This window comes from Streptomyces sp. ME02-8801-2C (genome assembly GCF_033793965.1).
Lineage (GTDB): Bacteria > Actinomycetota > Actinomycetes > Streptomycetales > Streptomycetaceae > Streptomyces.
Window position 1 is genome coordinate 246,387 of the sequence record NZ_JARAXP010000005.1, and the last position, 56,660, is coordinate 303,046.

52 protein-coding genes and 2 pseudogenes (2 of these 54 cut by a window edge) are annotated in these 56,660 nt (G+C 69.8%); 33 read left to right on the top strand and 21 right to left on the bottom strand.

All coding sequences use genetic code 11. The annotated features are described in order from the left end of the window. The 5 genes from PV396_RS18355 to PV396_RS18375 all read left to right on the top strand — a co-directional run. Positions 1–267 carry the 3' portion of a HemK2/MTQ2 family protein methyltransferase gene (locus PV396_RS18355; protein ID WP_319205841.1) on the top strand. It extends 432 nt beyond the left edge of the window, so only the last 267 of its 699 coding nucleotides appear in the window; its start codon lies off the left edge, out of view; the stop codon is at positions 265–267. Continuing rightward, a complete protein-coding gene (locus PV396_RS18360; protein WP_319205842.1) occupies positions 245–496 on the top strand; it encodes a CDGSH iron-sulfur domain-containing protein in 252 nt (83 codons plus the stop codon). The genes PV396_RS18355 and PV396_RS18360 overlap by 23 nt, the downstream gene beginning before the upstream one ends. Further along, positions 493–1,581: an iron-containing redox enzyme family protein gene (locus PV396_RS18365; RefSeq protein ID WP_319205843.1), complete on the top strand. Its 1,089-nt coding sequence runs from the start codon at positions 493–495 to the stop codon at positions 1,579–1,581. Before PV396_RS18360 ends, PV396_RS18365 begins: the two co-directional genes overlap by 4 nt. A gap of 223 nt (positions 1,582–1,804) precedes the next feature. Beyond that, entirely contained in the window at positions 1,805–2,221 is a 417-nt protein-coding gene (locus PV396_RS18370; RefSeq protein ID WP_319205844.1) for a hypothetical protein, read from the top strand. 101 nt (positions 2,222–2,322) lie between these two features. Continuing rightward, positions 2,323–3,033 (top strand): DUF6766 family protein, encoded by a 711-nt coding sequence (locus PV396_RS18375; protein WP_319205845.1) that lies wholly within the window; start codon positions 2,323–2,325, stop codon positions 3,031–3,033. A 184-nt stretch (positions 3,034–3,217) separates the two neighbouring features. Here the strand turns inward: PV396_RS18375 and PV396_RS18380 are convergent. Beyond that, a pseudogene (locus PV396_RS18380) lies at positions 3,218–3,676 on the bottom strand (SRPBCC family protein); the annotation flags it as partial. Positions 3,677–3,848: 172 nt separating this feature from the next. On the opposite strand from PV396_RS18380, the gene PV396_RS18385 reads away from it, so the two are divergent. Beyond that, positions 3,849–5,417: an FAD-dependent oxidoreductase gene (locus PV396_RS18385; protein ID WP_319205846.1), complete on the top strand. Its 1,569-nt coding sequence runs from the start codon at positions 3,849–3,851 to the stop codon at positions 5,415–5,417. Positions 5,418–5,463: 46 nt separating this feature from the next. Then, positions 5,464–5,811, top strand: a complete 348-nt coding sequence (locus PV396_RS18390; protein ID WP_319205847.1) for a hypothetical protein — start codon at positions 5,464–5,466, stop codon at positions 5,809–5,811. Positions 5,812–5,840: 29 nt separating this feature from the next. Here the strand turns inward: PV396_RS18390 and PV396_RS18395 are convergent, their stop codons facing one another. Beyond that, positions 5,841–6,644 (bottom strand): SGNH/GDSL hydrolase family protein, encoded by an 804-nt coding sequence (locus PV396_RS18395; RefSeq protein ID WP_319205848.1) that lies wholly within the window; start codon positions 6,642–6,644, stop codon positions 5,841–5,843. 397 nt (positions 6,645–7,041) lie between these two features. On the opposite strand from PV396_RS18395, the gene PV396_RS18400 reads away from it, so the two are divergent. After that, on the top strand, positions 7,042–7,920 hold the full coding sequence (locus PV396_RS18400) for a DUF4394 domain-containing protein (RefSeq protein ID WP_319205849.1): 879 nt from the start codon (positions 7,042–7,044) through the stop codon (positions 7,918–7,920). 102 nt (positions 7,921–8,022) lie between these two features. Here PV396_RS18400 and PV396_RS18405 read toward each other — a convergent pair whose 3' ends face one another. From PV396_RS18405 to PV396_RS18415, 3 genes are all read right to left on the bottom strand, one after another. Beyond that, on the bottom strand, positions 8,023–8,433 hold the full coding sequence (locus tag PV396_RS18405) for a DUF5955 family protein (protein WP_319205850.1): 411 nt from the start codon (positions 8,431–8,433) through the stop codon (positions 8,023–8,025). Between the two features lie 22 nt (positions 8,434–8,455). After that, positions 8,456–10,717 carry a hypothetical protein gene (locus PV396_RS18410; protein WP_319205851.1) on the bottom strand — a complete coding sequence of 754 codons (2,262 nt, stop codon included), beginning with the start codon at positions 10,715–10,717 and terminating at the stop codon, positions 8,456–8,458. A 265-nt stretch (positions 10,718–10,982) separates the two neighbouring features. Then, positions 10,983–14,390 (bottom strand): S8 family serine peptidase, encoded by a 3,408-nt coding sequence (locus tag PV396_RS18415; protein WP_319205852.1) that lies wholly within the window; start codon positions 14,388–14,390, stop codon positions 10,983–10,985. A 332-nt stretch (positions 14,391–14,722) separates the two neighbouring features. On the opposite strand from PV396_RS18415, the gene PV396_RS18420 reads away from it, so the two are divergent. Beyond that, positions 14,723–14,848, top strand: a complete 126-nt coding sequence (locus PV396_RS18420) for a hypothetical protein (RefSeq protein ID WP_319205853.1) — start codon at positions 14,723–14,725, stop codon at positions 14,846–14,848. 338 nt (positions 14,849–15,186) lie between these two features. Here the strand turns inward: PV396_RS18420 and PV396_RS18425 are convergent, their stop codons facing one another. Continuing rightward, a complete protein-coding gene (locus tag PV396_RS18425) occupies positions 15,187–16,092 on the bottom strand; it encodes a ricin-type beta-trefoil lectin domain protein (protein ID WP_319205854.1) in 906 nt (301 codons plus the stop codon). Between the two features lie 211 nt (positions 16,093–16,303). Continuing rightward, on the bottom strand, positions 16,304–17,629 hold the full coding sequence (locus PV396_RS18430; RefSeq protein WP_319205855.1) for an MFS transporter: 1,326 nt from the start codon (positions 17,627–17,629) through the stop codon (positions 16,304–16,306). A 366-nt stretch (positions 17,630–17,995) separates the two neighbouring features. Here PV396_RS18430 and PV396_RS18435 point away from each other — a divergent pair, with 366 nt between their 5' ends. The 12 genes from PV396_RS18435 to fabG all read left to right on the top strand — a co-directional run bounded on the left by PV396_RS18435 (position 17,996) and on the right by fabG (position 29,648). Then, entirely contained in the window at positions 17,996–18,817 is an 822-nt protein-coding gene (locus PV396_RS18435) for a 2-amino-3,7-dideoxy-D-threo-hept-6-ulosonate synthase (protein WP_319205856.1), read from the top strand. Next, positions 18,814–20,025: a 3-dehydroquinate synthase II family protein gene (locus PV396_RS18440; RefSeq protein ID WP_319205857.1), complete on the top strand. Its 1,212-nt coding sequence runs from the start codon at positions 18,814–18,816 to the stop codon at positions 20,023–20,025. Before PV396_RS18435 ends, PV396_RS18440 begins: the two co-directional genes overlap by 4 nt. A gap of 6 nt (positions 20,026–20,031) precedes the next feature. After that, on the top strand, positions 20,032–21,429 hold the full coding sequence (locus tag PV396_RS18445; RefSeq protein ID WP_319205858.1) for a fatty acid--CoA ligase family protein: 1,398 nt from the start codon (positions 20,032–20,034) through the stop codon (positions 21,427–21,429). A 124-nt stretch (positions 21,430–21,553) separates the two neighbouring features. Then, on the top strand, positions 21,554–21,838 hold the full coding sequence (locus tag PV396_RS18450) for an acyl carrier protein (RefSeq protein WP_319205859.1): 285 nt from the start codon (positions 21,554–21,556) through the stop codon (positions 21,836–21,838). Next, positions 21,835–22,119: an acyl carrier protein gene (locus PV396_RS18455; protein ID WP_319205860.1), complete on the top strand. Its 285-nt coding sequence runs from the start codon at positions 21,835–21,837 to the stop codon at positions 22,117–22,119. The genes PV396_RS18450 and PV396_RS18455 overlap by 4 nt, the downstream gene beginning before the upstream one ends. Next, the gene (locus PV396_RS18460) at positions 22,109–23,365 is read left to right on the top strand and encodes a beta-ketoacyl-[acyl-carrier-protein] synthase family protein (protein ID WP_319205861.1); all 1,257 of its coding nucleotides are present in this window, start codon (positions 22,109–22,111) and stop codon (positions 23,363–23,365) included. Before PV396_RS18455 ends, PV396_RS18460 begins: the two co-directional genes overlap by 11 nt. After that, positions 23,362–24,105 carry a hypothetical protein gene (locus tag PV396_RS18465; RefSeq protein ID WP_319205862.1) on the top strand — a complete coding sequence of 248 codons (744 nt, stop codon included), beginning with the start codon at positions 23,362–23,364 and terminating at the stop codon, positions 24,103–24,105. The genes PV396_RS18460 and PV396_RS18465 overlap by 4 nt, the downstream gene beginning before the upstream one ends. Then, positions 24,092–25,762 carry a class I adenylate-forming enzyme family protein gene (locus tag PV396_RS18470; RefSeq protein ID WP_319205863.1) on the top strand — a complete coding sequence of 557 codons (1,671 nt, stop codon included), beginning with the start codon at positions 24,092–24,094 and terminating at the stop codon, positions 25,760–25,762. Before PV396_RS18465 ends, PV396_RS18470 begins: the two co-directional genes overlap by 14 nt. Further along, positions 25,759–26,355 carry a hypothetical protein gene (locus PV396_RS18475; RefSeq protein WP_319205864.1) on the top strand — a complete coding sequence of 199 codons (597 nt, stop codon included), beginning with the start codon at positions 25,759–25,761 and terminating at the stop codon, positions 26,353–26,355. The genes PV396_RS18470 and PV396_RS18475 overlap by 4 nt, the downstream gene beginning before the upstream one ends. 5 nt (positions 26,356–26,360) lie before the next feature. Beyond that, positions 26,361–27,290, top strand: a complete 930-nt coding sequence (locus PV396_RS18480) for an NAD(P)-dependent oxidoreductase (RefSeq protein WP_319205865.1) — start codon at positions 26,361–26,363, stop codon at positions 27,288–27,290. A gap of 40 nt (positions 27,291–27,330) precedes the next feature. Further along, on the top strand, positions 27,331–28,902 hold the full coding sequence (locus tag PV396_RS18485; protein WP_319205866.1) for an MFS transporter: 1,572 nt from the start codon (positions 27,331–27,333) through the stop codon (positions 28,900–28,902). Beyond that, positions 28,902–29,648: a 3-oxoacyl-ACP reductase FabG gene (gene fabG, locus PV396_RS18490; RefSeq protein ID WP_319206347.1), complete on the top strand. Its 747-nt coding sequence runs from the start codon at positions 28,902–28,904 to the stop codon at positions 29,646–29,648. The genes PV396_RS18485 and fabG overlap by 1 nt, the downstream gene beginning before the upstream one ends. A gap of 42 nt (positions 29,649–29,690) precedes the next feature. Here fabG and PV396_RS18495 read toward each other — a convergent pair whose 3' ends face one another. Continuing rightward, complete coding sequence (locus PV396_RS18495; protein ID WP_319205867.1) at positions 29,691–30,059, bottom strand: helix-turn-helix transcriptional regulator; 369 nt, start codon at positions 30,057–30,059, stop codon at positions 29,691–29,693. Continuing rightward, a pseudogene (locus PV396_RS18500) lies at positions 30,056–30,199 on the bottom strand (type II toxin-antitoxin system RelE/ParE family toxin); the annotation flags it as partial. The pseudogene PV396_RS18500 and the gene PV396_RS18495, both read right to left, overlap by 4 nt. A 19-nt stretch (positions 30,200–30,218) precedes the next feature. Here PV396_RS18500 and PV396_RS18505 point away from each other — a divergent pair. Further along, a complete protein-coding gene (locus tag PV396_RS18505) occupies positions 30,219–31,280 on the top strand; it encodes a Rieske 2Fe-2S domain-containing protein (protein WP_319205868.1) in 1,062 nt (353 codons plus the stop codon). 138 nt (positions 31,281–31,418) lie between these two features. Next, the gene (locus PV396_RS18510) at positions 31,419–32,525 is read left to right on the top strand and encodes a hypothetical protein (RefSeq protein ID WP_319205869.1); all 1,107 of its coding nucleotides are present in this window, start codon (positions 31,419–31,421) and stop codon (positions 32,523–32,525) included. Positions 32,526–32,812: 287 nt separating this feature from the next. Here PV396_RS18510 and PV396_RS18515 read toward each other — a convergent pair whose 3' ends face one another. Next, positions 32,813–33,004 carry a DUF397 domain-containing protein gene (locus PV396_RS18515; RefSeq protein ID WP_319205870.1) on the bottom strand — a complete coding sequence of 64 codons (192 nt, stop codon included), beginning with the start codon at positions 33,002–33,004 and terminating at the stop codon, positions 32,813–32,815. After that, a complete protein-coding gene (locus PV396_RS18520; RefSeq protein ID WP_319205871.1) occupies positions 32,991–33,386 on the bottom strand; it encodes a DUF5753 domain-containing protein in 396 nt (131 codons plus the stop codon). Before PV396_RS18520 ends, PV396_RS18515 begins: the two co-directional genes overlap by 14 nt. Here PV396_RS18520 and PV396_RS18525 point away from each other — a divergent pair. Beyond that, on the top strand, positions 33,294–33,626 hold the full coding sequence (locus PV396_RS18525; RefSeq protein ID WP_319205872.1) for a hypothetical protein: 333 nt from the start codon (positions 33,294–33,296) through the stop codon (positions 33,624–33,626). The two genes, PV396_RS18520 and PV396_RS18525, sit on opposite strands and share 93 nt — an antisense overlap. Here the strand turns inward: PV396_RS18525 and PV396_RS18530 are convergent, their stop codons facing one another. Both PV396_RS18530 and PV396_RS18535 read right to left on the bottom strand, forming a co-directional pair. Beyond that, the gene (locus tag PV396_RS18530; RefSeq protein ID WP_319205873.1) at positions 33,627–34,811 is read right to left on the bottom strand and encodes an ISAs1 family transposase; all 1,185 of its coding nucleotides are present in this window, start codon (positions 34,809–34,811) and stop codon (positions 33,627–33,629) included. 283 nt (positions 34,812–35,094) lie between these two features. Next, the gene (locus PV396_RS18535) at positions 35,095–35,727 is read right to left on the bottom strand and encodes a TIGR03086 family metal-binding protein (RefSeq protein ID WP_319205874.1); all 633 of its coding nucleotides are present in this window, start codon (positions 35,725–35,727) and stop codon (positions 35,095–35,097) included. A 16-nt stretch (positions 35,728–35,743) separates the two neighbouring features. On the opposite strand from PV396_RS18535, the gene PV396_RS18540 reads away from it, so the two are divergent. Continuing rightward, positions 35,744–36,547 (top strand): AraC family transcriptional regulator, encoded by an 804-nt coding sequence (locus tag PV396_RS18540; RefSeq protein WP_319205875.1) that lies wholly within the window; start codon positions 35,744–35,746, stop codon positions 36,545–36,547. Between the two features lie 316 nt (positions 36,548–36,863). Continuing rightward, the gene (locus PV396_RS18545; RefSeq protein ID WP_319205876.1) at positions 36,864–38,048 is read left to right on the top strand and encodes a hypothetical protein; all 1,185 of its coding nucleotides are present in this window, start codon (positions 36,864–36,866) and stop codon (positions 38,046–38,048) included. A gap of 40 nt (positions 38,049–38,088) precedes the next feature. Here PV396_RS18545 and PV396_RS18550 read toward each other — a convergent pair whose 3' ends face one another. Next, positions 38,089–38,451, bottom strand: coding sequence for a hypothetical protein (locus tag PV396_RS18550; RefSeq protein WP_319205877.1), 363 nt, complete (start codon positions 38,449–38,451; stop codon positions 38,089–38,091). Positions 38,452–38,492: 41 nt separating this feature from the next. Next, on the bottom strand, positions 38,493–41,099 hold the full coding sequence (locus PV396_RS18555; protein ID WP_319205878.1) for a hypothetical protein: 2,607 nt from the start codon (positions 41,097–41,099) through the stop codon (positions 38,493–38,495). Positions 41,100–41,819: 720 nt separating this feature from the next. On the opposite strand from PV396_RS18555, the gene PV396_RS18560 reads away from it, so the two are divergent. After that, positions 41,820–44,921, top strand: a complete 3,102-nt coding sequence (locus PV396_RS18560; protein WP_319205879.1) for a S8 family peptidase — start codon at positions 41,820–41,822, stop codon at positions 44,919–44,921. Positions 44,922–45,057: 136 nt separating this feature from the next. Here the strand turns inward: PV396_RS18560 and PV396_RS18565 are convergent, their stop codons facing one another. Genes PV396_RS18565 through PV396_RS18575 form a run of 3 tightly spaced genes read right to left on the bottom strand, consistent with a single transcriptional unit; the run spans position 45,058 to position 47,547 of the window. Further along, on the bottom strand, positions 45,058–46,170 hold the full coding sequence (locus PV396_RS18565) for an ABC transporter permease subunit (RefSeq protein WP_319205880.1): 1,113 nt from the start codon (positions 46,168–46,170) through the stop codon (positions 45,058–45,060). Then, the gene (locus PV396_RS18570; RefSeq protein WP_319206349.1) at positions 46,167–47,099 is read right to left on the bottom strand and encodes an ABC transporter ATP-binding protein; all 933 of its coding nucleotides are present in this window, start codon (positions 47,097–47,099) and stop codon (positions 46,167–46,169) included. The genes PV396_RS18565 and PV396_RS18570 overlap by 4 nt, the downstream gene beginning before the upstream one ends. Positions 47,100–47,103: 4 nt before the next feature. Next, on the bottom strand, positions 47,104–47,547 hold the full coding sequence (locus PV396_RS18575; protein WP_319205881.1) for a GntR family transcriptional regulator: 444 nt from the start codon (positions 47,545–47,547) through the stop codon (positions 47,104–47,106). A 198-nt stretch (positions 47,548–47,745) separates the two neighbouring features. Here PV396_RS18575 and PV396_RS18580 point away from each other — a divergent pair, with 198 nt between their 5' ends. Further along, positions 47,746–48,474: a response regulator transcription factor gene (locus tag PV396_RS18580; protein ID WP_319205882.1), complete on the top strand. Its 729-nt coding sequence runs from the start codon at positions 47,746–47,748 to the stop codon at positions 48,472–48,474. An 88-nt stretch (positions 48,475–48,562) separates the two neighbouring features. Here PV396_RS18580 and PV396_RS18585 read toward each other — a convergent pair whose 3' ends face one another. The 3 genes from PV396_RS18585 to PV396_RS18595 all read right to left on the bottom strand — a co-directional run bounded on the left by PV396_RS18585 (position 48,563) and on the right by PV396_RS18595 (position 51,272). After that, positions 48,563–48,934, bottom strand: coding sequence for a hypothetical protein (locus tag PV396_RS18585; RefSeq protein ID WP_319205883.1), 372 nt, complete (start codon positions 48,932–48,934; stop codon positions 48,563–48,565). 89 nt (positions 48,935–49,023) lie between these two features. Continuing rightward, positions 49,024–49,674 (bottom strand): hypothetical protein, encoded by a 651-nt coding sequence (locus PV396_RS18590; protein ID WP_319205884.1) that lies wholly within the window; start codon positions 49,672–49,674, stop codon positions 49,024–49,026. Between the two features lie 380 nt (positions 49,675–50,054). Next, positions 50,055–51,272 carry a helix-turn-helix transcriptional regulator gene (locus PV396_RS18595; protein ID WP_319205885.1) on the bottom strand — a complete coding sequence of 406 codons (1,218 nt, stop codon included), beginning with the start codon at positions 51,270–51,272 and terminating at the stop codon, positions 50,055–50,057. Positions 51,273–51,772: 500 nt separating this feature from the next. On the opposite strand from PV396_RS18595, the gene PV396_RS18600 reads away from it, so the two are divergent. The 5 genes from PV396_RS18600 to PV396_RS18620 all read left to right on the top strand — a co-directional run. Beyond that, positions 51,773–51,967, top strand: coding sequence for a hypothetical protein (locus PV396_RS18600; RefSeq protein WP_319205886.1), 195 nt, complete (start codon positions 51,773–51,775; stop codon positions 51,965–51,967). Then, positions 51,964–52,224 carry a hypothetical protein gene (locus PV396_RS18605; protein WP_319205887.1) on the top strand — a complete coding sequence of 87 codons (261 nt, stop codon included), beginning with the start codon at positions 51,964–51,966 and terminating at the stop codon, positions 52,222–52,224. Before PV396_RS18600 ends, PV396_RS18605 begins: the two co-directional genes overlap by 4 nt. Positions 52,225–52,781: 557 nt before the next feature. Further along, a complete protein-coding gene (locus tag PV396_RS18610) occupies positions 52,782–53,507 on the top strand; it encodes a Crp/Fnr family transcriptional regulator (protein WP_319205888.1) in 726 nt (241 codons plus the stop codon). A gap of 179 nt (positions 53,508–53,686) precedes the next feature. Further along, positions 53,687–54,472 (top strand): hypothetical protein, encoded by a 786-nt coding sequence (locus tag PV396_RS18615; protein ID WP_319205889.1) that lies wholly within the window; start codon positions 53,687–53,689, stop codon positions 54,470–54,472. Beyond that, positions 54,469–56,660 carry the 5' portion of a hypothetical protein gene (locus PV396_RS18620; protein ID WP_319205890.1) on the top strand. It continues 346 nt past the right edge of the window, so the window shows 2,192 of its 2,538 coding nt (coding positions 1–2,192); the start codon lies at positions 54,469–54,471; its stop codon lies beyond the right edge, outside the window. The genes PV396_RS18615 and PV396_RS18620 overlap by 4 nt, the downstream gene beginning before the upstream one ends.

Consider the following 56,660-nt stretch of genomic DNA (forward strand, 5'->3'; position numbering starts at 1 on the left):
GACCGCATCTGCGACACCGCGCCGACGGTCCTGCGCCCCGACGGGGCCCTGCTGATCGTCCACTCGCACCTGTGCGGCGTCGATGCGACGCTGGCCCGACTGGAGAAGGCCGGCCTGCGCGCGGAGGTCGTGGACCGGGCCCGGCTGCCGTACGGCCGTGTGCTGCGTTCGCGGCTCGCCTGGCTGCGGGAGCAGGTGCTGACGGCCGACGACGACGGTACGACAGAGGAGCTGGTGGTGATCCGTGCCGAACACGCCCACACCTGAACGTCCCCGCCGTGTCCGCGTCCAGCGCGACGGCCCCCTGCTGATCGAGGGGCCGGTGGAGGTGGTCGGCGAGGACGGCGAGGTGACCGTCTCCGACCGCTTCACCGTGGCGGTCTGCACCTGCCGGCGCAGCCGTGAGTTCCCCTGGTGCGACACCAGCCACCGCGCCCGCCGCCGCACACCGCCCGCGTCGGACGCCGGGCGAGGCACGAAGGGAGATGCCGCATGACCGCCTCCCCGGCCCTGACCTCCCGGCAGCAGTCCCGGCTGCGGCCCCCGCCGCTGCCCGAGGCACGCGGCCCGCTCTCCGCCGCGGTGACGGACCTCCTGCGGGGGTCGGCCGCCGGAAGCGCGCTGGCCGCCGTGCCGCCCCTCGACGCCTGTTCCCCGTACGGCGACGACCTGCAACTCGCCCTCTACGTCCTCTACGAGCTGCACTACCAGGGCTTCCAGGACGTGCCGGACAGCCTCGAATGGGACAGCGGCCTGCTGGCCCACCGCGCCGCGCTGGAGAACCGCTTCATGGGCGCACTGCGCCGGGACGTACCGATCGACCCCGCCGAGACAGCCGAACAGGCGCTCGACGAACTCCAACTCGAGCCGGTCGGCGACGACGGCACCGGCGTCTCGTACTTCCTCCGTGACGAAGGCGGCATCGAACACCTGCGCGCCTACGCGGCCGCGCGCTCGCTCTACCACCTCAAGGAAGCGGACCCGCACGCCTGGGTCCTCCCCCGACTGCACGGTCGCGCCAAGGCGGCCATGGTCGCGGTGGAGTTCGACGAGTTCGGCGGGGGCCGCGCCGAGGAGATCCACGCGCAGTTGTTCGCCGACCTGATGGCGGACCTGGGGCTGGACACCACGTACGGCCACTATGTCGACGCCGCCCCGGCCGAGGCCCTGGCCACCGTCAACCTGATGTCCCTGTTCGGCCTGCACCGGGCGCTGCGCGCGGCGCTCGTCGGCCACTTCGCGGCCGTCGAGGTGACATCGTCCCCGGGCTCACGCCGTCTGGCCGAGGCGATGCGCCGGGTGGACGCGGGCCCGGCGGCGGTCCGCTTCTACACGGAACACGTGACGGCGGACGCGGTCCACGAACAGGTAGTACGCCACGACGTGGTCGGCGGCCTCCTGGAGGCCGAACCCCACCTGGACGCCGACGTGGTGTTCGGCATCCACGCGACCACGTATCTCGAGGACCGCCTGTCGGCGGCCCTGCTGTCCGCCTGGCACGAGGGCAGGACGGGGTTGCGCGACACCGGCACGAACGCCGGCGACAGGCAGGTGTTCGACGCCGACCGCCCCTCGACCTGACACCCGCCCAACGCCCTGCGGCAAAAGGTCCCCAGGCGGAGGCGCGGTCACCTCGCCCGCCGAGCGAGCGCACCCTCGAGCCCCCCGTCAGCTGGACACCGTACGGGTCGTCGCGGAAGGCGCGTGACATGTCCGCCCCGGATCGGCCGGGCGGGGGAAGGCCGGGGCGCGGTAGCCGTTCGTACAGGGATCGCTGCGGTCTACTGCCGTGGGAGGTGGGTGGATGACCCGGAGTGCGTACGCGGCCACGGTGACGGTTTCCGTCCTGCTCGCCGTCGGCACCCTCGGCGGGTGCGGCACGGTGGCGGAGCGGCGGGACGACGTACGCGACACGGCCGCCATGTTCGAAAAGGCGCTCACCGACGAGGCGTACGACCGTGTGTGCGCCGTTCTCGCGCCCCCGACCGTGGACGAGCTCGAACAGTCGTCCGGCAGTCCGTGCCCGAAGGCGGTGAGCGAGGAGTCGCTGAAGCCGGGCGGGGGCGTGCGCCGGACGGATGTCTACGGCAACCAGGCGCGGGCTGTGCTCTCCACCGACACCCTGTTCCTGTCCCACTTCACCTCCGGCTGGAAGGTCGTGGCCGCGGGCTGCGAACCGCGGCCGGAGGAGCCGTACCAGTGCCGGATCAAGGGTGGGTGAGCTGTGAGAGGTGTGAGTGGTGTGCGAGTCATGTTCATCGTCGTCGTCGGCGTCATCGCGGTCGGTCTCGCCTATTCGGCGACCCTGGGGCTGATGCACCGATGAGCGCCGCCGAGCGCGCGCGGGGCTCGCGGGGTCCGCGGGGCTTTGTGCGGGACAACGCGCTGGGGCTGTTCTTCATGGTCGCGTTCGCGCTGTCGCTGGCGGGTCAGGCGATCGCCGGGCACGCCGACTTCAACAACCAGCTCGCCGCCGACCAGCTCCAGCAGATCTCACTGGGCGAGTACGTGACGACGTCGGACTTCGCGGTCGACGTGTCGGAGAACTGGCAGTCGGAATACCTGCAGTTCTTCCTCTACATCGGGGTGACCGTCTGGCTGCTGCAGCGCGGTTCCCCGGAGTCCAAGGAGATGCACAAGGCCGGCACCGAGTCCGACAGGGACCAGCTGGTCGGCGCGCACGCCAAGAAGGACTCACCCAAGTGGGCCAAGGCGGGCGGCTGGCGGCGCGCCGTCTACTCGCACTCCCTGCTGCTCGTCATGGGGACGGTCTTCCTGCTGTCCTGGCTGGTCCAGTCGATCACGGGTACCGCCGCCTACAACGAACAGCGGCTACGGCAGCTCCAGGCCCCGCTGAGCTGGGCCGACTACCTGGGCGCCGCGGACTTCTGGAACCGCACGCTGCAGAACTGGCAGTCCGAACTGCTGGCCGTCGCCTCGATGGCGGTCCTCTCGATCTACCTGCGCCAACGAGGCTCCCCCGAGTCCAAGCCGGTGGGCGCCGCGCACGGCGCCACCGGCGTGGAGGGGTGAGAGACCCGAGCTACGGGGTCAGGCGGCGGTCAGGTCAGAGGAGCGGGCCGGAGGTGCCGGGCGCTCCGGGCCCCGGGTGACCGGGGGTTCCGGGCATCGTGCCGGGGCTGCCGGGCATGCCACCGGGGCTGCCGCTGGTGCCACCCGTGCCGCCCATGCCGCCGCCCGTGCCGGTCGCACCCTGCTCGCCGGGCTGGATGCGGCCACGCCAGGCGCCCGTCTCGCCGCCGTGCTCCTCGATGAAGTCCTTGAAGCGGTGCAGGTCTCCCTTGACCCGGCGGTCGATCATGCCGAGCGCGTCCGCGCCCTTCTCGGCCATGCCGGAGGGCTCGACCTCCATCGTCAGCTCCACGCGCGTGTGCGTGTCGTCGAGACGCTCGAACCGCACGGAACCGCGCTGCTCGGTGTCCCCGCCGACGGACCGCCAGGTGATCCGGTCGTCCGCCAGCTGGTCGACGATCTCGGTGTCGAACTCGCGCTTCACCCCACCGATCTTGGTCGTCCAGTGGTTGTGCCGCTCGTCCAGCTGCCGGACCTCCTCGACGCCCTCCATGAACTTCGGGAACTCCTCGAACTGAGTCCACTGGTTGTAGGCGGTGTGGAGAGGAACCTGCACCTCCACTGCTTCCTTCACCGTGCTCATGCTTTCCTCCTCGTTTGAGGCATTGGACATCGTTCGCGGTATTTGCACTCTTTCCGCACGACCTCGGGTACCCAGACCGACGCGTTGAAGACCTCCACGAAGACCCCGATGTGATCCCGACGTGATCCCGATGCCGGCGCGTATCGGACGGCCCCGGGGGCACTCGGCCGCCATGAACCCCGAAACCGGAATCCAGGGCTCCTACTGGCTGGAGAGCGCGCCGGGCGCCGCCCCCGCTCCCCCGCCCGCCGGTGACCTCACCGTCGACGTCGCCGTGATCGGCGGAGGCATCGCCGGGCTCAGTACCGCCTGGGAGCTGGTCCGGCAGGGCCGCGAGGTGGCGGTGCTCGAGGCAGACCGGGTCGCCGCGGGCGTCACCGGCCGTACGACGGCCAAGCTGACCGCCCAGCACACCCTGATCTACGACCGTCTGCGCCGCACCCGCGGCCCCGAGGGCGCACACCTGTACGCCCGCTCGCAGTCCGAGGCGATCCGGCACGCCGCCGGGATCGTCGACGAACTCGGCATCGACTGCGACTGGGAGGAGGCGGCGGCCTACACCTACGCCGAGAACCCGGAACGGGTCGGGGAACTGCGCGCGGAGGCGGAAGCGGCACGTGAGGCGGGCCTGCCCGCCGAGTTCGTGACCGAGGCGGAGGCCGACCTGCCCTTCGCGTTCGCGGGCGCGGTCCGGGTGGGCGGCCAGGCCCAGTTCCACCCCCGCAAGTACCTGCTGGCGCTCACCGACGACCTGCGCCGACGCGGCGGCACGGTCTACGAGGGGACACGCGTCGTCGGTCTCACCGAGGGCGAACCCTGTGTGCTGCGCACCGACGCCGGGGTCTCGGTCCGCGCGAACGAGGTCGTCATCGCCACGCACTACCCGGTCTTCGACCGGGCCCTCCTCTTCACCCGCCTCAGCCCGCGCCGCGAACTCGTCGTCGCCGCGACGATCGACGAGGACCGTGCCCCGCGCGACATGTACATCACGCCGGAACAGAACACACGCTCGATGCGCAGCGCCCCGTACGGCGACGGCAGACGCCTGCTGATCGTCACCGGGGAACACTTCACCCCGGGCACCGCCGACGTCGAGGAGAGGTTCGCCCGGCTGTCCGCCTGGGCCGAGGACCGCTTCCCCGGCCTCACCTTCACCCATCGCTGGGCCACCCAGGACAACGACTCCACCGACTCCGTACCGCTGGTCGGCCCGTTCCACCACGGCAGCCGGCACACCTACGTGGCCACCGGGTTCGGCGGCTGGGGCCTGAGCGGCGGCATCATGGCCGGCCGTCTGCTCAGCGACCAGATCAACGGCCTGTCGACCGACTGGAGCGGCCTGTACGACCCGCGCCGGCTGGCGCCCGTCGTACGCGAGGGCATGTCGTTCCTGAAGAACCAGGCCAAGGTGGCCCGGCACTTCGTCGGCGACCGGCTGCCGACCATGACGGCCCCCGCGGTGGGCGACATCCCGCCGGGCCACGGCGCGGTGCTGCGCCTCGGCGGGCACCAGTGCGCCGTGCACCGCGACGAGAGCGGCTCACTCCAGGCCGTCTCGGCCCGCTGCACCCACCTCGGCTGCATCGTCGCCTTCAACAACGCGGAACAGGCCTGGGAATGCCCCTGCCACGGCTCCCGCTTCGCCCCGGACGGCCGGATCCTCCAGGGGCCGGCCGTACGCCCCCTGGAGAAGCGCGACATTCCGCAGACGCCCGGCGCGGGCGCCGACCCGCACGGCTGACGCCCCGACCTGCGGAGGAAGCCCCACTGCCTCCTATACTCCCGGCGTGTTCGACGAATTGAACGAATCAAAGTTCTTCCACGTCTCGTCCGTGCTCAACCGGCGGTCGATCGAACGGCATGGCCTGGACTGGACCCGGATGGGCGCCGCCCGGGGAATCGCCGGCAGCCGCGGCCCCGAGGTGGAGGGGATCTTCGTCTGCACCGAGGAGACAGCGGGTTTCTTCCTTCAGATCAACAACACCGGCGGGCCGGCCGACCTCTGGGCCGTGGACGGCGTCGACGAGGAACTGCTCCTCGACAACGGCCACGGATACTTCTACCTGCCCGCCCGCATACCGGCCGCACAGGTCCGCCTGGTGCGACCGGACATCCCTCCGCAGGGCGGTTTCTGACTCAGTAGTCGGGACTCAGCGGCCCGGACTCACGAGTCCAGGACGTTGTTGAGCGCGGCCGCGTAGTTGAAGTAGCCCGCCAGGTTGGGGTGGAAGACCGAGGTCAGGTCGGTCAGGTCGACGCCGTTGATCCACGGGTCGGAGCCGCACGCCTCGTGGCCCTTGAAGGTCGCCCGCATGTCGACGAAGGTGACGGGCTCCTTGACCGACGCGGCCCTGGTGCCCTCGGCCAGCGCGTCGGCCAGCTCGTTCATGGAGGTGCGCTTGGCGGAGCTGAGGTCGATGGCACCGCAGGAGCCGGTCGCGGCGACGGTCTGCGGATAGCCGAGGACCACGATCTCGGCCTGGGGCGCCCGGGTCTTGATGTCCTTGTACAGACCCGCGAGCTCGGTCACCAGCTGGTTCTGGGCGTAGTACGACATCCACTGCGTGGCCGTGCCGCAGTAGCTGTCGCTCTGGGTGAGACACGCCTCGACCACCGACGCGAACTGGGCGTCGTTGCCGCCCACGGTGAGGGTGACCAGGTCGGTGCCGCTGCTCAGCGCGGACAACTGGTTGGCGCGGACGTCCGCGATGGTCGCGCCGCTGCAGGAGACGTCCTTCAGCTGGTAGTCCGCGTGCGCGGCCGCCGACAGGGCCGGGTAGTTGAGCCGGCTGCGCTTGCAGTCGCCGCTCGATGTGTCGTAGTAGCCGGCGCCGACCCCGGAGGAGTACGAGTCGCCGAGGGCGACGTATTCCTTTTCTCCCGCCGCCTGGGCGGTGGCGCCCAGTCCCGCTTCCATACCGACGAATGCCATCAGGGCTGCCACAGCAGCCGACGTGAATCTGCGCATGGTGTGTTTTCGGGTTCCTTCTGGATCGTCGAGCCCGAATCGGCTCGTGGTGCGTAATGCGTGGGGAGAAGGATCGTACGGCCGGTCACCAGTCGGGCAATTCGGGTCCGGTCGACTCCAAGTGGGCGATATGGAGCCGGAGTTGGCGGACGGGTGTCCCAGGTCTGCCCTCGTTCCTGCACCGCGGGTCAGAGGCCCGCGGGCGAGCGGCATGTCACTTCGGGTGAATCGGTGAAGGGGTGCGGGCTGCGCGTTTGTCATGGTGCGCAAAATTCCTGCCGCGGAACGTTCTTCTCACCCGGTTCCCTTGTGAGGGCGCAGCTGCCCGGACTTAATAAAAGAGACCGCTTCGGACAGGAATTGACCAATAAAACGGGAGGCAACAATGCTGAAGGCGATGAAATCCGGGACCCGGAAGAGAATCGCGACCGCGGTCGCCGTCGTGTCCGCGGCCACCGCGCTCATCGTGACCTCGCCCGGCTCCGGCACCGCCGCCGTCACCGCGACCCCCACGCTGCAGGCGTTCGGGATCACCGCTGACGGCACGACCATGGCCAGCTTCACCACCGACAAGCCGAACACCCTCAACTGGGTCAAGGACGTCACCGGACTCAGCGGCGACACCAAGCTGGTCGGGATCGACCACCGGGTGCAGAACGGCCTCATGTACGGGCTCGGCGAGAAGGGCGGCATCTACACGATCACCACCCCGCCGACCACCCCCGACGTGGTCGTCACCAAGGTCTCCCAGCTCAAGGTCGCGCTCTACGGCACGTCCTTCGACATCGACTTCAACCCGGCGGCCGACCGGCTGCGGGTGATCAGCAACAACGGCCAGAACCTGCGGCACAACCTGAACGACGGCACCACGGTCGCCGACAGCAACCTGAACATCCCGCCGGCGACCACGGCCGCCGTCGGCGTGACCGGCGCCGCGTACACGAACAACGACCTGGTCGGCTCGACCGGCACCACGCTCACCAACGTGGACACCTACAACGACCAGATCACCATCCAGTCGCCTCCGAACGCCGGCAACCTCGTCGCGACCGGCCTGCTCGGCTTCGACGCGAACCTCGAGGCCGGCTACGACATCTTCAGCGCCACCACCAACGGCAAGACGACCTCCAACCTCGCCTTCGCCACCCTCACGCCGTACGGCGGCAAGGCGTCCTTCTACAGCATCGACATCCTCACCGGCTCGCCCACGCTCATCGGCACGTTCCCGAACCTGGTCCCCATCACGGACTTCACCATCACCATCAGCGGCAGCTGACACCCCGCCGCACGCGCCCGGCACCACCTCCTCGCCGCGGTCCGGCTGTTCTCGGACCGCGGCGAGTACGGCGTTCGGGCCAGTCCGGGACCGCCCGCCCCCTCACGCCCCCAGTGCCCCCCGTACCGTCTGCGCCAGTTCGCCCACCGCGACGGCCAGTGGGGTCACCGGCTGGACGAACTCCGTCAGGCGGGTCAGGGCGCGGCGCAGGACCGTTGGTTGGGGTTCCTCCTCGTCGAGTTCCTCTCGCAGGCGCCGTAGTTCACGGGTCGTCGCCTCCGGGTCGGACAGCGAGTCGCGGTGTTCGGAGAGCAACCGCTCGACCAGGGCGAGGAGTTCGGCCGTACGGGCTGCTGTCTGTTCGGGGTCCTGGGGCTGGAAGGCGACCGTGCCGGAGAACGCCTGGGCCCGGTCACCGATCGCCTGGTTGCCCACGTACTGGGTGCCGCCGTTGATCACCAGGCCGTTGTTGACCGGCGGATGGGGACGGTCGACCTCGCTGCTGCCGCTCATCGCGGAACGCCTCCTTCTGACGCTACTTCTGGGCACCGGCGGCGGCCGGACCGCTCTGCCGCGCGACGTTCTGGGTGGCGCTGGCCCCCGCGCCGATCGCCTGGTTGCCGATGATGCTGGTCCCGCCCTGCTGGATGACCCCCTGGTTGAGGATGGTCTGCTGCTGGGCGCGGAAGTCGGTGGTGTCGTAGCCGCGTGCGTCGAGGAACTCCCGTATCGCGGCGAGCGTGTGGCGTTGCACGGCCGAGGTGACCCGGTTGGCGTCCACGACCTGGAAGTAGTTCTGGTAGACGGGGCTCGTCGCGATCTCCCGCATGCTCATCCGGGCGCCGTAGTCGAACACGGGGTCCTGTTGCATGGCGGTCAGTTCGTCCGCCATCCGCCGGGTGCGCCGCGCCTCGAAGCGGGCCTGGCGCAGTGCGCGGGAGGGCGCGGCGAAGAACGCCGGGCCGGTGCGGTCCAGGCCGTCGGCCAGCAGTCCGCGCTGGCGTTCCGGGGTGAGCGGGTCCCGCAGCCGGTCCACGACGTGGTAGAGGGCGCCCACCGGGCCGAGCACATGGTTGCCGCAGTACAGGTGCAGGGTTCTGCCCTCGGTCGAGAAGTGCAGGAACACGCTGGGCACCACGTCGTCGCCCCACAACGGCACATGGACCGCCAGATGGTGGCGTACCGCGCCCGTCGGCCGCAGCATGATCTTCTCGACCGTCTCGGCCGACAGCCGCATGGCCGGTGTCAGGCCGGCGGTCGTCATGAACCGGGGGTCGTCGCCGATGGTCGTACCGTCCACGAACACCCGGTCCTCGATGGTGAGGGACCCGAGGGATTCGGCGGACGCCGAACGCGCCGGGGACACGGGGTACTTGGGGGACTTCGGGGTGTCGTCCACTGTCCCGGCGCCGTCGCGCGCGGCGACCGTGCGCAGGTGTTCGCGTACGTGGGCGACGAGTTCGACGACGTCGAAGGGGACCGGCCCGCCGGACCGCGGGCTCTTCTCGACGCGGTCGTCCGAGGGCAGCAGCGGTACGGCGATCGACCAGTTGGAGGCGGCCGTGGAGTAGCCGACGAACGGTCTGTACCCGCTGTAGACGGTGACGTTGCCGTCCCGTGCCTCCTTGACGACCGCCATCCGGTTGACGATCCACTGCTTCAGGGGCAGCGCCGGCAGCCGACGCCGGGCGAACGCGGCACGGGTCATCGTGGTGCGCAGCAGCTGGTCGACGGCGAGTTCGTGCCGTACGACCGTCACGTACGCGAACACCACCGCGCCGACGGACGCGAGGACGGCCGGGATCCCGCCCAGGTAGGCGCCGAGCAGCCAGCTGATGAACCCGGGGACGGGCAGGGACGCGATGGTGGAGCCGAGGGGGAAGGAGAAGGGCACGACGACCGCGGCGGTGACGACCGTGCTCACCAACGCCCTGTTGCCGGGCTGGCGTTGGCCCCGGGTGGCGAGGCTCTCCCGGGAGCGGCCGAGGCTCGAGGTGAACGCCAGGAACATCGCGCAGAACAGCAGCCACAGAGGCGCGACCACCCCGACGACCGCGAACGCCCCCGCGAGTCGCAGGTCGCGTTGGCGGCGGATCTCCTGTGCGGCCAGGCAGTGGTGGGCCACCGCCACCAGGTCGACGCCGGGCGAGGGCGCCACGGCGCTGACCTCGTCGGCGAGCACCTGCTCCACCACCCGGTCGGCGAACTCCTCGTCGACGTAGGCCGCGGCGCACAGATACCGGGTGACATCACCCGGCACGCTCCCGACCGGCATGTTCGCCCGCAGGGTCGTCGTCATGGCGGCATCTCCCTTTCTCGGACGGAACAGCGTCTTGGTGGCGCCCGCAGACCCGGTGGTGTGCACGCGCGGCAGGCCGACGGTCAGGAGCGCGAGAAGGACGCCGCTCATCAGGCCGAAGGAGAGGGCGGAGTGCAGGAGTTCGTAGCGCAGTCCGGCGGTCGACAGGCCCAGTCCGTCGACGAAGTTGTCCAGCATCCACCAGCGCACCAGGGAGACGACCACCGACACCAGCACCCCGGCGAGGAGGCAGCGACCCCAGCCGGACGTCCCCCGGGCCCGCGACCGCGACAGCGCCCACGCGAGCCCGACGAGCAGCAGTACGACGCTGATGTTCTGGATGACCAGCATGTTCGAGCCGGCGTAGTCGATGTACGTGTCGGTGGAGAAGTCCCACCTCGGGACGAACAGGCCCTCGGCCAGCCAGCGCGTGGTCTCGCTCTCGAGGTGGGCCATGTAGAGGTCGTGCGCGCGGTCCTGGCCCCAGGGACTGCCCACGACGAGAAGGATCAGGCACAGCAGTGCGATGCGTGTGCCCGAGGACGATCTGCCCCCGGACGCACTCCGTCGAGACATGAACACGTGGCGTTCCCCCCGTCGCCTGCCCCCGCGACCTGTGGCCGCACCTTATGGCTATCCCCTCTCGAAAGGGAGCGGAACCCGTGAACCGGCTTACCTCGTACGGCAGTTGCGCAACAACGAGGAGTCCCGTCCGGACGGTGGTGAACCGCCACGAACGGGACTCGACGTACGGCCCGAAGGACTACTTGGTGGTGAGGTAGGCGCGGTCGATCGTCTGGACCAGCGTGTTGCCCGCCCGGTCGGTCAGTTTCGCGCGCAGGGAGACGGAGCCGGCCGTGGCCGGGTGGGTCAGCGCCAGGTGCGTACCGCCGACGGCCCTGGCGTGCTGCCAGGTGGCGCCGTCGTCGTACGAGACCTCGAAGGCGAGCTTCGCGGGCCGCTGTCCGGCCGCCGCGCCCTCGACGGTGAACGGCACCGAGAACGGCTTGCCGGCCTTCGCCGTGCTGGACAGGCTCAGTTCGGGCGAGAAGCGGACCACCGACAGGGGCAGCCGGGTCGACTCCTCCTCGGGGGTGGTGGCCGAGCGGAAGGTCCACTCGGCACGCACGCGCGTGCTGACCGGATACACCGCGGGGTCACGGGAGTTGTCGACCGTCAGCCGGTACGTGGTGTCCTCGGCCGGAACCGTGTACTCGGTGAGGTCCACGCTCGGGGGCGTGTCGTAGTTGTCGGGGATCTCCTTGCCGTTCGCCTCCAGTTTGGCGCTCACCGCGGTGTAGCTGCTGATGCCCCAGTGCCCGGCGCCGTCGCCGAACAGCGGTACGAAGGCCCTGATGACGTTGCCGTACCGCACGACTCCGGGGAGTGCCCGATCCGGTCCGGGGCTGTCCGCGGGCTGTGCGACCGGGCCGAAGACACCGACGTTGAACCGCTCGGTGTAGTTCTGCCCGGCCTTCCAGGTCCGCGGGAGCCGCATCAGGAAGTTGTCCCAGACCTTGTCCTCGCCCTCGCCCTGTACCTGCCAGGCGCGGAAGGACCACTTGACGCCGTTGTCGAGGACGTAGTCCGTGGTGCGCAGCGGCAGCTCGCCACGAAGGTCGTGGTCGGTGAAGATCAGGTCGCCGTCGGGGGTGTGCGGCGCCACCTCGACCTGGACACGCCTGCCCGCGACGGGCGCGCCCGCCTGGAGGTCGACCTTGGCGAGTTGACCGCGCTTGACGTCGGCGGCGAAGCCGTCCAGCCGGCCCGGGCGGTTCCAGCCCAGGTGGTAGGTGACCGGGCGGCCCTGGGCGTCCTCGCGGGTCCAGTCCCCGGCGAACACGGCGTACGCCTGGCCGGCGGCAGGATCGGGTCCGAGCTGGCCGACCCGCGAGCCCGCGAAGGTCGGCATGAGGTACTGGATGAGGGACGGGTTCAGGCCCGCGCCCCGCTCCTGCCGGAAGACGACCGTGGCCTCGGTGTTCTCGGCCGCCGCGTCGGGCACGGTGATGTCCACCGGCCGTGCCTGCCGGGCGTCGACGGTGACGGTGGTGTCCCTGTCGAGCGTCAGCTTCGGCTGGACCAGCATGGCGTGGGTGGGGGACTCGACGGACGGGTGGATCACCCCGTCGAGGGTGTAGTCGCCCTTCGGCAGCCGCACCGTGAGCTCGCCGTCCTTCTCGTCGGCGTAGCTGGCGTAGAAACTGCCGTCGAAGTCCGAGACGGTGGTGGCGGCGTCGCCGACCGGCTCGCCGTTCTCGTCGAGGTGCTTGAGCGTCAGGCTGTACGACTCCACCTCGCGCTCCACGCCGACCGCGGTACGCACCCGCACCTTGCCGTCGGCCGAGACCGCCTCCACCGAGCCCCCGAAGGAGCCGTCGGCGGTGCCGGCGCGGGTGTCGGCGGTGACCGAGGCGCTCGCCACGCCGCCCGCCGGGACGGTGACCCGCTGCGGTGACACGGCGAACATGCCCTCGGCGGCGGGCTTGCCGTCCACCGAGGCCGCGTCGACCGACAGATCGAGGGTGACCGGCTGCGTACCGAGGTTGCGGTACGTCACCTGCTTGGTCGCCGGGACGTCGTCGCCGTGCGGCCACTGCTGGACACCGAAGTCGAGCGGCTGCTGCTCGGTGACGACGTTCTGCTCCAGCGCCCGCACCAGGTCGGTACGGCCCGTTCCCTGCTGGAAGGAGCTGTACGAGGCCGGCTTGGCTGAGCCCGTGAGGACCGCCTTGATGCGCTCGCCGGTCCAGTCGGGATGCTGCTGGGCGAGGAGCGCGGCGGCGCCCGCGACATGCGGGCTCGCCATGGAGGTGCCGCTGATGGTGAGGTAGCCGGGGATGTCGGAGGGGAACCACTCCTCCAGCTTGCTGCCGGCGGCCGCGGCGGCCGTGATGTCGACGCCGGGGGCGGTCAGATCGGGCTTGACCCCGCCGTCGCCGACCCGGGGGCCACGGCTGGAGTCGACGGCGAGGGCGTCCGTCTTGTCGACCGAACCGACGGTGAGCGCGGCATCCGCGCTGCCCGGCGAGCCGACGGTGTGCTCGCCGGCCTCGCCCTCGTTGCCGGCCGAGATGACGAAGAGGGTGTCCGACTCGGCGGAGAGCCGGTTGACCGTCTCCTCCAACGGGTCGATGCCGGGCATGTCCTGGCCGCCGAGGCTCAGGTTGGCGACATCGGCGCCCTGTGCGACCGCCCACTCCATGCCCGCGATGATCCCGGAGTCGTAGCCGCCGCCGTTGTCGTCGAGGACCTTGCCGTTGAGGATCTTCGCTCCGGGGGCGACGCCCTTGTACTTCCCTGCCGCCTTGGCTCCCGTGCCGGCCGTGATGGACGCCACGTGGGTGCCATGGCCGAACTTGTCGCCGGCGCCGGACGCGGAACCGGTGAAGTCCTGCTCGGCGATCACCTGGGTGGTGAGATCGGGATGGCCCGTGTCGATTCCGGTGTCCAGTACGGCGATCTTGATGCCGGTGCCGTCGTAACCGGCGGCCCAGGCGGTGGGCGCGCCGATCTGCGGCACGCTCTTGTCGAGGCTCGCCTTGCGCCTGCCGTCGAGCCAGAGTTTCTCCACGGCGGTGGCGGCGGTGAACTCCGTCGCCCCGTCGTTCGTCGGGTTCGCGCCCGTCACGGCGTCCCAGAACGCGGCGCCCCGCTTCTTCGCGGAACGCACCGCCTTGCCGTTGACGACCGGCAGCGCCCGGCCGATCTTCGCCCCGGCCCCGGTGAGCGGGGCCATCGAGGGCGCCTTCTTCCCCCGGAAGGTGACGATCAGCGGTACGTCGCCCCGGCGGGCGTCGTCGTAGCCGTCGGCGACCAACTGGGTGACGTCGAACAGGCGGGCGTCCAACCTGCCCTGTGCCAGCAGCAGTTCGGCGTCGCCGGGGACTACCTGGGTGTGTCCGGCGACCACCCGGACGGAGAACAGCACCTTCTCCCGGCCCTCGGCGCGGACCACGCCGGTGACCTTTCCGGCGCCGTCCAGCATGACCTGGTCACCGGTGACCAGGGTCACCGTCCTGACGGTCTTGGCCGTGCCGAACGTCTCGGCCGCCTTGGCCGCGTCGGCGATCCTGACGGTGGTCGCGCCGGTCGCGCCGCTCGTGTCCTGGGCCTCCGCGCCCGGCACTCCGGCCAGCAGAAGGGCCGTGGAGGCCACCCCGGCCGCCACTGCCGCACGTTTCGGTCTCGTACGTAACTCCACCTGAACTCCTGACACTTCGGCATCGGACGGGGGCCGTCGTGCGTGCTTTCGACGGCTGCGCCTAGAGACGAGCCGGGGTGCCGTCGGGTTGGAACAAGGATCCGGGTGGTTTCCGAGGGGAGGACCGGTGAACGACTCGGCCCGGAATCCCCTCCTCCACCATTCGGCCAGTACAGAGACGGTTTCGGTCCTCGGGTCCCGGCCGTTCGGCCGATGTGCCGATGGCCGTCGGGGCAGCAGATTGGGCTCACCGGTCCCGCGTGGCTGCGCGGACGGCAGGGACGGAAGAGGAGGCGGCCATGACGAAGGCACCAGCACGCGCAGGGCGCACGAACCGGCATCTGACCCTGGTCACGACGGCGGCCGTGGCCGCGCTGATCGCCACGCGGTGGCTCGCGTCGGTGGCGGGCCTCGGGGCCCACTGACCGTGCCGAACCCACGAGGACACCACAGCGAAGGGAAAGCGGGACGGTATGACGATTCGGTGAGTGTCGTCGACGACCAGGACATGGTTCTCCGCGCTCGCGCTCGCGCCGGCCTGTGTGCGGTGCGGGGCGGCGATCCTGCTGCGGGACCGGCTCGACGGGCTGCCGCGACGTGGGCGCGGACTGTGGGCGGGGTCGTGCCGTCAGCCTTTCCGCATTTCGCGGATCGGGTGCGGGTGGGGGGAGCGGCGGTCCGCCGGGCGGCCGTCGAAAACGCGTCGGCCGCCCGGCCTCCTCACAACTGGCTCAAAGCTGACTCATTGCCGGCTCGCTCGGCGTCAGCCGAATACCTGCACCCACGAACCGTCGGCGTAATTCGGGTCGATGTTCCCCGCGTCGTATCCCATACCGGTCCGGGTGTAGCCGCAATTGAGGATGTTCGCGCGATGGCCGGAACTGTTCATCCACCCGTAGGTCGGGTTGTTCACCACGCCGTTCGGGTCGCCCGCGAAGCCCATCATGATGTTCTCGCCGACGCCGCCGCGGGTGTAGCCCGCGTCCTTGGCCCGGTCGGAGGGGGTCTTTCCAGCGGTCGAGGTGTGCGAGAAGTGGTGGGTCGACACCATCTCGGCCGCGTAGTTGTGGGCGGCCTTCTGCAGGCTCGCGTCGATCACCAGTGCCGCGCAGCCGTTGGCGGTCCGCTGCGCGTTGACGTTGTCGAACGCCTGCTTCTCCAGCGCGGTCAGCGTTCCGGTGTCGACCGGCGTGGGCGGTGTGGCCGGTGCGGCCGGGTCGATCCCGCTCCACCGCTGGTTGCCGCCCCCGTTGCAGGACCACAGCTGGATCGGGGTGCCGTTGGTGACGCCCAGATTGTCCGCGTCGAGGCACAGGCCAAGCCCGGCGTTCTTGACGGTGCCTCCGGAGACGACGTCCCACTTCTGGGTGGCGGCGCCCGTGCACTCCCGTATGACGACGGGTGTGCCGTTGGCGGCGCTGCTGTTCTCACTGTCCAGGCACCTGTTTCCGAAGACGCCCAGCGTCTTGGCTTCGGTGTCGTAGGACCACTGCTGGTTGCTGCCGCCGTTGCAGTCCCACAGCGTGAGTTTGGTACCAGGTTCGACCTTTCCGCCGGGGACATCCAGACATCGCCCGGAATCAGCTCCCCGAAGGGCGGCGGTCGAGACGGCGGCCGATGCCGCCGGGGTGAATATCGCGGCCCCGGCGGCTATCAGTCCGAGAGACATCACTGCCAACCCGCATCGCGCGGACCGGGATTTATAACGATGAGTAGCCATTCGGAAACTCCTTGCCTGAGAGCGACTCGGCGCGCACTTCCTGCCGACGTCGGGGTCAGGCTAGAGCACACGCCGAACAAACTCTCCCCGCATCCGAATTCACCGAAAGGAGGCCTTGTTCCCAGTAGTGCATTTTATTGTGCGTCGGCAATGTCCGGCATCAGACGTCGAAATCATGATCGCGGGTCTCGGGCAGAGCCAGCAGACACAGGAGGCTCAGCAGACAGAGGCCACCGGTGTAGAAGCCGAGGACCAGCGGTGATTCCCAGTGGCTGTTCAGCCAGGTCGCGACCGACGGGGCGAACCCCCCGCCGAGGGTGTTGGCCAGGATGAACGCGGCCGAGGCGCCGGTGTAGCGCAGCCGGGCCGGGAACAGCTCCGGGAGGAAGGCCGCCACCGGGGAGAACATCAGCGCGAGGAACATCAGGCCGACCGTGTAGGCGCCGGTGATCACCAGCCCGTCGCGTGAGCTGAGCGAGGCGTACATGGGCACCGCCCACACCACGCAGCCGACGGCCCCGGCCAGCATCAGCGGGCGCCGGCCGATCCGGTCGGACAGCCTGGCGACCGGGACGGTGATGGCGATTCCGGCCGCGGCGCCGATGCTCGCGGCGGTCAGCATCGTGTTCCGGGGGATGCCGAGTTCCTGCGGGCCGTACGAGAGGCTGTAGACGATCGTCAGGTAGTAGACGGCGGAGCCGCCGAGCGCCGCGCCGGTGCCGAGCAGGAGCCGGCGGGGGTGCTCCCTGAGGATCGCGCCCAGCGGAAACCGGGGCGCCGACGACGTCGGCTCCGGCGTGCGCGCCTTCGCGGTGAAGACCGGGGACTCGGACACCGTCGTACGCACCCACAGGCCGACCGCGACGAGGACGGTGCTGAGCAGGAACGGGATGCGCCAGGCCCAGTCGGTGAAGGCCTCCATGCCCACGAGGTTCATGGTGGGGAGGATGACCGCGGTGGAGAGCAGGAAGCCGAGCGAGGGGCCGGCCTGCGGGATGGACGCGTACAGCGCGCGGCGGCCGGGCGGCGCGTGCTCGGCGGCGAGCAGCACCGCCCCGCCCCACTCGCCGCCCATGCTGACGCCCTGGAGCAGACGGAGCGTCACCAGGAGTACGGGGGCGAGGAGGCCGGCGGTCTCGTACGTGGGCAGCAGGCCGACGCCGACCGTGGCCACGCCCATCAGCAGCAGCGACACGACCAGGGCCCGTCTTCGGCCCAGCCGGTCACCGATCGTGCCGAACAGGACGACGCCGAGCGGTCTGGAGAGGAAGGCGGCGGCGAAGGTGAGGAACGCGGCGAGGGTGGAGAGGGTCGGGTTCCCGGAGGGGAAGAAGGCGGGGCCGAGGACGAGTGCGGAGGCGGTTCCGTACACGGCGAAGTCGTAGTACTCGATCGTCGTGCCGACCAGGCTGGCGACGGCGACCTTCGGGGCCTCGGTCTTCGCCGTCCGGGGCAGTGACGCGTGCAATGTCGGTAATTCAGGCATGGGGGGTCACTTCCGGGTCCTGTGGGGGAAGGGAAGTCACCCTAATCATCGAATTTGAATTTCGACAAGAAGCCCACAGCAATGCCGGGGGCAGAACGCCCCAACGCGCATAGAATGCACGAACAGTACGCGCAGACGGAGTCAACCCCACGTAAGCTGTCAATCTGCTGTCAATATTCATTCCGTGCGCCGTATATTAATTTTCCCACCGCCGTACCTTGCCAAGCGGGGTGCGGCTCGGAAATGCTCATGAACGCTTCACTTGAAAGTTCTACAACCATCGTTTTTCGGACACGGAGAATCGCAACGGATGTCGCGATTCGGCTTTCGCAAATACGGCCCGCAGGCCGGGAAGGCTCATTACCCATGCTGAAAACCGGCAAGCAATTACGGCTGAGGCGACTTTCGCTCGCGGGTGACGACCGCCATCTGCTCGTCCCGCTCGACCACAGCGTCTCGGACGGTCCGATCGTCCCCGCCGACAAGTGGGACGACCTGCTGCGGGCGCTCGTGACCGGCGGGGCCGACGGGATCATCGTCCACAAGGGGCGCGCCCGTACCTTCGCGCCGGACATCCTGAAGAGCTGCGCGCTGGTGGTGCACCTGAGCGCCAGCACCTCCTGCTCCGCCGACGTCCACGCGAAGGTGCTGGTCTCCGATGTCGAGGAGGCGCTGACCCTCGGCGCGGACGCGGTCAGCGTTCATGTGAACATCGGCTCCGACACGGAGGCCCAGCAGCTGGCCGACCTGGGGGCGGTGGCCCGCTCCTGCGACGCGTGGGGCATGCCCCTGATCGCGATGGTGTATCCGCGCGGCCCCCGGATCGAGGACCCGCGCGATCCGGCCCTTCTCGCGCATCTGGCCAATGTCGCCGCGGATCTGGGCGCGGACATGGTGAAGACCTCCGTGGCCCTGCCGGTCGACCGGATGGCCGAGGTGGTGGCGAACAGCCCCATTCCCGTCCTCGCGGCCGGCGGCCCACCGGACGGCTCCGACCTCGTGGAGTACGGCGCCGCAGTGATGGCCAGCGGCTGCCGGGGCCTGGCCGTCGGACGCCGGATCTTCTCCTCGCCCACGCCCGCCGCACTGGTGTCCCGGCTCTCGGCGGTCGTGCACGGCGAGCACACCGACCTCTCGAATGACATGCGCATGGCTAATTACTCGACGATCGTGGCAGGAGTGGCATGAGGTTCGCATGGATCGACCTGCGTGAGGTTCCCCGTCCGCAGCTCCAGGCGGTGGTGGACGCGGCGATACACGCCCGGATGGCGGGAGTCGTGGCCACCGACGCCGAGTTGCTCGGGACCCTGCCCCCGACGGTCACCCGGGTCCTCGCGGCGGGAGGGCCGGCCCCGGCACCGGCCGTGCGGAAACTCAGCGAGAAGGAGACCAAGGACGCGAAGGAGGCGAAGGCTTCGGAGAAGGACGCCAAGTCACCTTCTTCGACCGGGAGTTCACCCGCCGACAGCGGATTCGACGTACTTCTGCGGAAGTTCGGCGTCCAGGACGAGCTGGACGCCCTCGCCGCGGACCACCGCGCCGGTGGCACCCCCGTCTCCGGCTTCATCGACGTACGGGACGACCGCACCCTCCAACTGTCCTGCGCGGGCGCCATGGTGCTGCCCTACACGGTCATCCACTTCGCCGACCCGACGAAGATCCCGCTGGAGATCGTGCTCGCCGCGGCCGAGTCCGCCGAGGGCAAGCTGGTGACGGTCGTCGACGGCCTCGAGGAGGCGGCCATCGTCTTCGACGTGCTGGAGCGCGGCTCGGACGGCATTCTCTTCACGCCCCGCAGCGCCGACGACGTGTTCGCGCTGGCCAGGCTGCTGGAGGCGACGACACCCCAGCTCGAGCTGTCCACCCTGACCGTGGAGAGCATCCGGCACGTCGGACTCGGCGACCGGGTCTGCGTGGACACCTGCTCGCACTTCGAGGAGGACGAGGGCATCCTCGTCGGCTCCTACTCCTCCGGGTTCGTGCTGTGCTGCAGCGAGACCCACCCCCTGCCCTACATGCCGACCCGCCCGTTCCGGGTCAACGCCGGCGCCCTGCACTCGTACACGCTCGGCCCCGACAACCGGACCAACTATCTCAGCGAGGTCGGTTCGGGCAGCGCGCTGCTCGCCGTCGGCGCCGACGGGCGCACCCGGCGGGTCGTCGTCGGACGGGCGAAGCTCGAGTCCCGGCCGCTCCTCGAGATCCGCACCCACGCCGAGGACGGCCGGCTGGTCAGCCTGACCGTGCAGGACGACTGGCACGTACGGGTGCTGGGCCCGGGCGGGAAGGTCCTCAACGTCACCGAGTTGCAGACCGGCGACGAGTTGCTCGGCTATCTGGCCGCCGACAAGCGCCATGTGGGCCTGCCCATCGGCGAGTTCTGCAAGGAGGTCTGAGGCCCGATGGACGAACTCGACGACCCCGGGCGGGATCTCGCCGCCCTGGTCCAGAAATCGTTCGACGCGCACGACGACCGACTGCCCTACCTGACGCACCAACAGGAGATGCTCACACGCGGCGAGTTACGGGACCGGGTGGCCAAACAGGCCGCCGTCTTCGCCGGATACGGCATCGGGCCCGGCAGCACCGTGGGGCTGCGGACGCCGCCCAGTTTCACGCAGCTCGAGGTACTGCTCGCCCTGTGGCGGCTCGGAGCACAGGTGATGCTCTTCGACTTCCGGCTCAAACCGCCGGAGGTGGCGGCACTGTGCGGGACCTGCCGGCCGCAGTTCATGGTCAGCGCCGGTTCCAACGTCCGGGCCACGTTCGGTTTCCGGTCCGAGTACGAGGTCGTCACCGAGCGGCGCGCAGGCGGGCAGGCGGCCACCACCGGGCACCGCCTCGTCCAGTTCAGCTCGGGCTCCACCGGACGGCCGAAAGTCATCGGTCGGACCGCCCGGTCCCTCGCCGCCGAGGTGGACCGGTTCGCCGGGGTCCCGGGTATGCCAGTGGCGGGCGACCGGCTGCTGCTGCTCAGTTCGACGGCGCACAGCTTCGGTCTGATCGGCGGCCTGCTGCACTCCCTCGCCGCCGGCGTCTCCGTCGTCTTCGCGCCCCGCGTCTTCGCCCGCGACATCCTGCGGACCGCCCTGGAACACCGGATCACCGCCCTGTTCGGCGTACCGACGCACTTCGAACTGCTCGCCGCCGCCACCGATCCCGCCGCGCTGCCCGACCTGCGGATCGCGGTGTCGGGCGGCGAGATCATGCCGCCGCGGGTAGCGGCGGACTTCACCCAGCGGTACGGCGTCGGGGTCGGGGAGGCGTACGGGACCACGGAGACCGGCATCGTCGCCATCGACGTCGGCGGCACCCTGCGCCCCTCGGTCGGCCGGGCGGCGCCGGGCGTGTCGATCCGCGTACGGCGCGACGAACTGGACGTCGCCCTCGACGAGTCGCCCTACCTCTTCGACTCCGGCGGTGCCCAGTACACCGACGGCTGGCTCCACACCCGGGACCGGGCCGCGCTGGACGCGGGCGGCGCGGTGGTGGTGCGGGGGCGCGCGGACTCCCTCGTCGTGATCGGCGGCCTCAAGGTGGACCTCACCGAGGTGGAGAACGTGCTGCGCGAGCACCCGGCCGTCGAGCAGGCGGTCCTCGTCCACGAGGAGATGACCGAGGCGTACGTCGCGGTGCGCGCGGGCTCGGAACCGCCTTCCGCCGAGGACCTGTTGCGCTGGTGCAGGGAGCGCCTGGCCGACTACAAGGTGCCCCGAGTCGTACGGCTGCTGGATGCGCTGCCGCGCACGTCCAACGGGAAGTTGGTCCGGCAGGCAGCTCTGCTGCGGGGGGCCGGGTAAGGCGCTTCCGCAGGTTGTCCTTTTGTCTGCGGGCCTGTTGTAGCTGGTCGCGCCCACGCGGCGGAGCCGCAAATGTCACAGCCCCGCGCCCCTGTCGGGGCGCTTTACTCCACCCTCTCTGGAGATGTTGACCATGAGCACTTCCACCCTGGAAGACGAGATCCGCGAGTTCGTCCTGACCTCGGTCATCGACGAGATGAACATCCTGCTCAGCCGCGACGGCATCACGGACGACAGTCCGGTGACCGTCGGCGGGCTGGACGTCGACTCCCTGAGTCTGATCGAACTCACCCTGCGCCTGGAGTCGCGCTTCGGCGTCGAGATCCCCGACACCGACATCGAACCCCTGGCCACCCTGACCCTCGGCGGGCTCGTCGCCGAGGTCGTACGACGCGGGGCGAAGGCATGAGCACGAGCATGGGTGCCACGGGCACCGACATCACCACCGACTCCGTACGGGAGCTGCTGTCGGACCGCAAGGTCTTCCCCGGGCTGCCCGACGATCTCGACGAGGACGCCGAACTCGTCCTGGACTCACTGGGGTTGGTGTGGCTGCTCCATGTCGTGGAGGAGCGGTACGGGCTGATCGTCGAGCCCTCCGACGACGACATCGCCGGGATGACCTCGCTGCGCCGGCTCACCGGATATCTGCGTACCGCCCAGAAGGAGGGCGCCCGGGATGACTCGTGAAGTCGCGGTGACCGGATACGGCGTACAGACCGCGTTCGGTGAGGGGGTGGAGGTCTTGCGGCGGGGGGTGTTCGCGGGGGTGCCGGCGTTTCGGCCCACTACCCGGTTCGACACGGGGCCTTATCGGACGGGGGTGGCCGCTGCCGCGCCTGACCGAGGGGATGTTGTCGACGGGGTCGAGGGGTGGGCCTTGCGGGATGCGCTTCGGCGGTGTGGGGGTGAGGCGTTGGGGATGGCCGGGTTGGGGGTGGATCTCGAGGCGGCTGTGCTGGTTGGGGTTGCTGGGGATCATCGGAGTGTTACCCGGTACTGGCGGGGCGCCCCTCCGGGGGGAGTGTCGAGTGTCGGGCGCGGGTCCGTTGTGGCTGGTCGCGCAGTTCCCCGCGCCCCTATAGGGGCGCCCACCGTGCCGGAGTTGGAAAGCTACGCCGATGCCGTACCTGCTCGGCTTGCCGAGTTGTTGGGTGGCGGGCTGGGGCTGGTTGGGACCCGGCTCGCCTTCACCAATGCCTGTGTCGCGTCCGCTGCCGCGATTGTTCATGCCTGTCGGTTGATCTCCTCCGGGCGGATCGATGTCGCCCTCTGTGCGGGTGGGTATCTGGTCGAGGAGGAGACCTTCGGGAAGTTCGACTCCGGGCGGGCGTTGTCGCGGGACGGCGTGGTGCGGCCGTTCAGTGCCGATCGCAGCGGGCTGCTGCTGGGCGACGGGGTCGCGGCCGTCGTACTGGAGTCCGCCGAGCACGCCCGGCGTCGCGGGGCCCGGCCGCTCGCCTCGGTCGTCGGCTGGGGCGCCGCCGGCGACGCCCACCACATCGCCCAGCCGCATCCGGAAGGCGCCGGTCTCGCCCGCGCCGCGCAACAGGCGTCCCGGATGGCCGGGGACCCCGACGGGGCCTCCCTCGACTACATCAACGCCCATGGCACCGGCACCAAGTACAACGACGGCGCCGAGACACGCGGCCTGCGCGCCGCCTTCCCCAAGTGGGCCGAGTCGATACCGGTCAGCTCGACCAAGTCCACCACCGGTCACCTCCTGGAGGCGGCGGGCGTCGTGGAGTTCGTCATCACGATGCTGGCCCTGCTGGACGGCGTACTCCCGCCGACCGCCGGATACGGCGCCCCCGACCCGGAGTGCGACCTCGACTACGTACCGAACGAGCCGCGCCGCGTCGACGCGCACCGCGCTCTCACCGTCAACGCCGCCTTCGGGGGCGCCAACACCGCACTCCTCCTGGAGCGGCCGTGACCACGACCGACGAGAACCCCCTCCGTTCCTCCCGTGCCTCCCTCTCCGTGCTCGCCGCCGCCACCGCCACCCACGGCACCGGCCGGGACGGCGACATCGCGCTGCCCAAGCTGCCCGGCTTCGTCGAGTCGGCGTTCAGTCCGCTGGCGTACGAGGTGAGCGCGAGGTGTCTGACCGGGTGCCCGGGGGACGGCGCCCGTACCGCGGTGGCGCTGGCCAGTCTCGCGGGGGACACCACCACCGCCGACCTGGCGAGCCGGCGCATGGTGTCAGGGCGGGTCCACAACCCCCTGCTGTTCATGCAGGCGACCGCCAACTCCGTGCTGGGGCACATCAGTCGGGAGTTCGGCATCACGGGCCAGATGTTCAGCATCTCCACCCTGGACGACCCCCTGGGCGAACTCCTGTCCATGGCCGATGTGTTGCTGGACGATCCCGAGCTCGACCGTGTCCTGGTGCTGGGCGTCGAACTGGGCGGCAGCGAGCGCGTGGCCGCCGTACACCGCGAACTGGAGGCGGAGAACGGGCTGACGTTCCCCGATCTCCCCGCGTCGGCCGGCCTCGCGGCGGCGATGCTCCTCGGCCGTCCCGGCGACGGCGCGTCCGGGGTGCAGGTGCCGATCGAGCGCACCGGCGGCGCCGTCCAACCCGGCACCATCCAGACCCTGTTCGCGCTGGCCGCCGTCCACGCCGATCCACGTACCGACCCGGAGAGGACCCCCACCCATGCTCATCAGTAGGCAGGAGCGGGCCCGGATCTGCTCCGACACCGAACTGGGCGCCGGCAACATCCTGGCCCGGCTGGCGGTGTACGACCGTCCACTCGACGAGGTCGTCCTCCGCACCGACGGCAACTGGCGTGCCCCTGACGGCAGTTGCCCGCACGAACTCACCCTCGGGGAGCTGCGGGAGGACGTCGAGGCCTACGCGGGCTGGTATACCACCCAGGGTGTCCGCCCCCGCGACCCCGTCGCCATCCACTCCTACTCGAGCGCCGAGTTCGCGGTGAACTTCCTGGCGCTGACCTCCCTCGGCGCGATCCCCTCGTTCGTCAACGGCAACCTCCCGCCCGACATCGCGCGGGAGTACGTACGACGACAAGGCGCCGTGGGTGCCTTCACGGACCTCGAGCACCACGACGTACTGGCGTCACCGGCCTCCGGCCTCGGCTTCTGCGCGACCGCCGCCGACATCCGCCCCGAGCACCGTGCCGCGCTGCCGCCCTCCCACCCCTACCGCCATGACCCGAGCGACCCGGTGCTCATCTCGCACTCGTCCGGAACCACCGGTATGCCCAAGGGAGTTCCGCACACACACCAGACCCTGATGTACGCGCAGCTGCACCGACTGCGCTACTCCACCGGCACCGACATGGAACGCACCCTCGTCGGACTGCCCGGCGCGCACAACGCGATGGTGGCGACGCTGCTGTACTGCCTGCTCCTGCGCACCGACATCAAACTCCTCTCCAGCCAGCGCGGCCCCGAAGTGCTGGACACCATCGAGGAGTTCAGGCCCACCACCGTGCTGGCGTTCGCCGGGACCTTCGGTGAGATGGCCGCCGAGGACCTGTCGGCCCGCGACCTGTCCAGCGTGCAGGTGTGGTTCAACACCGGGGACGCGGCCCACGAGGCGCACATCCGGGCCCTCGTAGGGCACGGCAGCCACCAGACGGTCGAAAGGGCGGGCACCGATCTGCGGCACGTACGGGTCGACGGGTCGGTCTTCGTCGACGGGCTCGGCTCCTCCGAGGCCGGCTACTCCGTCTTCCACAACCGGCACACCAAGGACACCTCGGCGTACTCCCGTTGCGTCGGCAGGCCGATCAGCTTCGCCGAGGCCGCCGTACTCGCCGAGGACGGCACCCCGCTGCCGCCCGGCGAGATCGGCCGCCTGGGCCTCAAGTCCCCTACCCTCACGCCCGGTTACTGGAACGACTCGCTGACCTGGAACCGTATGCGCCTCGGCGGCTACTGGCTCACCGGCGACCTCGCCCACCAGGACGCGGACGGCAACTTCTACCACCTCGACCGCGCCCCGGACGCCATCCGCACCCGCGCCGGCGTCGTCTTCAGCACCCGCACCGAGGAACTCCTCCTCCGCGAACTGCCCGAACTGGCCGACTGCACGGTGGTCGGGGTCGCCGACGACGGCGTACGGGCCGACTGGGACGGCGACGGGGTGGCGGACGCGTACGCGCTGCTCCAACTCTCCGACGAAGTGACCGAGGAGGAAGGGGAGTTGACCGTGCGCGTCAACTCGGTGCTCCGGGCCGCCGGGTTCCCCCCGGTCACCCGCGCCCTGCGCATGAAGCCCGACGACGTCGCCAAGGGCGCCACCGGCAAGGTTCTCAAACGGGTGATGCGCGACCGCTTCGCCGCCAAGGAGCAGCGATGAGCACGGGCAGCACAGGCAGCACCGGCAGCGAGGACGTCAACCACCGCGCCCGGGCCGGCGAGGCCTACCGCTTGTGGTGGCAGCACGACGCGCACTGGTACCAGGGGGTGGCGAGCCGGTTCGGGCAGGAAGCCGCGAACGAGCTCAACGCCGAGGCGCTGCGCAAGGTCGCGACGCATGTCGCCCAGCGCGTCGGCCGCCTCTCGGGCCCGCTTCCCGCCACCGGCGACACCCACAAGGACCTGGAGGAACTGCGCCGCCGGTACGACGAGTGCGGCGACCGGATGTTCCCCCCGGAACTGCGCAACGCGTCCACGGAGGTCGAGGAGGTCACCGACGACGACGGTCTGATCGTCCTCACGCTCCGCCGGAGCTTCGCCGTCACCATGGTGCGGATGGCGGGTTCGCTGGACGGCTACCGGTGCCCGTGCACCGACATCCACGCGGGCTGGTCCGAGGGCCTCGGCGTCACCCTCACGGAGAACCGCGCCGAGACCTGCCTGCGCGACGGCGACAAGGCCTGCCGCCTGCTGATACGCGTAAGCACCCCCCTCGCTCACCACCCCACCCACGACGACGACATGGAGGACTGAACGCCGTGCGGATACTTGTCGCCGGAGCCACCGGAGTGGTCGGACATCCGCTGGTGGGCGCGCTGCGGGCGCGGGGCCACCAGGTGACCGCGCTGGTACGGGAGGAGTCCCGGGCGCGCGCTCCGGAAGCGGACGCCGTCGTGGTCGCCGACGCCCTCGACCCACAGGCACTGTCGGCCGCCGCCACGGACGCACGCCCCGACGTGGTCGTCCATCAGCTGTCGGCGCTGCGGCTGCTGCGCGACGACCCGCCGGAGGCCTTCGCGCGGACCGCGCGGCTGCGCGTCGAGGGCACCGCCAACCTGCTCGCGGCGGCCCGTGCGGCCGGTGCGGGGCGCCTGGTCGCGCAGAGCATCGCCTTCGCCGCCGCCCCGACCCGGGACACGGTCGTCGACGAGGACGCCCCGCTGTACGTGGACGCCCCCGACCCCGGCTGGGCGGCCACCGTACGGGCGGTCGCCGAGCTGGAGACCCAAGTCCTGGACGGCTACCCGGAGTTGAGCGGCCTGGTGCTGCGGTACGGGACGCTGTACGGCCCCGGCACCGCGTACGCCCGTACCGACGGCGGGACGTCGGGGCGGGTGCTGGCGGGGAAGCTGCCGCTGCCCGAGGGCGGGGCCGGGGTCACCTCGTTCCTGCATGTGGAGGACGCCGTGGGGGCGGCTGTGGCGGCCGTGGAGTCGGAGGTGAGCGGCACACTCCACATCACGGATGACGAACCGGCCCCGGCCGCACAGTGGTTACCGCACTTCGCCCGCGCCCTGGACGCCCCGCCGCCGCGCACGATCCCGGCGGCGATGGCACCCCGGCTGCTCGGCTGGTTCATGGCCCACCAGCTCACCTCGGCGGCCGGCGCGTCGAACGCCCGGGCGCGTACGGAACTCGGCTGGAAGCCGCTGCTGCCGAGCTGGCGCGACGGACTGGGCCAGGAATGACCGGCATCGAGGGTATCGAGGGCATCGGAGGCGTCGTCCGATGGGAGAAGTGAGAGCGAGCGAGGTCAGCGAGGCCGGTGCCGGAGGGGAGGTCTCCCGGTCGTCGTCGTGGCGCGTCCTCCTGGTCGTGGTCTGCGCCCAGATGCTGATCTGGCTGGACACTTCGGTCCTCAACGTCGCCGTCACCACCCTGGCCGACCCGGCGGACGGACTGGGCGCGTCCCCGGGCGAGTTGGAGTGGGTGGCGAGCGCCTACACCCTGGTCTTCGCCGGCGCCCTCTTCGCGGGCGGCGCGCTGGCCGACCGCTTCGGCCCCCGGTCCACGCTCCTGGCGGGCCTGGCGCTGTTCGGCGCGGCCTCGGGAGCCGGGGCCTTCGTCTCGTCGCCGGGCTGGCTGATCGTGGCGCGGGCCGTGATGGGCGCGGGCAGCGCGCTGCTGATGCCGGCGACGCTGTCGGTGATCGTGCAGAGCACCCCGGAGGAGAAACGCACCCGGGCGATCGCGATCTGGAGCTCGTCCAGCGGCCTGGGGGTGGCGGTCGGCCCGGTGGTGGGCGGGGCGCTGCTCAGCAACTTCTGGTGGGGCTCGGTGTTCCTGGTCAACGTGCCGATCGTGCTGCTGTGCATGGCCGGAGTCGCCCTGTTCGTACCGGAGTTGAGGGGCCCGGTGCGCAGGCGACTGGACCTGCCCGGTCTTGCCCTGTCGGTCGCCGGCCTCGGCGGGGTCGTGTACGGCATCATCGAGCTGGGCAACGGCCGTACCTGGTACGGCTCCCACGTCCTCCTCCCCCTCCTCCTGGGCGGCGCGCTGCTGACCGCGTTCGTCGCGGCCCAGCGCAGGTCGCCGGCGCCCAGTCTGGACGTACGACTGTTCCGGCAGCCGGGGTTCGCTGCCGGGAGCGTGGTGCTGCTGATCGCGTTCATGGCCCTGGCGGGCCACCTCTTCTACGCGGCCTTCTACCTCCAGGGTCCCCGGGGCCTCGCCCCCTCCGACGCCGGTCTGGTGATGATCGCCGCCGCGATCGGCATCGTCCTGGGCAGTCAGGCGTCCCCGGCCATGAGCCGCCGTCTGACGTCCCGTTGGACGGTGGCGGCCGGTGTCCTGGCCACGGCGGTCACGTACATCGCGTACGCCTGGCTGGACGGCGGCACGCCCCTCTGGTTCATCGCCGCGCTGCTGTGGATCCAGGGCTTCGGCATGGGCCTGGTCGGTACGCCGGTCACGGCCGTGATGATGAGCGGGGTCCCGCCACAGCTCGCGGGCGCGGGGTCGGCGCTCAACAGCGTCACCCGTCAGGTGGGCGGCACGCTGGGGGTGGCGATGGCCGGTTCGATCCTCTCGGGCGTGTACCGCTCCCGCATGTCCGATCCATCCGAACTACCCACAGCAGTAAGTGAGTTGCCCCCACCCCTCGCCTCCCAGGCCCGCACGTCGGCCGAGGCGGCCCGCTCCCTGGCCGATTCCCTCCACCTGCCCGAACTGGCGACCACGGCCGACCGCGCGTTCCTCGACGCGATGCACGCCGCCACCCTCTCCATCGCCGCCCTGGCCTTCATCGGCTTCGCGGTGTCGGTGGCGGGCCTGCGCACCCGCCCCGGGAGGCAGAAGTGATCACGGAGCAGCAGGCAACGCCTCGCTCGGTCCTCGTCACCGGCGGGAACAGGGGGATCGGGCTGGCCATAGCCCGGCGTTTCGCGAGGGCGGGCGACCGGGTCGCGGTCACCTACCGGGGAGAGAAACCGCCGGAGGTGGCGGATGCGGCGGTTTCGGAGGGATTCCTGTCCGTACGCTGCGATGTGACGGACAGTCAGCAGGTAGACCGGGCCTTCATGGAGGCCGAGGCGGCACACGGTCCGGTGACGGTCCTGGTCGCCAACGCCGGCACCTCCAACGACCGTCTGCTGGTGCGGATGACGGAGGAGGACTTCACCTCGGTGGTCGACACCAACCTCACCGGCGCCTTCCGGGTCACCCAGCGCGCGGTGCGCGGAATGCTCCGCGAGGGACACGGCCGTATCGTCCTCATCTCCTCCACGGCGGCCCTGCACGGTTCCGCGGGCCAGACCAACTACGCAGCGTCCAAGGCGGGGTTGATCGGCTTCGCCCGCTCCCTCACCCGTGAACTGGGCCCACGGGACATCACCTGCAACGTGGTGTCCCCGGGCCTCACACAAACGGACATGAGCGCCGCCCTCACCCCCGACCAGCGCCGCACCCTTCTCCGTCAGACCCCGGCCGGCCGCCTGGCCCGCCCGGACGAGGTCGCGGACGCGGTGGCGTTCCTGGCGGGAGCGGATGCCGGCTATGTGCGGGGGGCGGTGATTCCGGTGGACGGGGGTGCGGGGCTGGGGCACTGAGGTGGTGCGAGGTCACCCTTCAGAAACAGAGGCAGCGCCTCTTCAGGCCACCGAGGACCGTCCGCCGGATGACAGGTCGTCCGGCCGGCCGCTGTCGTGGGCGGTGAAGACGAAGGCGGACTGATCACCGTCGAGGTCGATGGTCAGCGACGCGTCCATGGCCTTCGCCAGCCGGGTGAGCAGTGGCAAGGTGGGTACGGAGTCTCCGCCCTCGATAAGGGAGATCTGCGGCTGGGTCATGCCTGCCCGCCGCGCCAACTCGGACTGTGACAAACCGAGCTCCGTACGGCGGTCATGAACGGCTTGGGCAAGAGCAAACGCGTAACCGGCCTCCACATACGCGGAGCTCTCCACGATCTGCTCCCCCAGGAGCTTCCGCGTCCGGCTGGTCTTCCACTTGGAGTGGTTCACAGTTCCTCCCTGCTCCGGTCGTAGGTGTGCTCGGCAGGACCGTGCTCCCCTTCACACACCTTCTGTGCCTGCCGAGCGCGACCGACCTCGGCCTCCTCACGCTGTCGACTCTTACGGAAGACAGTCAGAAGATCGGCACGGCTCGTCTAGCATCAACACATGCGTTTATGGCGGAGTCATGACAGCATCCCGGACCTGCGCTCCCTCCCCCGCGACCCGCGGGCCGACGAGTATCCGATGCCGATCGTTCCGTACGGCTGGTACGCCGTGCTCCGCAGTGCCGAGTTGCGGCCGGGCAAGGTCGTCAGCCTCCACTACTTCGGCCGGGCGCTCATCGCCTTCCGGGGCGCCGACGGACAGGCGACCGTCCGGGACGCCCACTGTCCCCACTACGGCGCACACCTGGGCGCCGGCGGGAAGGTCGTGGACGGCACGGTCGTCTGCCCCTTCCACGGCTGGCGGTTCGGTACGGACGGCAAGTGCGTGGAGGCTCCGTTCGCCGCCCGCACCCCCAAGGTGTCCCTCGGCGGATTCCCGGTCCGCGAGCACAGCGGGCTCGTTCTCGTGTACGCCGGTCCGGGCGAACCGGCGTGGGAGGTTCCCGCGATCCCCGAGACGGAGTCCAAGGACTACGCGGCGCCGATCGACGACACCTGCCGGGCGCGCATCCACGTCCAGGAGATGCGCGAGAACATCGTCGACGAGTCCCACTTCCACTTCATCCACGGCCAGAGCGAGCCGCCCGTCCAGGACTGGAGCGAGGACGGCCCGTACGCCGAGGCCCGCGGCCGGATCGCCCGGCGCGTCCTGCGCTGGGACATCGACAACACCTTCGACGCGTTCATGTACGGCCCGGGCGTCATGGTGGTCCGCGTGCACGGCCCCGTCCTGTCGGTGACGGCGGTCGCCCTCACCACCCCGGTCGACGACCGCACGAGCGAACTCCGGATGCTGTACTACGTCCGCAAACCGTCCCGCTTCCCGTTCCGGCTGCTGACCCCCGCCCTCAAACTCGCCTTCCGTGTGGAAGCCCTCGGTGAGGTGCGCGAGGAGGTCGAGATCTGGGACCACAAGATCCACCAGGCCCGCCCGGTGCTGCTCCCCCACGAGAAGGGGATCAGGGCGCTGCGGCGGTGGTACGGGCAGTTCTATCCGTCGGAGGCGAGGCCTGGAGGACACGTGATCCCGGCGCCGCGTCCGCTGAAGGGGTCACGTAACTGAGCGCACCCGCCGCCCAGTTGGGGGCTGACCTCATCCCCTCCGCCCACCCGTCCTCAACTGTCGGCGCGCTGTGTCATCATGCGGACGCATACGACAGTGAGGCCGAGCCACGGTCCATCGACTGCCAGGGGGTTGGGGATGGGCGGGGACAGAGAACCGGACGGCTCGTCCAAGTCCGACGAGGAGTGGGAGCGGTTTCTGCGCGAGTCGGTGGAGGGCACCGCCGACGCGCCCAAGGAGCCGTCGGCGCGGGCCCGCGAGGTGGCGAAACGGCTGCGCGCGGAGCCCGACCGGCCCCCGGAGGGCTGGCGCAGCCACACACCCGCGCCGCCCAGACGACGCACCGGCTGGTACGTGCTCGGACTGCTGGCCGCGGTGCTGCTGCTCGTGGTGGCGCTCGCGCCGGGGCGAATACTCGACCTCTTCGCCGGTGACGACCCCGCGTCCCCGCCGCAGGCGGCCGAGACCACCCGCCCGACCCAGGCACCCCCGACGGTGGCGCCCCAACGCCCCACCGCGGACGAGCCGTTCCGCGGTTCACCGGCGGCGAGCTGGGCCGACGGAGCGGCGGGGATCACCGTGCCGAAGGCCAGGGCGGTCGGCTGGATGAACAAGGCCGAGGTCGAACAGGCCCTGGCCCGCAGCCGGGACTTCCTGGTGGAGTCGAACCTGGACCGGGGGGTGCTGCGAGGCGAGCGGCCCAAGAAGGCGATCACCCTGCTCAACCCGCGCCAGAAGGACGTACAGAACCTCCTCAAAACCGCGTTCCGCACCCCCGGCGAGAAGAGCGACCCCCTCCTCCTCTTCAGCCGCTTCCAGCCCGCCCACACCCGCCTGGTCGGCGACATCGTGAAGACCCGGGGCCTGCTCACCTACCGGAAGGGCGAGCACGGCGCGCTCGAGGTGACCGCCGACGTCACCTTCGTCTACCCGGTCACCCGCGCGGACGCGGTCGGCAACGACGCCGAGATCGTGCGCACGATCGTCCGACGCGAACTGGTCATGAGCTGGGACGACCCCGCCGAGGTGGTCACGGAGCCGGGCACGTTCTCGGTCGTCTCGTACAAGTACGACATGACCAACGGCGGCTGCGGCACCCCCACGGGCTACCTGACCCCGCCCTTCGACAAGGACCCCCAGTCGAACAAGGACACCGGCCCGGAAATGGACCCGTACGACCGCAGCACACCGGTCGGCCAGGACGCCCCCGCCGGGGACGAGTGCAGAAGGGCGACGCGGTCCTAGCGGGCGTTGCCAAGTGGAACGACACGATGGGCGCAGCCCACATCGAACGCCTCACACGCATCCGTCAGCGCATCAACCAGGGCGGCCGCTACGACACCACCCACACCCGCCTGCTGTGCTTCGCTTCGGCGGCGCACGCTTCAACGACAAGGCACACGCCGCCGCGGCGACCTCACCAGCCGTTCAACTCGTCGACCTGGCCGGTCTCTACGGCCAGGCATGAGCGAGCGCGACATGGAAGGTGGGCGTGTCACCGTGATCGGCGGTGCTCTCTCACTACTCCAGGCTCAGCGCTTGATGTACTCCACAAAGTTGTCCCAGGCCGCTTGTGAAGCGACCAGGACCGGCCCGTAGGGGATCTTACTGTCGCGAACCGGTACGGCGCCTTGGCCCAGGAACGCGACTTCCACGCAGGCCGACTGCGCGTTGCTGCGGCTGGACTTGATCCATATCGCGTGCGTCAGATCAATCTTTTCCATAACTCCCTGCCACTTCAGAGATCAGGTCTCTTGACGCCTGATCGTCAAGCGCCGTGTTCCAGATGTTGCTGAAAGCTGCGTCGTAGCTCGCCACTTCGCTCGCCTTGTCCAGGTACAGGTCACCGGTGTACCCGTCCGCGTACACCGTGGGCGGCTCGGTCGGGCTGCCGTCCCCGTTGAGCGGGAACCGCAGGATGCCGAACGGGCCTGACATGACACCCAGATGTAGTCCCGCGCTGAACGGAACCACCTTGACCGTGACGTTGGGGTACTCACTGACCTTCAGTAGGTGTCGGAACTGACCGATCCCGCCAGGCACATCAGTTTGGAGGACCTGGCGGGCGACACTGCCGCGATCTGGGAGGGAGATCAGGCCCAGCACGTCCTGTCTCTGATCGCCAATCTACCGGGCAGTGAGCTGTACCGCTGCTTCCTCCCCGGCTGGGGAATCCGGGCGCACAACTCCACCGATCAGCTCTTCGAGATCGCCTTCTGCTTCCGCTGTCACGGCGCCCGCATCTGGGGGCCGGACCTTCCTGTCGAACAACAAGGCCAGACCTTCGACGCGGAGAGCCCTGCCGCCCCAGGGCTTCGGCATAGTCGCGTGACGTCCGTTTCATGATCATGTGAGTCCAAGGAGGGCGAGCGGCCTGCTGGCGTCGCGGGCGTTGTGCCGGAGGCCTGCGGCGATGTTGGTCTTCCCGGCGAGGCGGAGGGCGCCGATGGCGAGGTTGCGCCAGGTCGCCATGGCGCGGGGTGCGGCGCCGGTCCGTAGCTGGGAGGCGTCCTCGGTGAACGTCACGTCTCGGATGTGGTGCAGGGCTTCGATCTTCCAGTGGCCGCGGATGAGTCGAGCGAGCTCGGCGGGTACGGTCTGTTCCGCGGTGAGACTGGTGACCGCGTAGACGGTCTTGATGCTGATCTTGCCGGTCTTGCGGTCCACTCGTCGGCGCTTGAGCTGGACGGCCTGGCGGGCGCCGGGGAAGAGCAGGTTGCTCACCGTGCACACCTTGATCCTGCGGATCTCGCCCCGGCCGTGCACGGCGGCGCGGGTGCGGTTCTGCAGCGGAATCTGCTTCCACGGAAGGGACTTGAGCTGCTTGCGGAGCTTCTTCTGGTTCCCCTTCACAATCACGACGTAGTGCGCGTCCCGGCTAAGCAGGTAGTCGGCGTGCTCACGCTGGGTGTGCATCGCGTCGCTGGTCACCACCACGCCTGCCAGGTCGGTCACGGTCTCCAGCAGCGGCTGGAAGCAGGTGATCTCGTTGGTCTTCTCGCCCACGTCGAGTTGGGCCATCACCAAGCCAACGGCTTGGTCCAGCGCGGCAAGCAGGTGGATCTTGCGGCCCTGGGCGCGTGCCGCGCCACGCAGACTCTTCCCGTCGACCGCGAGTCCGCGCAGCCGGCCGCCGCTGCTGCCGCGCCGGTTGGCCAGCCAACGGCCCACCGCCTGATCCAACGCGTCGCCGTCGATACGGGCCAGCAGCCGCCGCACGGTCGTCTCCGCGGGCCGGCACCGTTTGGGGCACAATGGATCGATCCGCACACCGAGACGTTGGAGCACATGCGGCGGGGCGTCAGTGATCCACTCGCCGACCGCCAGCAACGACGTCGCCCCGGCCAGCACTGCGCACGCGGTCAACGCGAGTACGACGACCAGAGCGTGCCGCACACCGCGAGGATCGCGCGGGTCGGGCACCTCAGCCAGCCGCTCCAGCAGGCCCGGGATCTCCTCGAGTACAGCTTCAGGATGCTCGCTGAGTTGGTCAAAGGCAGGCGGGATCGGCGATGATGCATCGGCAGGCACGGTCTTCCACACAGGTCACGGGGCGTCGAGAACTACATGATCTTGGAAGCCCGCCAGATCGTCACGGACCGGACGTCAAGCGGCAACGCCGAAGCCCTGGTCGGCGATGCCGCCGCTCTGTCTTCGCCGGCGGCGGAACCCCACGGGGTTGGCCGTCACCGAGATGCAGTGCCTCGCTGTGCTCGACGAGGACGTCCCAGTCACCGACGGCCGCTGCGTCCTACCGACAGCAGGGAACGTGGGTTGCGATCCGCAGGACGACAGGGGGCTGCTTGCGCCCCCTTCACATGCGGTCAGCCGGGCGCTTCCATGACGGGTCACGGCCCGCCAGTCCCAGAGCGCGGTCAAACAGCGGCGCGGTCGGCGGCACGCTGACCTCAGGACCGAACACCCCGTACTGCCTGGCCATCTCGGCCTTGCCGGCAATGTCCTCGTACAGCGCTGCCGCGAGTTCGTCGTCCACGTTCAGCTTCTGCCCGGTGGCCACCGCCAGGTCCCAGCCGTGCAGCAGCCACTCGCCCAGCACGATCCCACCGATGAAGCGGGCCGGCATCCGCCCGTTCCCGGTCAGCGCCGTCTCGCCAGCCCATGCCTCCGGAGCGCTCCAGACGGCGGCGGTTGCCGCCGACCGGGCGGCATACGCCTCGGCCCAATCCGGCTCCGCGGTGAAGTCATGCCCCTCCGCCACTTCATTCGGAGCCTGCGGCGGCTGCTTCAGTCCCGCGGCGTGCCCCCGCACGCCGGTCAAGAAGATCAGGTGATTCAGGAGTGCACCGACCTTCAGCTCCGGACACGGTGTGCGCCCGTCGAACGCGTCCGGCCCGATCCCTCGGACGATGTCCACCGCCGCTTTAGAGGCTCGGGCCATCACAGATCTCGTCTCCACGTCATCCCTTCCCCGGTTGCTGTCAGGCACGGTAGACAGGACGACGATGACGGGTATTGAACAAACGCGACAGCGGGCCATCCTCGACCCGCGCACCGCGGCTGAGCGGTTCCGACTCGACCACCAGCCGGCCCCGGCGGATCTGACCCCATTCGTAGACGGGTACTGGATCCTCCACTGGGACCTGACCGAACCACACCGGCAGCAAGTCCTCACTCACCCGGTGGTCCACCTCACCTTCACCACCGGTGGGCAGGCCCACATCACAGGCATCGTCAGCGACACGTTCACCCGAGAGATCTCTGGCACCGGCCGGGCCCTCGGCCTGCGATTCCGGCCCGGCGGCTTCCGCCCCTTCCTCACCGCCCCGGTGTCCACCCTCACCGACCGAGTCCTGGACATCGAAGAGATCTTCGGCCCGGCAGCGCGGGCAGCAACAGACGCCATCATCACCGAACCCTGCGTGCCCACCGCGCTCCACCTCGCAGCCACGCTCCTGCGCGACTTCCGGCCCACGCCCGACCCTGCCATCGACAAGGCGGCCAGGCTGGTCGAAACGATCAGCACCGACCCTGCTGTTCTACGAGTGTCCCAGCTGGCCGCGATCGCCGACATGAGCGTGCGCCGGCTGCAGAGGCTGTTCGCCGAATACGTCGGCATCGGACCCAAGTGGGTGATCCGGCGAGCCCGCATGCAGGAAGCCGCCGCACGGGCGGCCACCGACCCGCAGGACTGGTCCGCTCTCGCCGCCGAACTGGGCTACGCCGATCAAGCACACTTCACCCGGGACTTCACTGCATCCATAGGCACCTCCCCGGCGAGGTACGCATCATCGGCGTCCCGCCGATGATGCGCCGGCAGGCACGAGCTTCCATTCGGATCACAGAGCGTCGAGAGCTCCGTGATCGTGAAAGCACGTGCCTGTCACGTCCCCACAACCTCGCCAAGCCGTCAGATCGTCACGAACCGGATGTCTAACGACTACGCCGAAGCCCTGCCTGCCGCCCTTGAACTGCTTCGCCGATTTCGCTCCTGCCTGCCGGACTGAACTGATCCAGGTCTGTACGGACAGGGGTGAGCGAGCCCGACTGGGATCCCTCGGGCGTACAACCCGACATGCCCTTCGACAGTCCAACTGGGCATTTACAGGAGGGGTGTCCATACCCATGCTCACGTCATTCATCCGCCGAGCCAGTTCGAGAGGCGTCGTCCTGGGGGTGCTGGCCCTGCTGCTGAGCCTGCCGACCAGTGCCGTGCATGCCGCGGCACCGGACCCGCAGCCCCCGCACGAAGACAACCTGAACTACGTGTTCCGCGACCTCACCGTCACACCGGCGAAGGTCGACTTCGACCATCACACGGTGACCGTGACCGGTACCTTGGCGAACCGCTACGCCGATGACAGTGCCAAGCCGCCGGTGGCCGGGCAGACCGTGGATCTGGTGCAGTGGGGGATCATCACCCAGGACAACCCCAATCCTTCGGTTCCGAGCATCGACGTTTTCGACCGGCTGGGCACGGTGACCACTGACGCGCGCGGACACTTCCGGCTGGCGAACGCGGTGATCGACCAACGCATCCCGGACCCCTTTGGCAACCAGAGTGTGTACTCGGTGTATGTGTACGCGATGCGACGGCTGGACCCCGCCGTCTACGGTTCATGGGGCACCAACTCGCACGTCAGCGTGGAGAGCACGGCGAGCGCGACCCGCCTCCGAGCCGGCTACAAAGTCGGCCCGAGGATCGATGGCACCCGGAAAGTCACCGCCGAGGGCTACTGGGAGCGGAAAGACGGCCGGACCTGGAAGCCCCTCAAGGGCGGCACCGTGACGGTGTACTACACGACCCAGGATCCCTCAGCGAATTTCCAGGGCACAGCGACCACCGGGGCGGACGGCCACTTCTCGCTGACCTTCACGGCGACAGCCGACGGAACGGCCACTACGTTCCTGAGCTCGGTACCTGCCGCGCTCGCGTCCTACGTGGATTCCCCAACAGACGAGATGGCCTGGCAGTACGTCAACGTTTCCAAGGCGGATCCCACACCGACGCCTACACCCACGCCCACGCCTTCCCATCACGCCACACCCACGCCCACGCCCACGCCCACCCACGACTCGACACCCGCACCCTCACCCACCTCCACCCCCCGTCCCACGCCCGCCCCGAGCACCTCGGAAACGCCCACGCCTGGCGGGACCACACCGGACACGACCCCCACGGCCAACGCCCCCCAGCCGCTCGCCGCGACCGGCACCAACAGCGCGACCCTGCTGGTCGGCAGCGCCGCCCTCGCGATCGCCGGCGCCACGCTGGTGACCGCCGTCCGCCGCCGGACCCGTCAGAACTAGAAATCCGGTCTGATTCAGGCGCCCCAGAACCCGGTCGATGTCAGGGGGCGTCTGTTCCGGCCATGCGCAGCCGCTGGGCCAGCAGCAGGGCGCCCCCGGCCGCCGCCCCCACCGCCAGGAACCCCCCGGACGAGCGCCAGGACAGCACCGACCACCTCGAATGCGCCGAGAACAACGATCCCGTGCTCAGCCACGACCCCGTCGAGATCAGGGACAGGGAGGAGCCGATCGAGCCGATGGACAGGGCGCTTCCGATCGAGCCGATCGACAGGGCCGAACCCACCGACCCCACGGACAGCACCGAGCCCACCGAGCCGATCGACAGCACCGAGTCCTGCGACCACAACGACAGCACCGAACCTGAGGAGGCGCGGCAGGTCGACCGTTCGGGCAGCTTTGTCATGAGGTCATCCTGCCCGACGGTCGCGTCCCTGCAGGGTGTCCTCAGTTCCTGACCGTCAGATACAGCCACCCGCCCCACGTGTTCACATTCGTCGTGTCCTTGGCGCTGTGCACGTACTCCGCCCGCACCCGGAACTTCTGGTTGACCGCGTTGGTGAGGGTCAGGAAGGTCACGCCCTGGCTGTCCGCCGTCATCGAGAAGCAGGGTGACGTGGTGAGCGTGTGCCAGGCGCCGCCGTAGTACTCCTGGGCCTGGAAGTAGGAGCACTGGTTCGACTTGTTCGGGGTCACCGTGGCGACGACCTGGGGCTTCGCGGTGTGGTGGTAGACGCGGTACGTCGTGCCGCCGTACGTCGTGGTGCCGTAGTAGCCGCCGAGCCTCGTCGCGATTCCCACCCGGTCGTACACCGTCCGCGTCGCCGACTTCGGGGCGTAGAGGTAGTCGCCCCCGAAGGACACCGTGAACGTCGTGTTGTGGGTCAGCTTGTACGTGACCTCCAAGTTGCCCTTGCTGTCCACAGCGGCCGTCTTGACCAGCGTCTTCTGCCCGCCCGCCGGGGTCGCCCAGATCGACACCGTACGGCCGTTGTACGTCGTGCCCAGGTGCGCCGTGACCGTGGCCGTCGACCCGTAGTTGTAGGTGGACTCGTTCGTCGCCACCGAGACCGTCGTCGCGGCCCGCGACACCTGGACGGTCGCCGACGCCTTCGCCGCCTGGTGCGAGGCGTCGCCCGGATAGCTGACCGTGTAGGTGTTCGCGCCGCCGATCGTCGGCGTGTCCTTGATCGTCAGCTTGCCGTCCGTGCCCACAACTGCCGTCCAGCGAACGGGAGTTGTGGGGTGGGCGGCGTCGGTACGGGTCACCGTCACCGTCTCGCCGCTCGCGTACGGGGCGTCGGTCAGAGCGCCGGTGAAGGCCAGCGCGGCGGCCCGCGTCGCCGTCGCCGGGGCCTTCAGAGTCAGGGCCGGGGCGTACGGGGAGACCTGGACGCTCGCGTCCGAGGACGTCGCCTCGTGGGTCGTGTCGCCCGCGTAGGAGAAGTGGTAGGTGAAGACGCCGGCCGCGTTCGGGGCGTCCGCGACCTTGAACTCGCCGGTGGCCGGGTCGACTTGGACGGAGGGGAGCTGTGCCGTCTGCTGGGTGTCCTCGTTCGTGCGCGAGACCTGGACCGTTGTGCCCTGGGGGAGGGTGCCCTGGTTCAGGGAGCTCATCAGCGAGCCCGTGAACGCCACCGCGTCCGGCTTCGCCGACGTCACCTCGGGGAACGGGATCGTCGTCGACAGCTTCGCCACGTGCACCGTCAGCGACGCCGTCGACGGGCGGTGCGTCGCGTCGCCCGGGTACGTCACCTCGTACGTGTACGCGCCCTCGTCCGGGCGGGTGTCCGTGACGGCGAACGTGCCATCCTCCCCGACCGTGGCCGTGCCGTCGGGCAGCGGCTCGCCGTCCCGGGTCACCTGGAGGGGTGCGCCGGCCGGCAGCCAGCCCTTCGTGCTCAGGGTTCCCGTGAACCGGAACTGCTGAGTGGGGACCGCGTACTGCGGGCTGTCCAGGGCGAGTTCGGTGTCCGTGAGTTTGGCGTTGTTCAGGACGTCGAGCGCGTAGGCGCCTGTCGAGTCCTTCGTGACCGCGTACAGCGTCATCCCGTCGGAGGACCACTGCAGGCCGTCCGGAGCGAGGGTGCCGGCCGAGAAGGGGGACTGGTTCTCGGCGAGGTTCGAACCGGCGTACAGGTAGAGGCCCCCTGGCGAGCCCGTTGTCGGACCCGATGTCGAACCCACCGCGATCGTGCCGTCCGTGTCGGCGGCGACGGAGTTCGGGGCGGAGTTCACCCCGCCCGTGTAGTAGACGGCGGGGGTGGCCGAGAGCAGGTCCGCGGTGCCGTACGCCTGGACGGCGAACTGCTGTGGGGCCGCGAGCAGCAGTCGGCTGCCGTCCGCCGTCACCCGAAGGCCCGTCGCCGTGCCGCCGTGGACGAACGTGTTGGCCTTGGTCGTCGCCGTGCCGGAGGAGACGTCGAAGGTGGCCACGTGACTGAGGCTCTGCGCGGGCTCCTCCGCCGCGAGGACGCCGCCGCCCGTGGCGAGGATCGGCGCGACCGACCAACTGCCCATTGTCGACTGGGGAGTTGCCGTCGGGGCAGCCGCCGTCGGGTCCACCGAACCGATGGCGCCCTTGCCGTCCGCCGCCGGGTCCGTGTACCCGTACCAGACCTTGCCGCCCGCCACCGCCACGGAGACCGGCGCGCTGCCGGCCCCCGTCGGGACACGGGTCGTCTCGGTCAGTGTCGTCGTGTCGATCGCGGCCAGCGCGTCGCCGTCCTTCAGGGCCGCGTAGAGCGTGCCGCCGTCGGAGGACAGGGCCAGGCCCGTCGCGCCCTGTTCACCGGTGATGGTGGTCACCGGGGTGCCGGACAGGTCGGTCACCAGGATGCCGGTCGAGCCCGCGCCCTGGCTGAAGTAGATGTGCTGGTGAGCGGTGTCGACCAGCATGTGCGCGTACTGGGTCAGCGGCAGCGCGGCCGTACTGTCCGCCCAGGCGGCGGAGGCGGTGAGACCGGTGAGGCCGATGGTGGCCGTGGTCAGCCCCGCGAGGACCGATATCGCCGTCGTGAGGGAGAGCGAGACCTGCTTGGGGCGCTGGCGCATGGAGCTCCTGGAGCGGTGAACAGACAACGGCGAGACAGACAGAGGCGCAACAGACAAAGGTCAACTAGCCGGTCGGACAATAACCTCGCTCGCTGTCACAACCGTCGGCTCCGAGGCCCTCAGCCGTCATGAATCCGGTAAGAACCCGCACCTCGACCTCGTACGTACCGGCGGCCGGGTCCGTGACCTTCAGAACGGTGCCGGTCGAGCTGCCCGTGGCGTAGGCGAGGGGTACGGGGCCGGCGGCGGCGAGCACGGTCATCAGACCGGCCGCCGCGACAGCGGTCCGGCTTGTTGGTCTCATGCCCCTAGCTTTGCTCAAGCGACGGTGGATTGTTGAGAGTTAAGGCACTTCGGCGGTAATGGTGGCGCGGATCCGCCATACGCCGCCGGGTAATTATCAGGGCATTGCATGACATCCACAGCTCGACCAACTCCCGCCGCCCACACGTTAGTTGAACGTGTAACCTGCGGTTTTGAACGTAACTCAACTTTGTCAAGAGAAAGTTACCAGCAGGTTTTCCCACGACGGAATGCGGCGGACACGACTGGCCCGAACAGTCGCCGACAGTCGCTACTGGAAAGTAGTCGGCGAACTCCGTGAAGAACCTGTGCAGTTACTGAGGTTTCAAACATTCCAGCTTTCTCACACCGCCGCCGGGGGCACAGGATGACCTTGATCTCGGGGACCTGACCACTCCGTTCGGGAAAGGCACCACCTTGCCCCAGCAACACCCCGGCCGACGCCGTACCGTCGGCCGCCGAGCAACCTCTTTGCTCGCCCCGGCACTCGCCGGAGGAATGCTCCTCACCTACAGCCCACTCGCGCAGGCCGCGCAGACCTCACCAGTCGAAAGCACCGGCCAGACGCGGACGTTCACCGCCGGCACGTATCTCGTGCAGATGGCCGACGCACCCGTCGCCACCTACGCGAAGACCGCACCCGCGCCCGGCAAGCGGCTCAACACGCGCACCGGCGCCGTACGCGACTACGTCGAACACCTGAAGCGACAGCGCGAGAAGGTGCTGGACGAGGTACCGGGCGTCAGGCCGCTGTACAGCTACCGGTACGTATTCAACGGGTTCGCCGCGCACTTGACGGCCCGTCAGGCGAACGCGCTGGCCCGCACCCCGGGCGTCGTCTCGCTGGCCCGCAACGAGGCGCGCCAGGTGGACGCCACCACGGACACCACAGACTCGGCCGCCACAGCCGGTACGGCCGCGGCGTCCTCCGGTACGTCCGCCACCGGCAGCCTTCCCGTCCCGGACACCGCCAAGTTCCTCGGGCTGAAGGACCCCGGCGGGCTCTACTCCAAGGTGCCCGGCGGACAGGCGAACGCGGGCCGGGGTCTCATCATCGGTGTCATCGACACCGGGATCGCCCCGGACAACCCCTCCCTGGCCGCCCTCCCGGAACCGCGGCCCGACGCCGAGGTCATCGCCAAGAAGTGGAAGGGCAGCTGTGACCCGGGCGCGGACCAGGCGCACCAGGTCACCTGCAACAACAAGGTGATCGGCGCCCAGTACTTCAACAAGGGCCTGGCCGACCCCATCGACAGCGACTGGGCGTCCCCGAGGGACTCCGACGCCCACGGCACGCACACCGCGACCACCGCGGCCGGCAACATCGACGTGCCCGCCACCGTGCCCGACACCGGCATCTCCGGCCGGATATCCGGGCTCGCCCCGGCCGCCCGCATCGCGGCCTACAAGGCGTGCTGGCACGACGGCTGCTGGTCGGTGGACCTCGTCGCCGCCTACGACAAGGCCGTGGCCGACGGCGTCGACGTCATCAACTACTCCATCGGCGGCGGCAACGGCGAACGCACCAACATCCCCGAGTACACGGCGATGTTCAACGCCGCCAAGGCGGGCGTCTTCGTCTCGACCTCGGCCGGCAACTCCGGGCCCGGCACCGTCTCCAACAACGTCCCGTGGGTGACCACCACGGCCGCGTCCAGCCACGACCTCGACTACCGCACCACCATCACCCTCGGCGACGGCACGTCCTACACCGGCACCGGCACCAGCGGCTCGGCCGTCCCGTCCGCGCCGCTCGTCGACGCGGCGAAGGCAGCCCTGGCGGGCGCCGACCCCGCCAACGCCGAACTCTGCAAGGCGGACAGCCTCGACCCGGCCAAGATCAAGGGCGCGATCGTGCTGTGCAAGCGCGGCGACAACGCCCGCGTCGACAAGAGCGCCCAGGTCAAGGTGGCGGGCGGCGCCGGAATGGTGCTGTACAACGCCAACACGACCGACGAGACCGACGCCGACGGCCACTCCGTGCCGTCCGTCCACCTGGACAACGCGAGCGGCCTGGCCGTCAAGGCGTACGCCGACAGCGCGTCCGGCGCCACCGCCGACCTCGGCGCGGCGAAGGGCGTACACCAGGAGGCCCCCGAGGTCACCGGGTTCTCCTCCGGCGGCCCCGACCTCACCAGCGGCGGCGACCAGCTCAAGCCCGACATCACGGCGCCCGGCCTGAACATCGTCGCCGGTACCACCCCGGGCGGCGGGGACGGCGCGTTCAAGGGCGAGCAGGGCCTCATGTCCGGTACGTCCATGTCCTCCCCGCATGTGGCCGGCCTCGCCCTGCTGCTGCGGCAGGCGCACCCCGACTGGTCCCCCATGGAGATCAAGTCGGCGCTGATGACCACCGCGACCACCAAGGACGAGGCGGGTGAGGCCATCCGGCGCGCCGGCTCCGACGGTCCGGCGACCCCGCTCGACTACGGCTCCGGACACGTCGTACCGAACACCGCCGACAACCCCGGCCTGGTCTACGACTCCAACTCCGCCGACTGGACGTCGTACATGTGCGCCCTCGGCGACAAGCCGGTGACCGCCGACGGCAGCGATGTCTGCGCCACCGCCCGCGAGATCGACGCGAGCGACCTCAACACGCCGAACATCTCGGTCGGCGACCTGACCGGCAGGCAGACGGTGACCCGCACGGTCACCAACGTCACCGCCACCACCGGCGTCTACACCGCCAAGCTCCAGACCCCGCACGGCTACAAGGCCGAGGTCACGCCGAAGCGGCTGGTCGTCCCGGCGGGCGGATCGGCGACGTACAAGGTGACCTTCACCCGCACCGACGCCGCCTTCGGCGACTGGGTCTACGGCTCGGTCACCCTCAGCGACAAGGACGGCCACCGGGTCCGCAGCGCCGTCGCCCTGCGCGCCAAGCAGCTCACCGCACCGGGCACGGCCACCGGCGAGAACGCGACCGGCTCGGTCGTCCTGTCGCCGCAGGCCGGCTGGAAGGGCACCTTCACCACCAAGGTGAACGGCCTCTACGCGGGGACCACGAAGACGGGCACCCTGACCGGCACGGCCCCCGACTTCGGCCCGCCGCCCGCGCAGTTGACCTCCGCCAGCGTCAAGACGGAGATCACCGTCCCCGAGGGCACCGCCCTCGCCCGCGTCGCACTCCGCTCCGCCGACCTCCTGCCGGGCAGTGACGTCGATCTGTGGGTGTTCGACAAGGACCGCAACCTGCTGTCGCACCCCGACGAGGGCAATGACGAGCAGGTCGATCTCGGCCCGGGCACCTACACGGTGTACGTCAACCAGTTCGCCCTGCCCGAGGGCGTCACCGGCCAGCCGTACACCCTGCACACCTGGCTGATCGGCCCGACCACCAAGCCCGACCGCCAGGCCACGGCCACCCCGGCCAAGCGGAAGGTGACCCAGGGCGACATCGTCAGGGCCACCGTCTCCTGGCACGGCCTCACGCCCGGCAGCGCCTATGTCGGCCTCGTCGAATACGGCGACGGCACCGACACGGCCGGCTCGACGATCCTGACTGTCGAGCCGTAGGAAAAGCACAAAAGAAGGTGGGGCCCGCCGATCACGGCGGGCCCCACTTTGCAGAGAAAAGGGGCGCGAAGCGTCCTTTTCAGGGGCGCGGGGAACTGCGCGACCAGCCCCCACCGCCCCGCAGCCGAACAACTACTCAAACAAGCCGCTTACGACCCCAGAAGAAAAGGAACGCCACGACACCGGCCGTCAGGGCGAACAGAACCGATGCCCCGAACCACTGCATGGCATTCATCTGCGACATCGGCAGATACTCCACCGACCAGCCCACGACATCCGCCTTCTTCAGGCACAGCTCCCGCGCCGCATCCGACCCCGAGCCCGAACACGTGCTCCACCCGAGAAGGTCACCGGTGCTGGTGATGTACGACGAGTCGATCTCGTACGCGTTGCTGGGCAGCGACGGGTACGAGTTCTCCGCCATGACGCCCTTGTTCGTCGTGATCGTGATGACGTTGCCGAGCGACAGGACGCAGGAGGACCAGACGAGTTGGACGATGACGGTGAAACCGAAGGTCACCACCATGGCCATCAGCGTGCGGCGCAGCACCACACCGATCGCCACCCCGCCGAACACGGAGAGCAGGGTGAGGGCGACGGGCACCGGGCCCGTGTTGTTGAAGCCCTCGGTGGAGGTCCAGTCCATGACCGTGGGCTCGGCCTTGACCGGGCTCCACCACCAGCCGAACACCGCAGACAGCGCGACCGTGCTCACCACGACGACCAGCCCGGTCAGCCCCAGCTTCGTGGCGAGCCAACGGGTCCGGCTCACGGACTGGGCCGCGACCAGCTTGGCCGTCCCGCTCTCCAGGTCGCCCGCGAGCAGCGGCGCGCCGAGGAAGACGCCGAGCAGGATGGGTATCGACCCGAGCCCCATGGCGACAGAGCTGAACGCGTCGATGTACTGCTGGAACCCGCCGTCGACATCGCTGAGGGGCTTGGCGGGAAAGCCGTAGCCGTCGAGGAAGTCCATCATCCGGCCACGCTGGTAGACCATCCAGGCGATGGAGAGCGCGGCGGCGGCGAGGATGGTCCAGAACGCGGCCCGGTGCTGGCGCCAGACCAGCCAGGTCATACCGCTGAGGCGGGGGCGCCGGGTGGTGGCGTCCATGGTGGTCGCGTTCATGGTCCCGTTCTTGCCGTCGGTCTTGGTGCCGGTAGTGCTGCCGTTCGAGGTGCCGTGCGAGGTGGCGGCCGTGCCGTCGGTCGTGCCGCCGGTCGGGTTCGAGGCGCTGGTGAAGGTGCTCATGCCGCCACCGCCCCGGTGCCGAGACCCTGGCCGTGGACCTGCGCGGTCGGGGTGATCAGCGGTGGTGCGTCGGGTGAGCGGAGATAGGCGAGCAGGAGTTCCTCCATGCTCGGGGCGTCCGTCTCCCAGGGGCCGGCGACCGGGCCCTCGGGGCGGATGAGCGCGGTGAACTGCCGTCCGCTGGTCCGGGACTCGACGAGGGTGTGGTGTCCGAGGGCGGCGGGCATGCCCTCGCCCTCCTTGGCCCCGGTGACCACGGTGTGCACGGACATCAGCTCGTCCACGTCACCGGCGAGGCGCACTCCGCCGCCGGAGACGACGACGAGGTAGTCGCACACGTTCTCGAGTTCGGCGAGGACATGGGTGGACATCAGCACGGTGGTGCCGTGTTCGGCGGCCTCGGCGAGAAGAACGCCCATGATCTCGTGCCGTACGACGGGGTCGAGGTCCGACATCGGCTCGTCGAGCAGCAGCAGGTCGGGCCGCTTGCCGAAGGCGAGGGCGATGGAGACGCGGGTGCGCTGACCGCCGGAGAGGGTGCTGATCCTCGCGTCGAACGGCACGTTGCCGGCGCGGACGATGTCCTCGGCGGCGCGCTGGTCCCAGCCGGGGTTCAGCTCCCGGCCCAGCCGCAGGGTCTCCGCCACGGTGAAGCGGCGGAACAGGGGCTTCTCCTGGGCGAGGAACGCGGTGCGCCGGCCCGACTCCGCCGAGCCCGGCGCCTCGCCGAACAGGCTGATCGAGCCCTGCGTCGGCTGCAGGACATGGGCGGCGATGCTCAGCAGCGTGGTCTTGCCCGCACCGTTGGGTCCGACGAGCCCGCAGATCCGTCCCGCAGGGAGTCGGAAGGAGCAGTCCCGCAGCGCCCAGCCCCGCCGGTAGCGCATCCCCAGTCCGTACGCCTCAAGCGCCGGCTCCCCCGCGTACATACCGTCACTCACCTGTGCTCCTAGTTGTCGTGGCCCCCGTCGCCGCCGTGTTTCCGGCCGCGTACTGCTTCTCCATCGCCGACGTGACCAGCGCGGCCACGTCCTCCTGCTCCAGGCCGGCCCCGGCCGCCTTGGACATCCACGCCACCAGCTCCCCGTACAGCGGTGAGTCGGTGCCCGTCTCGGGGCGGCCCAGCGTGCGGCGTACGAAGGTGCCCTGGCCCGGTCGTGGTTCGACCAGGCCCTCGCGCTCCAGCTCGCGGTACGCCTTGAGGGTGGTGTTCGGGTTGACCGTGCTGGTCTCGGCGACCTCCTTGGCGGTGGGCAGCCGGTCCCCCGGCACCAGAACGCCCAGCCGCAGGGCCTGTTTGGTCTGCTGCACGATCTGCTGGAAGGCGGGGACCCCGCTCCGCCTGTCGATGCGGTACTCCACGATCACCACCACCATTCCACTACTTGATTAGTGGAATGATGATGGAGGGACGCGAGGACGCTTGTCAACGCCGGGAGAGGCCGGAAGAGGTTGTCCAAAGTGATCGGCGGGACTCGTTGGACAACGATCCGCTGGTCAGCCTGGGTGCAGGCCTTCGAAAACGAACCCGCTCGAAGACCGCGCGAACGACCGCCCCACAGAAAGCGTTCCGGAATGAACCCAGACTTTTCGGTCCCCGAGCACCCCTCCGTCCTCGTGGTCGAGGACGCCTCCAGCACCTCCGACATGCTGGCCATGGCGCTGCGCTTCCTCGGTTTCGACGCGCACCTGGTGCCCATGGGCACCGAGGTGATCCACGAGGTACGTCAGCGGCAGCCCGACGCGGTACTGCTCGACCTGGTCGTTCCCGACCTGGACGGCACCGAGGTCTGCGGACGGCTTCGCGCCGCCGGGATCGACACGCCGGTGATCTTCCTCAGCGCCCGTACGGCCGTCGAGGACAAGTGCCACGCCCTGGCGGCGGGCGGCGACGACTACGTCACCAAGCCCTTCGACCTCACCGAGGTCAGCGCCCGTATCCGGGCCCTGGTCCGACGCGCCCGGGGTGCGGTCCGGCCCGCGCCCGCGTCGTCGCGCCGACTGCGCGCGGCCGGGGTCGAGCTGGACGGGGACACCCACGAGGTGTGGCGGCACGGCACGGCCGTACAGCTGTCGGCGACCGAGTTCGCGCTGCTGAAACTGCTGCTGGAGAACGCCGGGCAGGTCATCTCGAAGGCCCACATTCTGGACACCGTCTGGAACTACGGTTTCCAGGGCGAGTCGGGCGTCGTCGAGACGTACGTCTATTACCTGCGGCGCAAGCTGGGCGACTCGGGCCAGTCGCTGATCCGTACGGTGCGCGGGGCGGGATATATCGTGCACGCGGACCCGATGGGTATGTGAGCGAACGAACCAGAAGGGGTCCGCCGGCCGCGTGCGATACGCGGCCGGCGGACCCCTTTTCCCCACTCTGCTCAGATTCGTGCCGTTTCTAGCCGATCCAGAGCTGGTAGGTGCCGCCGTTGTGCTGCCCGTTCGAGGAGACCACGCGGGGCTCCCAGCGCCACCCGGTGCTGGGCTTGCGGTGGTGGAACTCGACCGACCGGCCGGCCGTCCACCAGTAGCCCTCCGCCGTGGTGCAGCCCTTCGGCGGGATCTCCCAGAAGCGGGAGCCGACCCAGTCGCCGTGCTGGTTCTCACCGACGAAGAAGAACTTGACCGTCTCGGTCGACCCGCTGCAGACCTTCAGCTGAAGGTATTTGCCGCCGTCGGCCGAAGCCGCCGTCGCGGGCATCACCAGAGCACCGATCGCAGTGGCCCCGGCCAAAACGGCCATCGTGACCTTGCGCTTGATTCCGTTCATGGAACTGCCACCATTTCTGTTGGGGAATTTCAGGGAAACCCGCGAGGGGGCGTGAAGGGGGGCGGGGGGAATTTCCGCGGGCGCGCTGCTCAGCGGTGGCAGTGCTCGTTGCGTTCCTGCTGGGTCATCGGCGCGTCCTTGAAGTTCGCGTAACCGCCGTTCGACTTGCCGACGTCCCAGCCCGACTCGGTGTAGTTGTAGACGTACCAGTCGAAGTGGCCCCAGTGACGGTTCTTGTACTGGATCTCGTACCAGCCGGTGGCCTTCCGCTTCGGGGTGCCCCGCTCGACCCAGCCCTTGTAGCCGGCGGGCACGCTCGTGCCGAACTCGACCTTGTCCATGTGGCTGCGTTCCCACGTGCGGTTGTAGCTGGTCGACAGGCCGACCTCGAAGACCTTCGCGAACCCGGCGGAGGCGGTGATCGTGAGGCCGACGGAGTCGGAGGATCCGACCGTCTCCTCACCGCCGACCGTGAGGGTGTTCGCGTTCGTCGCGCAGTTGTACACGGTCGGACCGAGGTGGTGGCTCGGGCCGGTGTACTCCTGGAAGCTCTGCGGGTGGAACACGCAGAGGCTGGTGCTGACACCGCAGGTGTTCAGCAGCTCCTTGGTGGTGGGGTTGTCGGCGGCGCTGGCCGCGGGAGACGCCAGCAGCGTGGCCCCGACAGCGAGGGCGGCGACCGCCCCGGCGGTACGGGGCAGACCCTTCCTGGAGACGAGAGCGCGAGGTGTGAAAGCCATTGCCCTTTTCCTTCCGGAGAGCTGATGCGGTGGGGTGAGTTCCACCGGCTGCGCCCATTCCACCGGCGGGACGGATTCAGGGGATCAATGCGCGATCAGAAGACGGCACAGGGTTTCCTGGGGGGTTCGTCAAAGGTGGATCAGAGGCCCGCGCCGGGAATACGGTCGGCGTTGGTCATGGGCATGCTCTGGCGCGCAGACGGCAACGGGAAGGGCGTCTTCGGCCGCGCTACGAGAATCGCGACGGGCTGGCAGGGCTACAAGGCCGTCATGTGACCGCCGTGCCCCTTCGCACCCGACCCGGCCCGGCAGTCCTCGACGACGGACTGCCGGGCCGCCCCTATGCCTTGAGCATTGCTCTTTGCATGTGTGGCTTCCTGTCAGGCTTCGATGGCCCTGAGACCCTCGTATGCCTCACGCAGTTCGGACGCCTCCGGCAGCTGTCTCGCTTCAACCACGTTGACGACTTCCAGCGCCCGCCAGTGATTCGACGGCACCACCCGGCCGCTGAGTATGGCCTTCTGCGCAGAGTCACACGCTTCGTCGAGGCGGTCGCCCGAGAGCAGCACCAGCGCCAAATCGATATTGGCCGAAGCTACCCGGCGGGGCCACTTGCCGACGTCGCTGGACGGTCCCAGGCGCGCGATCACTTCACGGGCGAATGGTTCTGCGGCAGCATCGCCAAGCCATGCAAGGGTGGTCGCCGTGTAGGCGAGCGCCTTGGCCGGATCGTATTGGTAGTGATGTTCCCTGGGACGCTCGGGAATTCCGAGCGAGGCAGCCATCTTCTGTACCCGATCGATGGCTGCGTACGCCTCCGTCGAGTGGCTTAGCTTCGCACGCGCCCGCCCTTCCTGGGCAGTTGCCTGAATCAGGGCCGAACTTCCCACAGGAGCAGTGTCCTGGGCAGCTAGCGAGAGTTCCAGAGCCCGCGAATAATCCCCATCCGTGAGAACTCGCCACGCGTCGGTCTCGTAGCACCATGCTTCAATTTCCGGGTGCTCCGCCTGGCGCGCCAGAGTAACTGCGGTTTTCAGGCAGGCCGTTGCCGAACTACCTTGGTTCAGATCGATGTGTAGCGTCGCGCCGAACAGAGACAGCCAGCCCCCGACGACCAGCAACCGCCTATGTTCTGAGAGCGTTTTGCGCGCATCGAGCAGGTGGACCACATACGCCGAATGCCGCCTCACACGCTCCAACAGCTCACGTGGAGGAGTAACGGGGTAGTCCGTTGCCAACTCGTCAAAGACGCCCTCCAGGCGAGTGAGGGTTTCGGTTCCGACGTCACTGGCCTGGACGCGTCGAGCCAATTCCCAGGCAGCCGTCTCGTCATCGGTGGTCGGCTCCGCAACCGCGGCCCAACTGGATCCCAGAGCAACGGGCAGAACATCCGCGGCCAACAATTCGTCCAGTTCCCTGGACGTGAGTTGCAAGAGATTTGCCACTTTCGGGCGCTGATGCGGTTGGGGGTTCACCTCTCCCCGCTCCCAGCGCTGCACCGTGGTGCGGTCGACTCCCAGGGCGTCCGCGAATTGCTCCTGTGTGTACCCGCTCGCCTTCCGGCGCTGGGCCAGACGCTGTCGTTTTCTGCCTGCCATGTCCGGCCCCCGTCCGGGTGTCGTCGTCCCTGGTCAGGGTAGCTCGCGCCGCCAAGATGCCGCCTGAATGCGGCAGTTCTGCCGTGGTGCGGCGTTCTCCCGCGCGGAAGCGTGGTCGGAACGCAGCACCCCCGCACCGCTTGGGACGGCCGGGGGCATGGCCCACGCTGAACAGGAGCGCAGACATTGAACTTCGTACCACACGCACTCGAATGGGTGAGGGCCTTACTCCTCGGCCCCCGTACGGCCAGGAAGCGGAGTCTGTCCCACAGGACCCGCACCACCCTCGACCAACCGACGCAGACGTGTCCGCCTTCCCAGCCAGGACAGGTCTCGCCCGTCATGATGAACGCCTACCTGACGCTCGCACGGCTGCACCGTGTCCGACGCACACCGCAGCTTGACCAGGGCGAGCAGCATCCCCTGGTACGCGCCTACGTCCTCCCGCCCGAGCAGCGTCAATCAGCTTGTTCTGCACGGCAGTTGACGGAGGCAGGCAGATGAGGGGCCCCAAGGTCGAGTCACGTGTACGGACCGCCGAACTGCCCATGTTGCGGGCCTACCGCCTGTGGTTCGAGCACACCCGCAAGTGCACCGACGGCTGCAAGGGTTCAAGCAGGGCGCAGGACGGATGCGAGACCGGACAGGAACTGTGGGGCGTCTACCGCCTCGCACGAATCGAGGGGACGCCATGAACTGGGAGGTCAAACGCACACCTGGGCACCCTCTGCGTCGTGCCGACGACGACCGCTTGGCGCTGCCGCTGACCCTTACCGGCGACGGGAAGCCCGCGACGGACGCCGAGCTTGTGCTCTCCCTGGCCGAGGCCGAGCACCTGCACGCAGCCCTGTGCCGCGCCCTCGACGGCACTCCGGCGCCCGGGAACTCGCCTGACTGCCGCAGGCCCGTCCAGGCGTCGACGAAACATGGGCCCATCGCGGGCCGTGCATAGCTGGCGACATTCGCCAAGGCGCTCGCGTGACACCGTCCCGATTCTCCTCGCAGGGCGGCCCGCGCGCCCCCATCTGGTGCTGTACGTAGACCAGTTGGGGGCGCTGTCAGTACAGCCACGGACGACGAGCGGAGCCGGCTGGAGCGGACGACAGCGTAAGCCTGGGCGAAAAACCCGCTGCCGACCCTCACCGCGCCACCCCCGCAGCCACCCAGCATCACCACACCTTCATCACCCTTTCCGGCCCGGAAACCCGATTTTTCGCCAATTGCCTCACGACCAGCCCGTTCCCCGTCTTGTTACGGACGGTAGTTCGAGTGGTGGGGCTGACCTGAGGGTCCAGTGGGGTCTGTCTGGTTCGGGGGACTGGGCCGGGAGGCTGCCGGAAAGGGGGGTGCGGGCCGGGTGCAGGAGGGGGAGGGCGCCTTACGTGCCCATACATGAAATTACCGGGCGGTACACCTGATATGGCGTAAACCGTTCAGCCCAAAGCTTCGCTCTGTCACCATCAACGCCATCGCAAGACCAGGGGTCCGGAACGCGGCGGGGGGCGTGCCATGGGACTGCTAGGCAACGAGCTGGCGTTCGCGCAGGCACTGACCGCGCAGGAGCGCGAGGGCGTCATGGCCCTCGGCAACCCCAAGCACTTCGCCGCCGACGCCCACCTCCTCACCGAGGGCGACAGGACCAGCCACGTCCTGATCGTCGTCAAGGGATGGGTGACCGTCTCCGTCGCGACGGACCGGGGAGCCACCCGGCTGATACTCGGGCTGCGCGGACCCGGTGAACTCCTCGGCGAGATGGCCGCGTTGGACCCCCATCCGCGCAGCGCCACCGTACGGGCGCTGGGACCGACGCAGGCCCAGGTCATATCGGGGGACGCGTTCCGCAGGTTCCTCGCCGAGCATCCCCGGGTGAGCGGGCTGGTGATCCGGCAGCTCACCTTCCGCCTCCGCAGCGCCGACCAGGAGCGGTCCGCGCTCGCCTCCCTCACCGTGCTGCAGCGGCTGGCCGGCCGGCTCACCGAGCTGTCCGGGTCGGGCGGCGCACCCCGGAGCCCGTACGCCCGTACCGCCTCATCCAGTTCGTCGGTCGTGCAACTGGCCCAGGACGAACTCGCCGCCAGCATAGGAGCGACCCGGGAGGCCGTGGCCAAGAGCCTGCGGCTGCTGCGCACCCAGCGGATCGTGCGGACCGGCAACCGCGTCGTGGAGATCCTCGACCCCGAACTGCTCGCCCTCCTCGCCGACGGCCATACGGACACGGAGGGACAACAGACGTAGAACCTCCGGCCCGTCATGTGTAAACGGCTACAGACGGCCTCCCGCCCGAGGCCGACCCTGGGAGACGACCCACAGAACCGAACGTGAACCGAACGACGCCCGAAAGACACCGAAAGACACCGAACGACACCGAACGACACCGCACGACGATCGAACGCACCAGAACAAGGGGGCACGGGGTGGACCGCGACGCGATGGATCTCACCGAGGCGCACTACGAGCTGGTGATCAGCGTCGACGCCCGGCGTTCCGGGGAGTACGACGACATCGACAAGCCCCGGATGCGCGCACGCGTCTACCGGGTCGTCGAGACGGCGTTCACGCACGCCAAGGTGGCGCGGGACGCCGTACACATGGAGGACCGCGGGGACGGTGTCCTGCTGTCGGTGTCCGCGCGCGTTCCGGTGACCCGGCTGCTCGGGCTGTGGATGGTCGAGCTGCACGAGAACCTGCGCGACGAGAACCGTTCGCTGCGGGTGCCGTTGGGGCTGCGTATCGGGATGCACGTCGGACCCGTACGGCGCGACGCGCGCGGGATCAGCGGGCGTGCCGTCGACCTGGCCTGCCGACTCGCCGACTCCGCGATGGCCCGGCAGCTGCTCGACGCCGAGGGCGCCGACCTCGTCCTGGTGGTCTCGGGTTCCCTGTACGAGGACGTGGTGCGCGGCGGCGGCAAGTTCATCGAGCCCGAGCGCTATGTCTCGGGCCGGCCGGTCCTCAAGGAGGGCGAGACCACCGCCTGGTTCCACCTGCCCGGCCGACCCGCCCCCGCGAGCCCGGTCGTCCCCGCGAGCCCGGTCGCCGCAGCGCCACCCACGGCCGACGCCCCCCGCGCGCAGGCGCCCGCGGACCTCCCCGCCGACGACTCCCGTACGAGCTTCTCCGCCCAGGGCGACATCTCGGTGCACCACGACAACACCTACCAGCGGTCCGTGCACATCGGCCGGAAGGGCGGCGGCGCATGAGCGACGACCAGCAGTCGGACGACGCCCCCGAGACCCCCGACAGCACCCCCGAACGGGACCGGCCCGAGGGGGGCAAGCCCAACGACCGGGAGGCCGCCGAGGAGAAGGACGAGGAGGCAGGCAAGCAGGAGGACAAGGACAAGGAGAAAGAGAAGGAAAAGGAGAACGAACGGGCGCTTGCCGCCGAGCGGTTCAAGGAGTTCACCCGCGCCCCCTTCGCCGAGGAGCAGGGCGAGGACGGCCCCACCGACCTCGCCGCCGCCTCCCGTACCCGCCGCGCCACCCGGATGCTGTTCGAGTCCGGGCGGGATCTGACCAGCGTCGACCGCTCGATCATCAGCAGCGCCCACTTCGGCGACATCATCCTCGGCACGGACGCCCGACCGCGCCTGCGCAGCGGGCCCGTCCCCGCCGAGGAACTGCGCAGGCTGCGCCGCGTCCAGGTCGTCCCCGACGGATACGTACGGCTGCGCAAGGCGCTGCGCTCCCGTCGGCTGCTGGTGCTCGGCGCCGCCCCCGGCACCGGCCGGACGAGTACGGCGCTCTCCCTGCTCGACGAGGTCACCGCCGACGCGCCCCGGGACACCGACGGCGACCCCGCCGGTTCGCCGGTGCGCCGGGTCCAACCGGACGACGGAATACGGCAGTTCGTGGACCAGTTGCGCGCCGGCGACGAGTTCCCGCGCGGTACCGGGTACCTGCTGGAGCTGTCCCTCACCCGGCCCGGAGCGCTGCCCCCGGAGGAGATGGACCTCGACGAACTGGCGACCGCCCTGGCCCGGTGCGAGTCGTTCGCGGTGCTCGTCGTCACCGTCGGCTCGGCGGCCGGCCCGCTGCTCGCCGGGCGCTACGGCATGCTCTGCCCGCCCGCGCCCACCCAGGAACTCCTCATGACCCGGCTGCGGGAACGACTCGAGGAGCGAGTTGAAGAGCGAGTTGAAGGGCGGCGGGAAGAACGGGGAGAGGAGCAGGACTCCGAGGAGCAGGACTCCGTCGAGGAACTGCTCGTCCGTGGTGAGGAGTTGGCGCGGCGCGAGGACGTCGTGGAGGCGGTCGGGCTCAAGGATCTGCGGCCCGCCGAGGCCGAACTGCTCGCCTCCCTGCTGGCCGGCCGGCTGCTCGGCGACCTGTCGCAGCAGCAACTGCTCACCGGCTGCCGCAGTCTCGCCGCCGACCAGGCCCACGAGTGGTTCGCCGGCGTGGACCGCGCGCTCGCCACACCGGCCCGCAAGGGTGCGCGGGACGGGGAGGGGGGCGTCGAACGGACGAACACCGCCGCGCTGTTCCACCCGGTGGCGTTCCGGATCGCGCTGGCCGTTCTCGGCGGGGCCTCGCACAGCGCGGTGTCCTCCGCCGCCCATCTGCTGACCTGGGAACTGTCCGTCCAGTGCGACCCGGACAACGCCCCCGCCCGCCCCCTGTTCTGCGACGACCCGGAGGCCGACCTGGCCCTCTCCCGCGCCGAGAGCGTCACCGGCGAGGTCGAGGTGGCCGGGGCCGCAGCGCCGGCCCGGCTGATCTGGTACCGGGGCGGCGCCCTGCCGTCGGCGGTGCTGGCCGAGGTGTGGGAGCGGCACTTCCCGGTGCGCGCGCCGATCGTACGGTGGCTGCGCATGCTGGCCGACGACCAGCGCCCCCAGGTGTGGGTGCGCGCGGCGGTCGCCGCCGGGGAGCTGTGCGTACGGGACTTCGACCACGGGTTCGCCGAGCTGGTCCGGCCGCTCGCCGAGGGCACCGCCCACCGCAGGCTGTTCGCGGCCACGATGATGGACCAGGCGGCCGGTCACGCCTCGCACCGCAAGGCCGTACGAAAACTGGTCGAGGACTGGAGCCGGTCCCCGACCTGGACCCTGCGGTCGACGGCGGCGGCGGCGCTGGGTTACGGCAACTGCGCGGACAGCACCGGCGACGCCCTGGACGCCCTGGGCCGGATCGGGGTCCGCGACGGCGGGGACCAGTCGCTGCTGGCCGCCGCCGCGTTCAACGTCGTACGGCTGCTGGCGCTGCCGGACCGCGCGCAGGCGCCGAAGGTGCTGCGGCGGATGGCCGACTGGACCCAGCACAAGCGCGAGGCGCACCAGACGCTCGGGCTCGCTGCGGCGATCTGGCTGGCCGAGACGAGGGTCGACAAGCTGCTCATCGACGAGCCGGCGTCCTCGCTCGGTGAGCGCGGCGACTGGCCCCTGGC

Bases quoted from the DNA above. Each gene is read 5' to 3' on its own strand.
- PV396_RS18505 (WP_319205868.1), top strand. From the start codon at position 30,219: ATGCGTTTATGGCGGAGTCATGACAGCATCCCGGACCTGCGCTCCCTC.
- PV396_RS18595 (WP_319205885.1), bottom strand. From the start codon at position 51,272: ATGGCAGGCAGAAAACGACAGCGTCTGGCCCAGCGCCGGAAGGCGAGC.
- PV396_RS18375 (WP_319205845.1), top strand. From the start codon at position 2,323: ATGAGCGCCGCCGAGCGCGCGCGGGGCTCGCGGGGTCCGCGGGGCTTT.
- PV396_RS18555 (WP_319205878.1), bottom strand. From the start codon at position 41,099: ATGCGCCAGCGCCCCAAGCAGGTCTCGCTCTCCCTCACGACGGCGATA.
- PV396_RS18365 (WP_319205843.1), top strand. From the start codon at position 493: ATGACCGCCTCCCCGGCCCTGACCTCCCGGCAGCAGTCCCGGCTGCGG.
- PV396_RS18430 (WP_319205855.1), bottom strand. From the start codon at position 17,629: ATGCCTGAATTACCGACATTGCACGCGTCACTGCCCCGGACGGCGAAG.
- PV396_RS18550 (WP_319205877.1), bottom strand. From the start codon at position 38,451: ATGACAAAGCTGCCCGAACGGTCGACCTGCCGCGCCTCCTCAGGTTCG.
- PV396_RS18600 (WP_319205886.1), top strand. From the start codon at position 51,773: ATGAGGGGCCCCAAGGTCGAGTCACGTGTACGGACCGCCGAACTGCCC.
- PV396_RS18485 (WP_319205866.1), top strand. From the start codon at position 27,331: ATGGGAGAAGTGAGAGCGAGCGAGGTCAGCGAGGCCGGTGCCGGAGGG.
- PV396_RS18455 (WP_319205860.1), top strand. From the start codon at position 21,835: ATGAGCACGAGCATGGGTGCCACGGGCACCGACATCACCACCGACTCC.
- PV396_RS18435 (WP_319205856.1), top strand. From the start codon at position 17,996: ATGCTGAAAACCGGCAAGCAATTACGGCTGAGGCGACTTTCGCTCGCG.
- PV396_RS18585 (WP_319205883.1), bottom strand. From the start codon at position 48,934: ATGAACGGAATCAAGCGCAAGGTCACGATGGCCGTTTTGGCCGGGGCC.
- PV396_RS18590 (WP_319205884.1), bottom strand. From the start codon at position 49,674: ATGGCTTTCACACCTCGCGCTCTCGTCTCCAGGAAGGGTCTGCCCCGT.
- PV396_RS18370 (WP_319205844.1), top strand. From the start codon at position 1,805: ATGACCCGGAGTGCGTACGCGGCCACGGTGACGGTTTCCGTCCTGCTC.
- PV396_RS18395 (WP_319205848.1), bottom strand. From the start codon at position 6,644: ATGCGCAGATTCACGTCGGCTGCTGTGGCAGCCCTGATGGCATTCGTC.
- PV396_RS18445 (WP_319205858.1), top strand. From the start codon at position 20,032: ATGGACGAACTCGACGACCCCGGGCGGGATCTCGCCGCCCTGGTCCAG.
- PV396_RS18470 (WP_319205863.1), top strand. From the start codon at position 24,092: ATGCTCATCAGTAGGCAGGAGCGGGCCCGGATCTGCTCCGACACCGAA.
- PV396_RS18450 (WP_319205859.1), top strand. From the start codon at position 21,554: ATGTTGACCATGAGCACTTCCACCCTGGAAGACGAGATCCGCGAGTTC.
- PV396_RS18580 (WP_319205882.1), top strand. From the start codon at position 47,746: ATGAACCCAGACTTTTCGGTCCCCGAGCACCCCTCCGTCCTCGTGGTC.
- PV396_RS18575 (WP_319205881.1), bottom strand. From the start codon at position 47,547: ATGGTGGTGGTGATCGTGGAGTACCGCATCGACAGGCGGAGCGGGGTC.
- PV396_RS18460 (WP_319205861.1), top strand. From the start codon at position 22,109: ATGACTCGTGAAGTCGCGGTGACCGGATACGGCGTACAGACCGCGTTC.
- PV396_RS18405 (WP_319205850.1), bottom strand. From the start codon at position 8,433: ATGAGCGGCAGCAGCGAGGTCGACCGTCCCCATCCGCCGGTCAACAAC.
- PV396_RS18515 (WP_319205870.1), bottom strand. From the start codon at position 33,004: ATGGAAAAGATTGATCTGACGCACGCGATATGGATCAAGTCCAGCCGC.
- PV396_RS18385 (WP_319205846.1), top strand. From the start codon at position 3,849: ATGAACCCCGAAACCGGAATCCAGGGCTCCTACTGGCTGGAGAGCGCG.
- PV396_RS18570 (WP_319206349.1), bottom strand. From the start codon at position 47,099: ATGTACGCGGGGGAGCCGGCGCTTGAGGCGTACGGACTGGGGATGCGC.
- PV396_RS18425 (WP_319205854.1), bottom strand. From the start codon at position 16,092: ATGTCTCTCGGACTGATAGCCGCCGGGGCCGCGATATTCACCCCGGCG.
- PV396_RS18440 (WP_319205857.1), top strand. From the start codon at position 18,814: ATGAGGTTCGCATGGATCGACCTGCGTGAGGTTCCCCGTCCGCAGCTC.
- PV396_RS18545 (WP_319205876.1), top strand. From the start codon at position 36,864: ATGCTCACGTCATTCATCCGCCGAGCCAGTTCGAGAGGCGTCGTCCTG.
- PV396_RS18420 (WP_319205853.1), top strand. From the start codon at position 14,723: ATGACGAAGGCACCAGCACGCGCAGGGCGCACGAACCGGCATCTGACC.
- PV396_RS18565 (WP_319205880.1), bottom strand. From the start codon at position 46,170: ATGAGCACCTTCACCAGCGCCTCGAACCCGACCGGCGGCACGACCGAC.
- PV396_RS18540 (WP_319205875.1), top strand. From the start codon at position 35,744: ATGACGGGTATTGAACAAACGCGACAGCGGGCCATCCTCGACCCGCGC.
- PV396_RS18610 (WP_319205888.1), top strand. From the start codon at position 52,782: ATGGGACTGCTAGGCAACGAGCTGGCGTTCGCGCAGGCACTGACCGCG.
- PV396_RS18510 (WP_319205869.1), top strand. From the start codon at position 31,419: ATGGGCGGGGACAGAGAACCGGACGGCTCGTCCAAGTCCGACGAGGAG.
- PV396_RS18400 (WP_319205849.1), top strand. From the start codon at position 7,042: ATGAAATCCGGGACCCGGAAGAGAATCGCGACCGCGGTCGCCGTCGTG.
- PV396_RS18605 (WP_319205887.1), top strand. From the start codon at position 51,964: ATGAACTGGGAGGTCAAACGCACACCTGGGCACCCTCTGCGTCGTGCC.
- PV396_RS18475 (WP_319205864.1), top strand. From the start codon at position 25,759: ATGAGCACGGGCAGCACAGGCAGCACCGGCAGCGAGGACGTCAACCAC.